We start from the raw sequence: 53,600 nt of genomic DNA, 5'->3' as shown, positions 1-53,600 counted from the left end.
ACGCTCTATCCCGAGATGTTTCCTGGCGCGCTCGGCCTGTCGCTGGCGGGCCGCGCGCTCGAGGCCGGGACCTGGTCGCTGGAGGCGATCCAGATCCGCGATTTCGCCACCGACAAGCACCGCACCGTCGACGACACGCCGGCCGGCGGCGGTGCTGGCATGGTGATGCGCGCCGATGTCCTGGCCAAAGCCATCGACCATGCCTCACCGCCGGGCGATGCGCGTCCGCGCCTTCTGATGAGCCCGCGCGGTAAACCGCTGACCCAGGAACGAGTACGCGAGCTTGCCGCCGGGCCGGGCGCCGTCATCCTGTGCGGCCGCTTCGAGGGCGTCGACCAGCGGCTGATCGAGGCTCGGGGATTGGAGGAAGTTTCGATCGGCGATTTCATCCTCTCCGGCGGCGAGCCGGCGGCGCTCGTGCTGCTCGACGCGGTGGTGCGGCTGCTACCCGGCGTGATGGGCAATGCGGTGTCGGGCGAGGAGGAAAGTTTCGAGAATGGCTTGCTCGAACATCCGCACTACACGCGGCCGCAGGAATTCGAGGGGCGGGAGATTCCGCAAGTGCTGATCTCCGGCAATCACAAGAAGATCGCCGTCTGGCGGCGGGCGGAGTCGGAGAAGCTGACGAGGGAGCGGCGGCCGGACCTTTTAGATAAGCCTGAGATCACAAGTGATTGAAGAAGAGTGCGTGCCTCGGTAGCAGCGCCTGTAAATATTATTTCTCCCCATTGCCTGCCTCGACTCTAGAAAGAATTCGGCGCTACTGTTCCCCTCTGGGGAGGGGAATGTATGCGCAAAAACATCGTTTACTTGGCCATGTCTGTACTGGTTGGCTGTGCTTCGGCAAGCACTGTTCAGACGTCTCGTGATACGGCTATCGTTCAATCGAGTGCCGCACCAGCTTGTGGCGGTATAGGTGCAGCTAAGGTGGCTGAAAAGGAAGCTGCAATAGCTACCCTCAAGGCCGGCTTCGACAGCTATGTGATTCTCAATGGGGCATCCGAGAGCAATATTGCCGTCCTGCAGGGACCCGGTACTTACAATACGACGGCAGTTGTAAATGGACCGGTGGTAAATGCTACAACCACCTATCAGCCCGGCATGCCCATGGTTATCGGACATCACGGACAGTCGTTCGCGATTAAGATGTTCCACCAAGGAGACCCCGGATCAGAGAACGCGCTTTCCGCGAAAGCTGCTCTAGGCCCCGATTGGCAAAAGCAGATGAACAATCCGGTCCTCACCTGCGTTGGCTAGGCAACCGTCGGCTAGTTGGTCAATCGGCGGGAAGGACTACGGCTGTTCTTCAAGTCCAAAATCAGACGATTTTGCTTGGTCGATGTCGCCGGTACGACATATTCCGGGGTGTCGGGTCATTGGCTAAATCGGACTGATCCGGTTCAGCCCTTGCCGAAATAGTAAAACGCCAAAAACAGGCCGACGGCGACGACGAAGCCGCGCACCACGTTTTGCGGCACGCGCTTGGCGATCCAGACGCCGGCATAGCCGCCGAGCGCACCGCCTGGAATCATGACGATCGCCTGCGGCCAGGCGACGACACCGCCCGAGACGAAGACGATGATCGCCACCGCGGCGACGACCACGGCCAGCATGTTCTTCAGCGCGTTCAGCCGGTGGTAGTCGCCGGCCTGCGTCAGGCCAAGCGTCGCCAGCATCATCACGCCCATGCCGGCGCCGAAGAAGCCGCCATAGATGGCGGTGACGAACTGTGCCAGCAGACCGGCGAGCGAGCCGACCGCCGCCTCATGACCGGGCTTTGGCGCCGGCTTCAGCCACGGCCCGGCGGCAAACAGGGCGGTCGCGCCCAAAAGCAGCCACGGCACCAGGGCGCGGAAGGACGGGTTGGACAGTGCCAGAAGGATGAAGGCGCCGGCCAGCGCACCCGCCGCCGAGATCAGGCACAGCAGCAGGGCACCGTGCCAGAAGTGGCGGATATCGGTCCAGTAGGCGAGCGTCGATGTGATATAGCCCGGGAATTGCGTGACCGAGGACGTGGCGTTGGCGACGATCGGCGGCACGCCGACCAGTGTCATGGCGCCGAAGGTGACGAAGGTGCCGCCGCCGGCAACCGCATTGGCGGCGCCGGACAGGAAGCCCGCCAGGAACAGCAGGACGGCGTCGAAGACAGACATGGAATGCCACCGCGGAAAACTCAGTTATGTCAGGCTTAGAAAGGCCCGAGGGCCGGCGCAACCCGGCACGAAGCGATTACGATGGTGCCATGCCGGCAAAAAAGACTCGTGCGCGGGCGTGACAAAGCGCTGAAATAGCTGTATGTGCGCGCCGAACCGGAAGAAAAATCTGCCGGACCCGTCAACAATGACGGTGTAGTCGCCCCTGTCCGATGTCTTACAGACGAATGTCTCGGAGGCAAAGGACATAGCCGAGCGGTCAATGGAACTGCAAGGCGAGTGTCGGACGCTCTGACTGTCGGAAGAACAAGAAGTGGATTATTGAGATGGATCTCATCCGTCAGCTCGAGGCCGAGCAGGCCGCCAAGATCGAAGCCAAGCGCAAGCTCCCCGAATTCCAGCCCGGCGACACCGTGCGCGTCCAGGTCCGCGTGACCGAAGGCACCCGCACCCGCGTCCAGGCCTATGAGGGCGTCGTCATCGCCCGCGCCGGTTCCGGCTTCCAGGAAAATTTCACCGTCCGCAAGATCTCCTATGGTGAAGGCGTCGAGCGCGTGTTCCCGGTCTTCTCGCCGATGGTCGAGGGCGTCGAGATCGTGCGCCGCGGCAAGGTGCGCCGCGCCAAGCTCTATTACCTGCGCGACCGTCGCGGCAAGTCGGCCCGTATTTCGGAAAACACCGGCGTGCGCGCCCGCAAGCTCAACGATGAGGAGCGCGACGCGCTGAACGCCGAGAAGGCCCGCATCGAGGCCGAGAAGGTCGCCGCCGCCCAGGCGCTGGCCGCCGAGACAGCCGCCAAGGAAGCCGCCGAGAAGAAGGCCGCCGCCGAGGCTGAGGCAGCCAAGGCCGCCGAGGCGACCCCGGCCGAATAAGGCTTTCGGAAATCCCATTCAAAAAGGCGGCTTCGGCCGCCTTTTTCGTTTGGCGAACAGCCAGGGCAGTCGACCACGGTTCTCCATGTTTGCGGACACCTTGGCGATTGGCCGGGAGAGAGGCTTGACTGCCAATTACATTGTGCACTAAATAATCGTGCACAGAATAATTGGAGATTTGCAATGGCACTTTACACCACACAGGCTCACGTCACCGGCGGCCGCGCCGGCCATGGCGAGACCACCGACGGCCTGCTCAAGGTCGATCTGGCGATGGCCAAGGAACTCGGCGGGCCAGGTGGCGCCACCAATCCCGAGCAGCTTTTCGCCGTCGGCTACGCCGCCTGCTTCGAAAGCGCCATCCGCTTCGTCGCGCGCAAACAGAAGCTGCCGCTCACCGATGCCGGGGTTACCTCCACCGTCAGCCTGCTTCCCAATGGCGAGGGCTTCAAGCTCGGCGTCGCGCTCGCGGCCCAGACGAAAGGCCTTGATCAGGCGGCCGCGGAAGCGCTTGTATCGGAAGCACACAAGATCTGCCCCTATTCCAACGCCATCCGGGGCAATGTCGAGGTGGCGCTTTCGGTAAAGGCGGCATGACGGGAAAGACCACAAAGAACACCAGCGACGTCCCGGCGGAGACCGCCGGGACGGTCAAGGCGCCTCGACTCGATCAACAGCTCTGCTTCGCGCTCTATTCGGCGAGCGGGCTGATGACGAAGCTCTATCGACCGTTGCTCGATCCGCTCGGCCTGACCTATCCGCAATATCTGGTCATGCTGGCGCTATGGGAGCACGCACCGAGCACCGTGGGCGCGCTTGGCGAGGCGCTGGGCCTCGATTCCGCGACGCTGACACCGCTGCTCAAGCGGATGGAGGCGGGCGGGCTCGTCACCCGCCGTCGCGATGCCGCCGATGAGCGCCGCGTGCTGGTCGAGCCGACGGCCAGGGGCCAGGCGTTGCGAGCGCACGCGAAGGATGTGTCCCTGGCGCTCGCTTGCAGCGTGCCGCTGGAGCCTGGCGAGGCGAGAGCGCTGCACGCAACGCTCACTCATCTTGTCGCCGGCTTGCGCAACGCCACCGCCGATGACCGGTCGGCGGATGCGGAGGCGCTGGTTCCCGGCTTGGGGTAGTCCACGCCGTGCTGGGTACGGATTATCCCTGAATTCCGAGGTTGAAGGCATCGCAATCCACTTTCGCGTGAGCTTGAGCAGCGGACCGTCTTGCATGGCGCTTGCGGAAAGCTAAAGTCGGCGCCGTCTTTCCTTCGAGCCCGGCGCATGTCCGGGCGCCTTGAATTTTCCGGGAGTGTGTCATGACCAAGTCGAAACTGCTGCTGGCCGGCCTGCTGGCCCTCGTGCTGGCGCCCGTTGCCGCCTTCGCGCAGGCGCTGCCCGATCTCGGCGGCAGACAAGTGGTGGTGGTGACTGAAAACGCCTATCCGCCGCTGCAGTTCATCGATCCCAAGACGGGCAAGCAGATCGGCTGGGAATATGAAGCGATGAACGAAATCGCCAAGCGGCTCAATTTCAAGGTCGACTACCGGAACACCTCCTGGGACGCGATGATCCAGGCGGTTTCCGACAACCAGTACAACATCGGCATGACCGGCATCACCATCAAGGACGACCGCAAGGAGAAGGTCGATTTCTCCGACCCCTATATGCGCTCGGAGCAGTTCATGCTGGTGCGCGGCGACGAAAGCCGCTTCACCGACGCCAAGACCTTCGGCGCCTTCAAGGACGGGTTGATCGGTGCGCAGCCCGGCACCACGCCCTTCTACACCGCCGTCTACAGCGTGCTCGACGGCAATGAGCAGAACCCGCGCATCAAACTGTTCGAGACTTTTGGCGCCACGGTGCAGGCCCTGAAGTCGGGCGACGTCGATGTCGTGCTGACCGACGGCACCGCCGGCAAGGGCTATGTCGATGCTTCCGAGGGCAAGCTGAAGCTGATCGGCGGCCCGCTCGGCACCGAGGACTTCGGCTTCATCTTCCCGAAGGGATCGGACCTGGTGAAGCCGGTCAACGCCGCGATCGCCGCGCTCAAGGCGGATGGCACGTTCGATGCGCTGAACAAGAAGTGGTTTCTTGACTACAAGATGGGGCAGTGAGCCTCCTTGCGACGTGCATTTCATGATGGTCATGCGCGGCAATTCGCGCTGAGTTTGCGCTTGAACGCCCCCCTCTGCCCTGCCGGGTATCTCTCCCTCAAGGGGGGAGATTGGCTGTTCGGCCAACGGCGCCCTCCAGTCGACGTCGATGGTTGGGGAAAGCCGATCAAATATCCGATCTCCCCCCTTGAGGGGGAGATGGCTGGCAAGCCAGAGGGGGGTGCCTTGGCGCCACCCTTTCGGGACTTCCATCGCGGCGACAGCGCCTGATGGCACCGCCTTCGTCATCCTCCACCAAAGCCGAATTCCCCTGGTGGCTTGCCGCTGCTGCCGTGCTTGCACTGGCGGCGGCCCTTTTCATCGCGGCCAGCGATCTCTATGCCCAGGTCTTCGCCACGGTCGCCAAGGGCATCGGCATCACCGTCTTCGTCACCGTCGTCGCCTTCGCCATGGCGTCGATCATCGGTCTCGGCGTTGCGCTGATGGGCTTGTCGGATTCGCCCTGGCTTCGCCAGATCGCGCGCTTCTATGTCGAGATCATCCGCGGCGTGCCGATCCTGGTGCTGTTGTTCTGGATCGCCTTTGCCGGCGCGCCGGCCTTCGTCGCGGCCTGGAACGCGCTGACCGCGCCGCTGCAAAGCGCGGGCTATCTGGGTGAGCTCCTGGTGCGCGACGTGTCGCTGTTGTGGCGGGCCATCATGGCGCTGACCATCGGCTACTCCGCCTTCATCTCGGAGGTCTTCCGCGCCGGCATCCAGGCGGTCGAGAAGGGCCAGATCGAGGCGGCCAAGGCGCTTGGGCTGAGCCGTGCGCAACGCTTCCGGCTGATCGTCTTTCCGCAGGCGATCCGCACCATATTGCCGCCGCTCGGCAATGATTTCGTCGCTTTGGTCAAGGATTCCTCGCTGGTCTCGGTGCTCGGCGTCGCCGACATCACCCAGATGGGCAAGATCTATGCCGCCGGCTCGTTCCGCTTCTTCGAGACCTATTCGATCGTTGCCTATATCTATCTCATCCTGACCGTCGGCCTGTCGCTGGCGCTCAGGGCGCTGGAGCGGCGCCTGCGCCGCCAGCACGAGGAATAGTTTTTGGGTGAGGACAGGGTTACGATCCTGTCGACATCGAGGGAGGTCTCATGATCGTCGACAAGGCCAATGCGGCGCTGGATTCCGTCTATGGCGCCGACACGCCGGAAACACTGGCGCAGGCCTATGCCGCCTGGGCCGCGACCTATGACAGCGAGACCGCCTCGCTCGGCTATCTCCTGCCGTTCCTGATCACCGCCTGGGTGGCGCGCCATGTTCCGGCTGGCGAAGGGCCGCTGCTCGATGCCGGCTGCGGCACCGGCCTGTCGGGTCCGTCGCTGAAGGCGCTGGGCTATGGCGACATTGCCGGGCTGGATCTCTCGGACGACATGCTGAAGATCGCCGGCAGCCGCAACGCCTATGGCGAGCTGAAACAGGCGATGCTGGGCGGGAAGCTACCCTGGCCGGATGGTCATTTCCGCGCCTTCTTTTCCACCGGCGTGTTCACCATCAGCCACGCGCCGGCGGCGGGCCTGCACGAACTGGTGCGCATCACCAAAAAGCGCGGCCACGCCATCTTCACCGTGCGCGACCAGGTGTTCGAGAGCGGCGGGTTTCAGGCCGTGTTCGACGAATTGGAGCAGGCGAGAAAATGGCGGCCGGTCGAGCAAAGTCCGTGGTTTCGCTGCTACGCGATCGCCGAGCCGGATGCGCTGGTGAAGACTTTTGTGTTCGAGGTGATGTGAGCTGCGAGTTCCCCGATCTTGGCTCCCTTCCTCTCCCCCGGTCGACGGGGGGAGGAAAGGCGCGAGTTCGTCGAGCTTGGTGCCCTTCCTGCCCCTGAAGATGTGTAAGTGAGGGCGGGGAGCCCGCCAGGCCACGCCGCAATTGCCGAAAAGCCAAAACATTGGTATGAGCCACGCCATGGAAGAGCTTTTTGGCGATCCGGCCTACAAGGGGTTCGTGCTGCAGGACAGAAAACGCCTGCCGTCGCGCTTCTCCGCGCGCGTCTGCGGCGCTTTGACCAGCCGACTTAGCTAGACCGCTTTCGCCGGGCCAAGGGCTTGCGGCGTTACACGCTTCCCATTCTCATATCGACGGATTTACGCACATGAGCGCACCGCGCACCCTCTACGACAAGATTTTCGACGACCACGTCGTCGACCGCCAGGACGACGGCACCTGCCTGCTCTATATCGACCGCCACCTCGTCCATGAAGTGACCAGCCCGCAGGCCTTCGAAGGCCTGCGCCTGAGCGGCCGCAAGGTCCGCCATCCGGAAAAGACGCTGGCAGTCGTCGATCACAATGTCTCAACCTCGCCCGAGCGCAAGTTCGGCATCAAGAACGAGGAAAGCCGCATCCAGGTCGAGGCGCTGGCCAAGAACGCCAAGGACTTCGGCGTCGAATATTATTCCGAGAACGATATCCGCCAGGGCATCGTCCACATCATCGGTCCCGAGCAGGGCTTTACGCTGCCCGGCATGACGATCGTGTGCGGCGACAGCCACACTTCGACGCATGGCGCGTTCGGCGCGCTGGCGCACGGCATCGGCACGTCGGAAGTCGAGCATGTGCTGGCGACGCAGACGCTGATCCAGCGCAAGGCCAAGAACATGCTGGTGCGCGTCGACGGCCAGCTGCCGGAAGGCGTCACCGCCAAGGACATCATCCTCGCCATCATCGGCGAGATCGGCACCGCTGGCGGCACCGGCTATGTCATCGAATATGCCGGCGAGGCGATCCGCTCGCTGTCGATGGAAGGCCGCATGACGATCTGCAACATGTCGATCGAGGGCGGCGCGCGCGCCGGCCTGATCGCCGCCGACGAGACCACCTTCGCCTATGTCAAGGACAAGCCGCGCGCGCCGAAGGGCGCGGCCTGGGACGCCGCGCTCGCCTATTGGAAGACGCTGCAGTCGGACGAAGGCGCGCATTTCGACAAGGTGATCGTGCTCGACGCGGCCAAGCTGCCGCCGATCGTTTCCTGGGGCTCGTCGCCCGAGGATGTCGTCTCCGTGCAAGGCATCGTGCCGAACCCGGACGATATCGCCGACGAGAACAAGCGCACCTCCAAGCAGCGGGCGCTGGACTATATGGGCCTGACGCCGGGCACCAAGATCACCGACATCGCGCTCGACCGTGTCTTCATCGGTTCCTGCACCAATGGCCGCATCGAGGATCTTCGCGCCGCCGCCAAGGTAATCGAGGGCAAGACCGTCAATCCGCGCGTCAACGCCATGATCGTGCCGGGCTCCGGCCTGGTCAAGGAACAGGCGGAAGCCGAGGGTCTCGACAAGATCTTCCTCGCCGCCGGCTTCGACTGGCGCGAACCGGGTTGCTCGATGTGCCTTGCCATGAACGACGACCGGCTGAAGCCGCATGAACGCTGCGCCTCGACCTCGAACCGCAATTTCGAGGGAAGGCAAGGCTTCAAGGGCCGCACCCATCTGGTGTCGCCGGCCATGGCGGCGGCGGCGGCGATCGCCGGCCACTTCGTCGACATCCGCGACTGGAAATAACCTCCGGTCCACACGTTCCGATGATTGCCGGACCCCGGACCGCATTGCGGTTCCGGGGTCTTTTTCATTCGCGCGGTCCGCATATGCGTTCGGGCTTAACCGCTTGTTTGGGCTTGCGCGCTAAGGTCTTCCCTGACGTAAAGCGAGGGGAAGTCACCGTCCTTTGGACACCGGCCTGTTCATAGCGCTGCTCAATCCGACGATCGCGCTGGCCCTCGGCGCGGCCTTCTTCGTGCTATGGGCCTATCAGCGTCACCGGCCCTATCTGGCCGTGCTGGCGCTCAGCTATTGTGTTTCGGCGCCCGGCTTTCTGTTCCAGTATTTCACCTTGCCCATCGGCATGGTGCTGACCAAGCTGGTGTCCAACATCTGCTTCGCCATCGCCGGCTGCTGCCTGTCGGGCGCAATCGTCGCCCGTTATGGCCGCAAGGTGCCCTATGTGGCGATCGGCGTGCTGACCGGTGGCGGTCTGGCCTCGTTCTGCTGGTTCCTCTTTGTCGCGCCGGATCTCACTTGGCGTATCCTGGCGATGAATTTCGCCTTCGGCGGTCTCAGCCTTCTGGTGGCCGCCGAATTGCGCCCGGTGCGCAACAATGGCCCGACCGAGAAGATCCTGTTCGTGCTGTCGCTGCTGTCGGGCCTCAACTTCTTCGTGCGAACCCTCGTCGTCGTCATCGCGCACGGGCCGTTCACCAGCTATGATGGATTCTACAGCTCGTCCTACTGGACGACGGCGCTGCTGTCGCATGCGCTGCTGTCGCTGCTGATCGCGCTCTGCCTGTTCACCGCCGCGGCGCTCGACGTCATGAAGGCCCTGAAGGCCGAGACGCACACCGATCCGCTTTCGGGCCTGCTCAACCGGCGCGGCTTCGAGGAGCGCGCGGCCCAGCTCCTGCGACACTGCGCGATGGCCAGGTTCCCGGTGGCGCTGGTGCTGGCCGACCTCGATCATTTCAAGGCGCTCAACGATGTGCACGGGCATGCCGCCGGCGACCGGGTGATCGCTGATTTCGCCGCCAAGCTCCGGTCGGCCACCGGCGCGCGCGGCGCTGCCGGACGCATCGGCGGCGAGGAGTTCGCTGTGCTCCTGCCGCTCAGCGATCTCGCCGCCGCGCGCCTGTTCGCCGAGGCTGTGCGCACGCTCTACTCGGCAGGCGGCGTCGACGGGCTTCCCGCCGGCACCAAGGTCACCGCCAGTTTCGGCGTGGCGGCCCGCAGCGGCGAGGAAGCGCTGGAGCCGTTGATGCGGCGTGCCGACGAGGCGCTTTACAAGGCCAAGAAAAATGGCCGCGACAGCGTGCGCCTGTCGTACGAACGGCCCGAAACGTTGTTCGTGCCGGAGCCGTCCAAGGCCGGCTGAAGCCGTGTATCCCGCCTCACGTTAACGTCTTTTTCGCCCGTAGGTGTTTAGGTGAGACACGGGGTGCGAAAGAGATGAGCGGCGCGAACTTCATCTTGTTGATCAATCTGTCGGTTGCCGGCCTGCTGGCGGCATCCTTCATGGCGGTGGCGTTTCATGATGTCGGCCGCGCCCCGGCGCGCTGGTTTGCTTCTGGCTATGTCCTGGGCATGGTCTATTCGGCGATCGAATTCAGCATTCCCGCCTTCACCGATGCCCGGCTGCCGGTGGTCACCGCCTTCGCGGTTTTCCTGGGCGCAACAATAGCCTTCAACGTCGGACTGGCCCGCAAATACGGCGTCGCGCCGCCATGGTCGCCGATGCTGTTCTTCCTGGTCGCCGCCACCATCGTCGTCTATTTCGTGCAAGACCTGCCGCGCCAGTCGCTGGTGCGCATGATGGCCTACCAGCTCCCCTATGCCGTCATGCAATTCGTCGGATTGGCCATCGTCTGGTCGTCCAGGCAAAGGCGTGGCCGGCTCGATCGTATCCTGATGGCGGTGCTCGCAGCCAGCGGCGTGCAGTTCGCCTCAAAGCCGTTCATCGCGCATGCGCTCGGCGGCTGGGGCGCCAATCCGCAGGCCTATCTGCAAAGCAGCTACGCGCTGGTGTCGCAATCGCTCGGCACCGTCTTTGCCCTGGCCATGGCGCTGCTGACGCTGGCCATCCTTGTCCGCGATGTGTTGGCCGAAGTGACGTCGAGATCGGAGACAGATACGCTGTCCAGACTGCTCAATCGCGGTGCCTTCACGCGCCAGGCCGAGCAGGCCGTGCTTGGCGCCATGCGGCAAGGCGTGCCGGTCGCGCTGGTCATCGCCGATCTCGATCATTTCAAGAGCATCAACGACAATTTCGGCCATGCCTCCGGCGACCGGGTGATCGAGACCTTTGCCGGTTTCCTGCGCGAAGCCGCCGCCGGGCACCATGTCGCGGGCCGCATCGGCGGCGAGGAATTCGCCATCATGCTGCCCGGAACCAATCTGGCCGCCGCCCGGCTGTTCGCCGAGGGCACGCGCAGCGCATTCGGCGCGCTGCCCATCGACGGGCTGCCGGCGAACAATCGCTGCACGGCGAGTTTCGGGGTTGCCGAACTTCATCCCGGTGAAACCACCGCCGATCTCATGCGGCGCGCCGACGAGGCGCTCTACCTGGCAAAGAATGCCGGGCGTGACTGCGTCCGTGTCTCGGCCGGGCCGGGAGGCGAGTGGTCGTCCAGCGCAATCGTCATCAATTCCAGATCAGCATGACTTTGGTCGAAACGTCATCCTGATCCATCTCTTCGCCGTTTCCGTGAAACGGCGAATTGTACTAGCGGCAGGGGCTGAGTTCCGGCATCTCGCCGTCGGAAAGCCCGTACATATAGCTGCGGCCTTTGACGAAGACCGGCGGCCGGTAGCAATCGCCATAGCCTGAAATCTCGTCGGATTCGTTCTGGTAGATCACCTTCGGCTGGCCGGCGCTGGTGTAGTCGGCCAGCTTCTTGGCCAGCTTGCCTTGGCCGACGATGATGCGCTTGTAGCCGGCCGCGCTGTCGATGACGAGATTGCCGAAGGAATCGGCGTAGACGCGATCCTGGTGGCGTCCATTGGCCAGCGTGGGCGTCGCCAGGCCGGCGAGCGAGACGGCCACGATAAGCGCCGAGAGGCGTGATCTGCTTGAGTTCGAACGCATGGTCTTCCCGATGGTTAGAGGCCAAAGCGCGTCGAGACGCGCTTTTTGGTTACTTGTCTGGATGCATGTCGTTGCCCCAAAACCGCTGACGCACTTTTGGGCGACATGCATGGCTCCTCGAATCAGAAATTAACCTTTTCTTAACCTTTGTTAAGAGGCCGGCGCGTTGCGCGGCGATGTCTCGTCAAACATGGTTAATTCCCGACTGGAGTGAAAACCCGATAGCCATCATTCGGCCATGCTTGGCGGCACCATCGCGGCCGGCATCGAATGGACTTAAAGGCAGCCTCGGGGCAACCTTGATCTGGGCGCAACATCGTGGCTAGTCTGCCGCGCGGGAGGACAGCATATGGGATTACGCCGGACGGTTCGGGTGTCCGTTTTCCCGTTGCTTGCCGTCGTTGCGGCCTGTGTGCCGCAGGATGGCGCGCCGAAGGCGGCCAATGTCGTCCCGCCTGCGCCGGCTCGGCAGTCCATCGCAGCCGCGACGCCCCCGGCATCGGCGCCTCCTGCACCGGCAACCAAGATCACCACCGACCTCACCGCGCCGCGATCCACAGTGGGTACGGCAACCTATGGATGCGGCAATGGCAGCGCGATCACCATCCAAAACCTCGGCTCGTCGTTGCGTGTGATCGAGCCGAATGGCGCGACCGAAGAGTTTGCGGCGTCGCCCGCCAACCAGTCCAGCCGCTACCAGGAAGCCGCCACGCATAACGCAATCGTGATCGACGGGCGTGAGGCGCTGGTGATGAAGAGGGGCTCGACACCGCAGACCTGCAAGCGCTAGGCCGCACGGCCAAGAAGTCGCTTATGCTGCACTGCAGCGATATCGAGCCGGCCTTGGGTCCTCCACCCCTAATCGATTGAAGCCCGAGCCTGCCTTTTTGTCAGACTAAATGACTTTTCCAAAACGATTTTCTGGCTTTGACGCGGTGCAAAAAGAGCATTAGAAACCGCCTGTCCGAAGTCGCAACCGGAAGCGGCAATGCCGCATTTCCATCTGAGGCTAAGCGCGTCGCGCCGAAACGGATTCATGCGACGCGCTTTGGATTGTTGTTCTGTGCATGCCGTCCTCGCAAAACCGAGGTCACTTTTGGGCGACATGCATGAAGACGCCGAACCTGGGGGAGCCATGAGCAAATCACCAGCCACCCGCGAATTCGCCAGACGTGAACGGCCGCTTTCGCCGCACCTGACGATCTACCGGCCGCCGGTCACCATGACGATGTCGATCATCCATCGCATCACCGGCGGGGCGCTTTATTTCGGCACGCTGCTGGTCTCGGTCTGGCTGATGGCGGCGGCGAGCTCTCAAGGCGTCTTCGACTGGGTCAACTGGGCCTTCGGCACCTGGCTCGGCCGGCTCATCCTGTTCGGCTACACCTGGGCGCTGATGCATCACATGCTGGGCGGCGTGCGCCACCTGGTCTGGGATACGGGCGCCGGGCTGGAAAAGCATACGGCCTCGAAGATCGCCTGGGCGACACTTGTCGGCTCGGTCCTGCTCACCCTGCTGATCTGGATCGCCGGCTACATGGCGCGAGGAGCCTGATCATGAGCGGCAAGAGCAATACCGACATGCGCACGCCGCTGGCGAAAGTCCGCGGCCTCGGCTCCGCCCGCGAAGGCACCGGCCATTTCTGGCGCCAGCGGCTGACGGCCATCGCCAACATCCCGCTGATGCTGTTCTTCGTCGGGTTCCTGATCGCGCTCAACGGCGCCGGCTATGCGGAAGTGCGCGCGGCGCTCGCCAATCCGTTCGTGGCGCTGGTACTGGCCCTGGTGCTCATTTCCGGGCTCATCCATATGCGCCTCGGCATGCAGGTGATCATCGAGGACTACATCACCAGCGAAGGCCTGAAGCTGGCGACGATCGCGCTCAACACATTTTTCACCGTAGCGGTCGGCGTCGCCTCGATCTTCGCCCTGCTCAAGCTGGCATTCGGAGGCTGAGTTGGCCAAGGACGCGAAATCAGCCAAAATGGCAGGCTATAATTTTGTCGACCACAAATTCGACGTGGTGGTGGTCGGCGCCGGGGGGGCGGGCCTGCGCGCCACGCTCGGCATGGCCGAACAGGGCCTGCGCACCGCCTGCATCACCAAGGTGTTCCCGACGCGCTCGCACACGGTGGCCGCGCAAGGCGGCATTGCCGCTTCGCTGTCCAATATGGGCCCCGACAATTGGCAATGGCATCTCTTCGACACCGTCAAGGGTTCGGATTGGCTGGGCGACATCGACGCGCAGGAGTACATGGTCCAGCAGGCGCCTGCCGCCGTCTACGAACTCGAACATTACGGCGTGCCGTTCTCGCGCACCGAAGAAGGCAAGATCTATCAGCGGCCGTTCGGTGGCATGATGATGAATTTCGGCGAAGGCCCGCCGGTGCAGCGCACCTGCGCCGCCGCCGACCGCACCGGCCACGCCATGCTGCACACGCTCTACGGCCAGTCGCTGAAGAACAACGCGCAGTTCTTCATCGAGTATTTCGCGCTCGACCTGATCATGGAGCCGGACGGCACCTGCACCGGTGTCGTCGCCTGGAACCTCGACGACGGCACCATCCACCGCTTCTCGGCCAAGATGGTGGTGCTGGCCACCGGCGGTTACGGCCGGGCCTATTTCTCCGCCACCTCGGCGCACACCTGCACCGGTGACGGCGGCGGCATGGCGGCTCGCGCCGGCTTTCCGCTGCAGGACATGGAGTTCGTGCAGTTCCACCCAACCGGCATCTATGGCGCCGGCTGCCTGATCACCGAAGGCGCGCGCGGCGAGGGCGGCTATCTCGTCAATTCCGAAGGCGAGCGCTTCATGGAGCGCTACGCGCCGTCGGCAAAGGACCTTGCCTCGCGCGACGTCGTCTCGCGCTGCATGACGCTGGAGATCCGCGAAGGCCGCGGCGTCGGCCCGAAGAAGGACCACATCTTCCTGCATCTCGACCATCTCGACCCAGCCGTGCTGCATGAGCGGCTGCCCGGCATTTCGGAATCGGCAAAAATCTTTGCCGGCGTCGACCTGACCAAGGAGCCGATCCCGGTGCTGCCGACGGTGCACTACAATATGGGCGGCGTGCCGACCAATTACTGGGGCGAGGTGCTCAACCCGACGGCGAGGAGCCCGGACAAAGTGTCGCCGGGCCTGATGGCGGTCGGCGAGGCCGGCTGTGCCTCTGTCCACGGCGCCAACCGGCTGGGCTCGAACTCGCTGATCGACCTGGTGGTGTTCGGCCGCGCGGCGGCGATCCGGGCCGGCCAGGTCATCGACCGCAAGTCGGCGATCCCCGCCCCCAACGAGGCCTCGGTCGAAAAGATCATGGATCGCTTCGACCGGCTGCGCCACGCCAATGGCTCGACGCCGACGGCAAGCTTGCGTGAAAAGATGCAGAAGGCGATGCAGGAAGACGCCGCCGTGTTCCGCACGCAGGAATCGCTCGAAAACGGCTGCAAGCGCATTTCGCAAATCTGGGGCGAGCTCAAGGACATCAAAGTGTTCGACCGCTCGATGATCTGGAATTCGGATCTGGTCGAGACGCTGGAACTGGAAAACCTGATGGCCAACGCCATCACCACCGTCTACGGTGCCGAGGCGCGCAAGGAGAGCCGCGGCGCGCATGCGCGTGAGGACTTTTCCGCGCGCGACGATGCCGCCTGGCGCAAGCACACGCTGGCCAGGGTGAGCGAAGACGGCAAGGTGACGCTCAGCTACCGGCCGGTGCACACCGAGCCGCTGCTGGCCGAAAAGGACGGCGGCATCAGCCTCGCCAAGATCGCGCCCAAGGCCAGGGTGTACTGACAATGGCGCTGGCGGCCACGGGATATTCCGGCAAGCCCCTTCCGGCCAAGCTCGGCCTGAAGGACGGTATGACCGCCGCCTTCATCGCGCTGCCGCCGGAGCTCGACGAACTGGCCGGCGCCGTCGATTTCGCAGAGGTCGATCGGCTGGCCGAATGGTCCGACATTTCGGGTAGCCATCAAAGATACGATGCCGTCCACGCCTTCACCAAACAACGCGCCGAGATCGAGGATCGCCTTGGCGACGTCGAGGCGGCGATCAAGCGTGACGGCATGGTCTGGGTGTCGTGGCCGAAGAAGGCATCGAAAGTGCCGACCGACGTCACCGAGGGTATCGTGCGCACTGAAGCGCTGAAGCGCGACCTTGTCGACGTCAAGGTCGCTGCCGTGAATGAAATCTGGTCCGGGCTGAAGCTCGTCATCCGAAAGGACCTGAGGTAATGGTCGAACTGACGCTCCCCAAGAATTCGAAGATCCAGCAGGGCAAGACCTGGCCGAAGCCGGAAGGCGCCACCAATCTGCGGGAATACCGCATCTACCGCTGGTCGCCGGACGATGACGAGAACCCGCGCATCGACACCTATTTTGTCGACATGGACGATTGCGGACCGATGGTGCTCGACGCGCTGCTGTGGATCAAGAACAAGATCGACCCGACGCTGACCTTGCGCCGCTCCTGCCGCGAAGGCATTTGCGGCTCCTGCGCCATGAACATCGACGGCTCCAACACACTGGCCTGCACCAAGGGCTGCGACGACATTTCCGGTGCGGTAAAGGTCTATCCGCTGCCACACATGCAGGTGGTGAAGGACCTGGTGCCCGACCTCACCAATTTCTACGCCCAGCACGCCTCGATCGAGCCGTGGCTGAAGACGGTGTCGCCGCAGCCGGCCAAGGAATGGCTGCAGAGCCATGAGGACCGCGAGAAGCTCGACGGGCTCTACGAGTGCATATTGTGCGCCTGCTGCTCGACCTCGTGCCCGAGCTACTGGTGGAACGGCGACCGCTATCTCGGCCCGGCAACCCTCTTGCAGGCCTATCGCTGGCTGATCGACAGCCGCGACGAAGCCAAGGGCGAGCGGCTCGACAATCTCGAGGACCCGTTCCGGCTTTATCGCTGCCACACCATCATGAACTGCGCGCAGACCTGCCCCAAGGGTCTCAACCCGGCCAAGGCGATCGCGGAGATCAAGAAGATGATGGTGGAGCGGCGGGTTTAGCTGCCGGATGCGGTCGATGGCTATCGCACCGGAAGCCGTCGAGGCGGCCGGGAACCGCACCCTCTATTTTTGGCAGTCACCTATTTACTGGAATGCGACTGTTAGACACGCAGAGAGTGGGCGGGGCTCGAACCCGCGTCCTCTCGCTTAGCAGGCGAGCGCTCTATCCAACTGAGGCTACCACTGCGTAACCCTTGCGGGTTGATCGTGTTCGCACGACCGGCGGGAATATGGGATAGCCGCCGTGCGGTTTCAAGTCACTTGCTCCGAAGCAATGAATACCTTTGGATACAGGTAACGAAATCTGCGGTCACGCATCAATCGACTCGCCTTCCCCCAAGAATCAGGCAAGCTACATCCTAGTTCAGCCAATTGAGTCGATGAAACTCTGACAATTGGAGAGATCAATGGTGCGCAGGGTTCGAGCAGGCAACGTAAAAACCGCTTTGTATAAAATTACGAAGGAACTAGTGGCAAAAGGCACATACTCTACTCCAAATGCTGTCAGGGAATTGAGGTCTAAACACGGAAAGGCAGTCGACGCCGATCTCCAAGACGTCTTGGATATGGGCCTAAAAGTTATTGCTGGCATTGTTCGTTCCAGGCCCAATGGGAGTGCCGACCAAGGTGATCTCACGCGGGAACTGGGTATCCGAGAATTTGAGACGTTCTTCTTTAACGGCCCAGACGGAAAATCCGAGAGTAAGGTCGTGAATGTTTTGGATTCGACCCTTGAGGTCTATGACTCTCGCGTGGTTCCAGTGAAAAAATCGCGCGCTGCGCTGAATGTAAAAGAGGGTTCAGCCAAATATTTCGAAGAGATGCGAGAGCAGGGACTGGTGGGTGTGACGCTTCGTAGATACCTCGCTGATCGGAGGTAGAACCTGCGGTGCGGCAGATGTTTGGCTCGCGCGTCGAGCGCAATGAGCTTCAGCTCGCAGTTCTCGCTCACTGCGCCGCTACCATGTGTCCGACGCCAGCGCCTTGATGCGGGAAAAGGACTGAAAAGTGTGACGCTTCGTAGCGCATCTGTCGGTCGAAAATGGACGACGTTTCGCGAACGGTCGTGGTATCGGAAGCTTTGGGTATAGAAATCCATGAGCGAAGACCTTCCCATCCTCTCCCCCATCGAAGCGCGCGTGCTCGGCTGCCTGATCGAGAAGAAGGAGCTGACGCCTGATGTCTATCCGCTGACGCTCAACGCGGCCCTTGCCGCCGCCAACCAGAAGACGGCGCGCGACCCGGTCATGGCGCTGGAACAGACGGAGGTGCACCGGGCGCTGAAGCTGCTCGAGCAGAAGGGGCTGGTGCGACAGATGTTCGGCTCGCGCGTCGAGCGCTACGAGCATCAGATGGCGCAACGCTTCTCGCTGACCACGCCGCAGACCGCCTTGATCGGCCTGCTCCTGCTGCGCGGGGCGCAGACGGCGCATGAACTGTTGGCTCGAGCCGAGCGCATGGCGCGGTTTTCATCCATCGAAGATCTGCGCGGTGAACTCGACATGCTGATCGGCCGCCGGCCGCCGCTGGTGCAGGAAATCCCGCGCGGGCCAGGCCAGCGCGAGGACCGCTACGTGCATCTTCTCGCCGGCCCGGTGGACGTTGCGGCTTTATCGGCGCAACGCAGTGCGCCGGCCATGCCTCACTCCGACCTGGAAGCGAGGCTGGAAGCACTGGAACAGGAAGTCGCCGCATTGCGCGCCCGGCTTGACGCGCTGGGCGCTTAGGCAACTGGCAATCATTATGGATGTTGGCGGAACAGCGCCCCCCTCTGTCCTGCCGCACATCTCCCCTCAAGGGGGGAGATTGGCAGCTCCGACCTCGGCGCTTGTCCGTTTTCTCAGCCAAGCCTGGCGTCGAGCGAGACCTTGATCGCGCCAAGCGCCTTGGAGACCGGGCATTCGGCCTTGGCCTTCTCGGCCAATTCCTTGAATTTCGCCGCATCGATGCCGGGCACCTTGCCGACCAGCGTGATCGCGCTGCCGGTGATGCCGGTGCCTGGAACCAGCGTCACCACCGCCTTGGCGTCGAGTTCGGCGGCGGGCGTGCCGTTCTCGGCCAGGAAGTGCGAAAGCTGCATGGCGTAGCAGCCAGCATGCGCGGCCGCGATCAGCTCTTCCGGGTTGGTGCCGGATTTGCCGCTTTCATCCTCGAAGCGCGCCTTGAACGAATAGGGTGTGCCCTTGAGCGTCCCGCTCTGGCTGTCGAGCGTGCCCTTGCCTTCTTTCAGATTGCCTTTCCAGACGGCGGTTGCGGTGCGGTCCATGAAGTCCTCCTTGGTTGTCGTGAACTCGGGGGTTGTCGTGAACTTGGCCCGGGTGAGCCCCCGCGTCCGCTCAACTATAGCGCGGGTGGGCGCGAACACCACCGCGCTGTTTGGACCACGCACGATGACGGCGCATTTGCATTCGGAAAAAATATTGGGGCAGCCTGGAAAAAATATCCGCGCAAAAATGTCGACTTCCATACGACCCGGCCGTCCTGTGGGCGGCCATGGGATTTGTGGCCTGATGGAGGTTCACATGGACAATCTGTTTTTCGCACTGTGGAAGAGCCCGGGCCACGCGCCTGAGCGACAGGAAGACTTCTGGCTGGATCCGCCGGCGCCCGGCTTCGGCCGGCTGCTGGCGGCGGTCGCCATCATCGGAGTCGGGGTGTGCTTTCTCGATCATGCGGCGGCCAAAGGCCCGGCTGACAGCCTGATCGCCTCATCCTATGATTCGTCGCGATAAGGGAGATGGACATGCAATATGTTTGCCTGGTTTACGGTGAGGAAAAGGATCTCCACGCCATGACGACAGAGCGGTTGGCCAAGCTCGACGCCGATTCGCTGGCCCATGACCGGTCATTGGACCAACGCGGGATGCTGATCATCGCGCAAGCGCTGCAACCGGTGAAAACCTCGAAAACCGTTCGCAGGCGCCAGGGCAAGCGGCTGGTCACCGACGGCCCGTTCGCCGAGACCAAGGAGCAGTTGCTCGGTTTCGTCATGATCGAGGCGAAGGATCTCGACGAGGCGCTGGAAATCGCCGGCGAGATCCCGCTGGCCGAGATCGGCACCATCGAGGTGCGCGCGATCTACAACGTGCCGGGGTCATAGCTGGCGTCCGGCTTCGACGGCAAGGCCCGTGGGCCAGGCTTGTTATTCGCCTAAGCTTCACCAGCCGCAAATTGAATTTTCTTCGCCGCAAGCAACCCGCGCGTGTTGAAGCAGCGCGTCAGTTCTCCTATCGTCCCTCGGATTTCCGGGGGATTTCGACATGCCTTTCCTGATTGCTGTCCTTGGCGTGCTGGGTGCGGCTGCGTTCTGGTGGTACCGGATGAAGGCCATGAACGATGCCGCGCGCGAGGTCGCCGATGTCGTCGGGCGCGTGCAAGGCAATATCAGGCGCAAGAAGCTGCGCAAGCAGGCGGCCCTGTCGCCGCTGACGGCGATCGACGATCCGGTGGTGGCCGCAGCGACGCTGATTGCATCGATCGTCTCCGAGAATGGGCCCATCCTGCCGCAGCGCGAGGCCGTCATCCGGGCGGTGATCTCCGAGATCGCCGACAAGAAGAAGACCGACGAGGCGGTGATCTACGCCAAATGGGCGGCCTCACAGATCGACGACACCACCGTCGTCATCGACAAGCTGGCGCCGTTCCTGCGCGAGCGTCTCGACGTCGCCGAGCGCAACGATCTGCTGCAGATGGTCAACCGCGCCGCCCAGGGCGGCGAGAAGCGCCTCGAGATCGCCGACCAGCGCATGCTGCGGCTGCGGCAGAAGCTGGGTTTTGAAGTGAACTAGGCTGTGCAGCCAGGGCGTAGTGAATGCAGCCTGGGGGCAACGCCTCGCGCACGCGAACACAATCGCTTGCTTCGAATTTCGGAATTGGGTTCCCGCTCTGCGCATTTCATGGCGGCCCCCTCGCTACGACCGGCATAATTTATCGGTCCGTCGATTGGCTCAAGGAGAATTCGTATGCGTGGTCATTGTTTATGTGGCGCCATTGCTTTCGAGGTCGATGGTCCGGCACAAGCATGCGTGAGCTGTCATTGTGAAAGTTGTCGGCGGCAATGTTCTGCGCCGATGACCACCTATATTGGCGTCTTGGACGACCAATGGCGATGGCTGGGCAAGCCACCGAAGGTATTCAATTCTTCTCCCGGTGTGGAAAGAACATTTTGCGATCACTGTGGCTCGCCACTGTCTTTCCGCTCAAAGAACATGTCCGGCGTCATGCATTTCTTTGCCGCGGCGATGGAGGAGCCGGAAAAATTTGCACCAACGCTGCATGTCGCTTTTGAGGAGAAGCTCCCCTGGTTGAAACTCGCCGACGGCCTGCCCACGCGTTTTGGGCCTGACTATAGGAAAGGCTAGATCGCCTCGCCTTTCAGCAGCCGCGGCGTGTCCGCGGATAATCCCGACGCCTGCCGGATGAAAAACTCCTTCAGGCGCGGCATGCGCTCGACGAGGCCGAGGCCGATGTCGCGGACGGTGCGCAGCGGGGTGATGTCGTTGGAAAACAGCCGGTTCAGCACATCCGTCGTGACGCCCATCTGCACCGTGTCGAAACGGCGCCATTGCTGGTAGCGTTCGAGCACGTCGAGCGCGCCGATGTCCTGGCCGAGCCGGTCGGCCTCGACGATTACCTCGGCAAGCGCTGCCACATCCTTGAAGCCGAGATTGAGGCCCTGGCCGGCGATCGGATGGATACCGTGGGCGGCGTCGCCGGCAAGGGCCACGCGCGGAGCGACGAAGGCGCGCGCGATGGTGAGGCCGAGCGGCCAGGCGCGCGGCTTGTCGGCGACGCGGATCTCGCCGAGCTTCAGGCCGAAACGCTGTTCGAGCTCATGCTCGAAGACGAGATCGTCGCCTTCCACCAGCGCTTTGGCATCTTGCGCGCGTTCGACCCAGACGATCGACGAGCGGTTGGTGCCGTCTTCGTCGGGTTTCAGCGGCAGCGTGGCGAAGGGGCCGGCCGGCAAGAAGTGCTCTTCGGCACGGCCATTGTGCGGGCGTTCATGCGCCACGGTGCAGACGATGCCGGACTGGCCATAGTCCCACTTCACCGTCTTGATGCCGGCCATGTCGCGCAGCTTCGAATTGACGCCGTCGGCGGCGACCAGCAACCGTGCGGTCAGCGCGGCGCCGTCGGCCAGATGCACGGTGATGCCGGCGCCATTGGTCTCGAAACCCTGCACGGCGACACCTTCGATGATGTCGATGCCGAGCGTTTCGGCCCTGGCGCGCAAGGCGCCGTTCAGCGACTTGTTGGCGACCATATGCGCGAAGGGCTCGCCCGGCGCCACTTCGCCGCCAAAGGTCAGGAACACCGGGCGCACCGGATCGGCGCTGCGCGAATCGGTGATGATCATCTCGGTGATCGCCTGCGCCTGCGGCGCGATCTCGGCCCAGACGCCGAGCTGGTCGAGCATGCGGCAGGCGGCAGCGGCAATGGCCGAGGCGCGGCCGTCCCTTTGCCAGGCGCCGGCGGGCGCGGCATCGACCAGCGCCACGGCCAGATGCGGTCGCGCCTGCTTCAGCGAGACGGCGGTGGCCAGGCCGACATAGCCCGCGCCGGCGACGAGAACATCGAGCCCGGATCTGGTCTTGGCGTCCGCCTTGCGTTCCATTGCCTTGGCTCCTTGCGCGCCGGCCCTGGCCCGCGCCCTTGACGGCTCGTTCTTCCTGTCGGAAACCGCCATAGCAATTTTGCGGCGAGGTCACAAAACATGACGGCGGCGATCGACGAGCTTCTGAGCATTCTCGACCTCGAGAGGCTGGAACACAATCTGTATCGTGGTCGCAGCCCCCAGGTGGAGTGGCAGCGCGTGTTCGGCGGCCAGACCATCGCCCAGGCGCTGGTTGCGGCGCAGCGGACGGTGGAACCGGACCGCTTCGTGCATTCGCTGCACGGCTATTTCATGCGGCCGGGCGACATCAGGGTGCCGATCGTCTACGAGGTCGACCGCATCCGCGACGGCGGCTCCTTCACCACCCGACGCGTGCTGGCGATCCAGCACGGACAGGCGATCTTTTCGCTGGAAGCCTCGTTCCAGGTCGACGAGAAGGGGCTGGAGCACCAGTTCGCGCTGCCCGACGACGTGCCGCCGCCGGAAGGGCTGCTGACGCAGCGCCAGCTGCTCGAAAGAGCCGAACGCGTGCCGGAGGCGGTGCGCCGCTTCTGGGCGCGCGAGCGGCCGCTGGAGCTCAGGCCGGTCAATCTCCAGCACTATGAAAGCCGCGACAAGCTGCCGCCCCGGCAGAATGTCTGGATCCGCCTTGCCGGCCCGGTTCCCGACGACCGCGCGCTGCAATCGGTGCTGCTGGCCTATCTCTCCGACATGACGCTGCTGGACACCTCGACCTTCGCGCATGGGCGCGGCCTGTTCGATCCCGACATCCAGGCGGCGAGTCTCGACCATTCGATGTGGTTCCACCGGCCGCATCCGCTCGACGGCTGGCTGCTCTATGCCCAGGACAGCCCGTCGAGTTCGGGATCGCGCGGCTTCAGCCGCGGCACGCTCTATGCGCGCGACGGCACGCTGATCGCCTCGATGGCCCAGGAAGGGTTGATCCGGCTCAAGCGTTGAGCATTGCGAGTCTTGTTTGAGCAGGATCACCGGACAAACGAAAACCGTTTGTCCGAGAAAACCCGGCTCGGCTTTTCGGGATCATGCTCAAAGCCGGCAAATTAGGCAATTTCCAAAAATTGCATATTTTTTGAGCATGTGATGTGCCGCGGGCATTGGCACCTGCTGCCTCCAATCACCTCATTCCCTTTGTTTACAACAGGTTAACACCCTGCTTCGGCACTTGGCACGGAGCTTGAATCCTTGTGGGCACTCTCCGGCTCTTTGGGATCGGTGAAGTCGTGCAAACGCGGGGGACCGCAACAGCAAAGGGTGAAACCTTATGAAAATCGTGATGGCAATCATCAAGCCGTTCAAGCTGGACGAGGTACGCGAAGCGCTTACCGCCGTCGGCATCCAGGGCCTGACCGTCACCGAAGTCAAAGGCTACGGGCGTCAGAAGGGACATACGGAAATCTATCGCGGAGCGGAATACGCGGTCAGTTTCCTGCCGAAGATCAAGATCGAGGTCGCTGTCAGTGCGGACATGGTCGACAAGGCCGTCGAAGCCATCACTGCCGCGGCCAAGACCGGCCAGATCGGCGACGGCAAGATTTTCGTTTTCGGCATCGATCAGGCGGTGCGCATCCGCACCGGCGAAACAGACACCGACGCGCTCTGAGCGGCGAACACGTATTCCAATGGAGAGTTCAATGAATATTTCTTCCACCTTGAAGACGACGGGACGGGCGGCCCTTCTGGGCTCGCTTGCCCTGGCAGCATTGGGCAGCGTCGCCGCCTTTGCGCAGGAAGCCGCTCCGGCCGCTGCCGCCGCCGCGCCTGCTGCCGCGCCCACCCCGGTGCTCGACACCGGCAACACCGCCTGGATGCTGACCTCGACGGCCCTGGTGCTGATGATGACCATTCCGGGCCTGGCGCTGTTCTACGGCGGCATGGTGCGCAAGAAGAACGTGCTCGCCACCATCATGCAGAGCTTCGCCATCACCTGCCTGGTCACGGTGCTGTGGTTCATGTTCGGCTATTCGCTGGCCTTCACCACCAATGAATCCGCCAGCATGAACAGCTACATCGGCGGCTTCTCGCGATTCTTCCATCACGGCATCACCGTCTCGACGCTGTGGCTGCCGGGGGTCGCGAACATTCCTGAATTCGTCTTCTCGATGTTCCAGATGACCTTTGCCATCATCACGCCTGCCCTCATCGCCGGTGCCTTCGCCGAGCGCATGAAGTTCTCGGCGCTGCTGATCTTCATGGCGCTGTGGCTGCTGGTCGTCTATGCGCCGATCGCGCATTGGGTCTGGGGCGGCGGCTTCCTTGGCGCGGCCGGCGTGCTCGACTTCGCCGGCGGCACGGTCGTCCACATCAACGCCGGTGTCGCGGGCCTGGTCTGCGCGCTGGTCCTGGGTAAGCGCGAAGGCTACGGCACCACCAACATGGCGCCGCACAACCTGGTCTACTCGGTGATCGGCGCCTCGCTGCTGTGGGTCGGCTGGTTCGGCTTCAACGCCGGTTCGGAACTGGCGGCCGACGGCCTTGCCGGTGCCGCCATGCTCAACACCCAGGTCGCCACCGCCGCGGCGGCTCTCGCCTGGATGTTCGCCGAATGGATCGTCGCCAAGAAGCCCTCGGTGCTCGGCATCATCTCGGGTGCCGTCGCCGGTCTCGTCGCGGTGACGCCGGCTTCCGGCTTCGTCAACCCGACCGGCGCCTTCATCGTCGGCATCGTCGCCGGCGTGATCTGCTACATCTCGGCGGTCAAGGTGAAGCACATGTTCGGCTATGACGACTCGCTCGATGCCTTCGGCGTCCATGGCGTCGGCGGCGTGGTCGGTGCGTTGCTGACCGGCGTGCTCGCCGATCCGGCGATCAATGCGCTCGGCAAAGACGCTTCCATCGGCAAGCAGCTCTACGGCATCGTCTTCACCATCCTGTGGACGGCGATCGCCACCTTCGTGATCCTCTACATCGTCAAGGCGCTGGTCGGCCTGCGTCCGACGACCCAGGAAGAGGTCGAAGGCCTCGACATCTCCCAGCATGGCGAAGTGGTGCCGTAAGGCCAGCCTCGCCAATGGGGCCGGCGGATCCTCCTCCCGCCGGCCCCGTTGTCCCTCACGCAATTCCAGGGAAAACCGCAATCCGGCTTTCCCGGAGCTGCTCCAGAGATCCCGTCGTGACGCTCCCGCAAGGAGCTCACGCCTTGAGGCCCGGATTGTTTCCGGGCCTCTTTTTTTTGGTAAAATGTTCTAGCTATACCCCGGTTCGCGCAATCACGTTCGCGTGATGGACCTTTGGGAAGAAACATCGACCGCATTGGTTCCGAACTGTGGGGGCGATCGTCGTTCTGACGCTCGTGCAAAAAACAGGGAGGAACTTTCTCATGAACCTCAAGAATATCTGCCTTGGAGCGCTCGCTCTTTCCATGGTCGGTGGCATGGCATTTGCCGGTGCTCTGGATGAACCGGACAACATGGCACCGTTCTTCACCGATTCCAGCATGAAGACCATGAAGCCCGAGGCGGATTTCAAAGCAGCCTGGGCCTCGACGGCCAAGGACAAGCAGGACCAGATGATGAAGGAGTGCCAGGACGCAGCGATGAGCAAGCCTCACGCCGAATTCTGTGCCAACCTGATGATGTATGCCGGTCACAAGTGATCGCGCGGGATCGGGCAGAGGCCGATCTTTTTGTTGCCGAGCGAAACGATGGCGGGTCTACGTGCCCGCCATCGCTTCGTTTGCAAGTGCACTTTGGCGGAGACCGCAGGCGTTCCCGATGCCTTCCGGTGACGGCGTCTATCCGCCGATCCCATCGTCCATCATGGTGTTTGTCAGCGCCTCATAGGCGCTGCTGCAGGCCTGGGAATGGGGGCAATTGCGGACAATCAACGTCGGCGCCACCGTCAGCATGGCCGCCATCAGAATTTGCAGGCCGAGACCCAGCAGCCCAAATCCCTTGCCGAACAGGCCCCTGCACAGAAAATACAGGCCCTGTATCAGGCAGGCGGAGGCGAGCACGTGCAGGAGTGGGCCCGTCGTTCTGGCAAAGGGCGTCACGTGACCATCCGGGAAGCCCACCATCCCGAGCTCGACAAACCAGAGCACAGCAAGCAGGAGACTAAGCCCTGCCCAGGCCAGAGCTGCCACGCGCAGGACGATGGATTGCATGCCTCTATCCATTTTGGTGGTCGCACGGCAACGTTGCACGCTCCGTCCGCTACCGCTTCAACCTGAAGTGACGGGGTTTGATGATCTCAACTTCTTATAGTTAATGCGCCCTTAACCTTCCCACCGATAGTCTGGCATCCGAATCTGCCGGAGTGCGTCATGCGCTCTGGCCAGGCAATCACTGACGGGGAAGAGCATGCGTTCAGGGGCTTCAGCACCGCTCGCGATGACCGATACGGGGCACGGCATCCAGGCTTTCGCGCGGCGCCAGGTCGGCCGGCTGGTCGGCGCCGGCATGTTTGCGGCTGTAGCCTTCGGGGTTGCCAGCCTCGCCACCTGGAACGTTGCCGATCCAAGCTTCTCGCACGCCACCAACAACACCGTCACCAACGCCATGGGCTATGCCGGTGCGGTTTTCTCCGATCTCGCCATGCAGTTCTTCGGCCTTGCCGCGGTTGCCGCGCTGGTTCCGGCTGTCATCTGGGGGTATCTGCTGTTTTCGGCGCGCGGCGTCGACAGACTGCCCAAGCGCGGTTTGTTCTGGTTCGGCTTCGCGCTGCTTGCCGCCGCGATCGCCGGCTGCATCGTTCCGCCCAAGACCTGGCCGCTGCCCACCGGCCTCGGCGGCGTGTTCGGCGACATGGTGCTCAAGATTCCCGGCATGCTGATCGGCGGCTACCCGACCGGGCTGATCGCCAGCGTGCTCGCCGTGCTGCTGGCCGGGCCGGCGCTCTGGCTGTTCGCCTATGGCTCGGCGCTGATCGGGCGCAAGAACGGCTTCGCCGTGATGGAAGAGCCGGCGACCGCGGACGCGCGCGAGGACGATCTTCTGTTCGACAATGAAGAGGATGAGGGCGACGAGGGCATATTGGCGCTCGGCGCCATCACCCATTGGTGGCTGTCGCTGCGCGCGTGGATGCATCGCCGCGCGGTGCGCCGCAGGCAGGAACGCGACGAATACGAGCCGGAGATGGAGCCGCGCCCCAGCGCCTGGCGGCGCGCCGCCGAGCGTGTCGAATCGGCCGAATTCGCCGAGCAACGGATGAGCCCGGACGGCCGCGCCCGCGTCGAGCCGGAATTCTTCGCCGCCATGGTCAATGACCGCAGCGTATCCGTCGATCCGGACGATGACGACATCTTCGACCGCGACGACATGGATTTCGACGAGGAGCCCGTCACCCAGCGCCGGGCGGCGCCAACGGCCAAGGTGCAGCAGTTCCGTTCGGATGCCGCCACCCGCGTCGAGGCGCCGGCGCCGCGCCCGGCGCCGGGCGCGCGCGTCCAGCGCGAGGCGCAGACCTCACTGATCGGCTCGGACAGGTTCGAAATGCCGTCGCTGCATTTCCTGTCCGAACCGAAGAACGTCGCGCGAGACCCAAGTCTCTCCAAGGACGCGCTGGAACAGAATGCGCGGCTGCTTGAAGGCGTGCTGGAGGATTTCGGCGTCAAGGGCGAGATCATCGCCGTGCGCCCGGGTCCCGTCGTCACCCTCTATGAGCTGGAACCGGCGCCCGGCATCAAGTCGTCGCGGGTCATCGGCCTTTCCGACGACATCGCCCGCTCGATGAGCGCGATCGCCTGCCGCGTCGCCGTGGTGCCCGGCCGCAACGCCATCGGCATCGAACTGCCGAACGCCAAACGCGAGACGGTGTATCTGCGCGAGATCATGGCCAGCCGCGATTTCGAGACGACCAAGGCAAAGCTGGCGCTGGCGCTGGGCAAGACCATCAACGGCGAAGCCGTCATCGTCGACATCGCCAAGATGCCGCACGTGCTGGTCGCCGGCACCACCGGCTCGGGCAAGTCGGTGGCCATCAACACCATGATCCTGTCGCTGCTCTACCGGCTGACGCCGCAGGAATGCCGGCTGATCATGATCGATCCGAAGATGCTGGAACTCTCCGTCTATGACGGCATCCCGCATCTGCTCACGCCGGTCGTCACCGATCCGAAGAAGGCGGTGGTGGCGCTGAAATGGACCGTGCGCGAGATGGAGGACCGCTACCGCAAGATGTCCAAGGTCGGCGTGCGCAACATCGACGGTTTCAACGCACGCGTCCAGCTGGCGGAGAAAAAGGGCGAAAAAATCTCGCGCACCGTGCAGACCGGCTTCGACCGCCAGACCGGCGAGGCGATCTACGAGACCGAGGACCTCGATCTTGAGCCGATGCCCTATATCGTCGTCATCATCGACGAAATGGCCGACCTGATGATGGTCGCCGGCAAGGACATCGAGGGCGCGGTGCAGCGCCTGGCGCAGATGGCGCGTGCCGCCGGCATCCATGTCATCATGGCGACGCAGCGTCCGTCGGTCGACGTCATCACCGGCACCATCAAGGCCAACTTCCCGACCCGCATCTCCTTCCAGGTGACGTCGAAGATCGACAGCCGCACCATTCTAGGCGAGCAGGGCGCCGAGCAGCTGCTCGGCATGGGCGACATGCTCTACATGGCCGGCGGCGGCCGCATCCAGCGCGTGCATGGTCCCTTCGTCTCCGACGACGAAGTCGAGAAGATCGTCGGGCACCTGAAGCTACAGGGTGTGCCCGAATATCTCGACGCCATCACCGAGGATGACGACGAGGATGACGACGAACCATCCGGCAAAGGCGGCGGCTCCGGCGGCGGTAGCGGCGGCAATTTCGAGGATTCCGACGATCCCTACGACCAGGCGGTGGCCGTGGTGCTGCGCGACGGCAAGGCGTCGACCAGCTACATCCAGCGCCGGCTCGGCATCGGCTACAACCGCGCCGCCTCGATCATCGAGAAGATGGAGAAGGAAGGCATTGTCGGCCCGGCAAACCACGCGGGAAAACGCGAAATCCTGGTGCCGACCGAGGACGACAAGTTCTGATGGCGGGGAGGTCACGGCAACTTTGAACCCTCTGGCGCGTTCAGCAACTAAGCAGCGTTCGGCCCGCCAAACTTCAGCCCAACTGGGGGTTCAGGACAGCGACAGATAGAGGAATCACCACGAGAGTGACCGACATGAAAAACGATCTTTCCAAGCTCAGCGATTTTGCCCCGACTCGCCGCCAGCTCCTCGGCCTCGGCCTTGTCGCTGCCGGTGCAGCCGCCTTCAACGTGGTGCCCGGGTTCGAGCTTCTGGCCTCGGCGCAGGCGGCCGTGCCAGCCGCCGCGCAGAAGATCGCCGACCATTTCTCCTCGGTCAAATCGATGAGCGGCGAATTCGTGCAGTTCGGCCCCAAGGGCGAGCAGACCGGCGGCAAATTCTTCCTCGAGCGGCCGGGCAAAATCCGCTTCAACTATGACGGGGCGTCGAATTTCAAGGTGATTTCCGACGGCAAGTCGGTGGTCATCCTCAACAAGAAGATGAACACATCGGACCTTTATCCGTTGTCGAAGACGCCGCTGAAGCTGCTGCTCGATGACCGGATCGACCTCTCCGGCGACCGCGTCAAAAGCGTCAAGGAAGAAGACGACCTCACCACCATCCAGCTTTCCGACAAGTCGGTGTTCGGCAATGCGCGCATCACCATGATGTTCGATCCGAAAACCTATGATCTGCGCCAGTGGACGATCACCGACGCGCAAGGCAAGGACACGACGGTGATGATCTTCAACACCAAGGAAGGCGTCAGCTTCGCGCCCGACACCTTTGCCATCGACTATACGGCGAACCGCGAGCTGAATACGAAGACGCGCTGATCGCTGACTTGTTAGCCTCCTTGCTTCGCCATCCTAGGGCGGAGCAAGGAGCGAAGCGACGCGGCGCAGACCCCTGGAGCTGTGCTCCGCAGCCCAAGGGATACATGCCGTTACGCAAGAGCGTCGAGGCGGTGCCAGGCGGGGTGGGAACGGTCGCTACAGCGTTCATTCTGCCCCGTCGTCTTGTTCGACAGACCTCACGGAATGGATCCCAGGGTCTCCGCGACGGCGCTGCGCGCCTGCTTCGGCCAGGGATGACGAAGTTCGGGGGCTTTGACCGACCCCGAAGGGTTCGCAGCAAGCCCGGCTTGTGTTTGCGGCGCCCGGCTGGCAGTTTCCGGACCGACTCCCTCAAAAGGCGTCTTCCCTGTCAGGGCCGATCGATCCTGGCTGGCTGCACGCTGTCCGGATTGCCAAATGCCTTTTTCCATCGCCACCTGGAACATCAACTCCGTGCGCCTGCGCATGCCGATCGTCGAGCGCCTGCTCGATGAATACGCGCCCGATGTGCTGTGTCTGCAGGAGACCAAGGTTCCGGACGAGCTGTTCCCGGAAAAGGCATTCCGCAGGCTCGGCTACCAGCACATCGCCTTTCATGGCCAGAAGGGCTATCACGGCGTCGCCACGGTGGCGCGGCGGCCGATCGCGGTGGTCGAAAAGCGCCGCTTCTGCGAGATCGAGGACAGCCGGCATCTGTCGGTGTCGGTGCGCGCCGGCGGCAAGACGATCCTGCTGCACAATTTCTACGTTCCGGCGGGCGGCGACGAGCCCGATCCCGAAATCAACAGGAAATTCAAGCACAAGCTCGACTTTGTCGCCGAGATGAACGCCATTCGCGCCGAGCATACAGAGGTGTCCGCCTCGGTGCTGGTCGGCGACCTCAACATCGCGCCACTCGAGCACGACGTTTGGTCGCACAAGCAATTGCTCAATGTGGTCAGCCATACGCCGGTCGAGACCGAAAACTTCGAGGCGATGCGGCTCGCCGGCAATTGGGTCGACCTGATGCGGCACAACGTGCCATTCGACCAGAAGCTCTACACTTGGTGGAGCTATCGCGCGCAGGACTGGGAAGCATCGAACCGGGGCCGGCGGCTCGACCATGTCTGGTCGTCGCCCAATCTGGTGCCTGATTTCGCCGGCTACGAAATCCTGCGGGCGGCGCGCGGCTGGGAGCGGCCGTCGGACCATGTGCCGGTTATCGCGCGGTTCAACCTGGATTAGGTGTGCCGAAGCTCCCGCCTAATGTAGTTCCTGGCTGCAACCGACGATCGCTCTCACCTCCCCGAAAACCGTGGCGCCAGTTCCTCGATGCGGCGGATCATGTCCTGGAATTCCTCGGAGATGCGCTGGTGCAGCTTCACCGCCACTTCCGGATATTCCTCCAGGATGCGGCGGAACATCTTGCGGCTGAGCCGGATCACTTCCGAGTCGATTTCGGCCGACGCGCTGGTCAGCCGGTTGGTGTCGGCGATCAACGCCAGTTCGCTGAGCATGGTGCCGGGGCCGGCGGTGCCGATCGGGATGCGTTCGCCACTCTGCTCGCGATAGAGCACGATGCGTCCGCTGACCACGACATAGGCCGTATCGGCCTCGTCGTCCTCGCGGTAGAGCTTGTGGTTGGCCTGCAGCAGGGTGGTCTCGGCGCCGAAGGCGAGCAGGCGCAGCTGTTCCTGCGTGAAACCCTGGAAGAGCCTCACGGCGGACAGAATGCGGATGTCGTCATCCAACGCCATCTCTAGCTGCGTCCCCGAACGGTCAGTCCAATCCCTCCTTCACGAGTCGATCCTTAATCCCCTCCAACAGGATCGCACCCGAAAGCGGTCCCGCCCAGACCGCCTATTGGATAATGAAATGTTTAAGGAACCAGCTTGTAGCCACCGCTTTCTGTCACAAGAATTTCCGCATTGGAAGGATCGCGCTCGATCTTCTGGCGCAGCCGGTAGACATGGGTTTCCAGCGTGTGCGTGGTGACGCCGGAATTGTAGCCCCAGACTTCCTCCAGCAGCACGTCGCGCGTCACCACCTTTTGGTCGGCGCGGTAGAGATATTTGATGATCGAGGCTTCCTTCTCCGTCAGCCGCACCTTGCCGCCACGCGGGTCGATGAGCAGCTTCTGGCTGGGTTTGAAAGTGTAGGGGCCGACCGAGAAGGTCGCGTCCTCGCTCTGCTCGTGCTGGCGCAGCTGGGCACGGATGCGCGCCAGCAGCACCGCGAAGCGGAACGGCTTCGTCACATAGTCGTTGGCGCCGGCCTCGAGACCCAGAATCGTGTCCGAATCGGTGTCGTGGCCGGTCAGCATGATGATGGGCGCCTTGTAGCCGCCCTTGCGCAGGATTTTGACGGCCTCGCGGCCGTCCATGTCGGGCAGGCCGACATCCATGATGAGCAAGTCGATGAGGCCGCCGCGTGCCGCCGTGACGCCTTTTGCCGCAGTCGCTTCCTGCAACACGTCGAATTCCTCGTAGAGGGCGAGTTGCTCGACCAGTGTGCCGCGCAGGTCGTCGTCGTCGTCGACGATTAGGATGGTGCGTGAAGTCATGGATCAATCCGTTGTTTTGAAAATGAAATTCAGTTGACCGCTGCGTATTTATGCGGAAGCTGGCCGACACAATAGCCGATCACAGTGATTTGTTCCGTGGCACGATCATACAAGAAAAAACGCGATCGCAATGCAGCCGGCGCAATTTTGCCGAAACGGCTGCGTGTGCTGACCGTGCGGGCAAGGCCCGGCCACCCCAGCCAGGGCCTGCTGCAGGTCGGGAAAACAGTGTTTGCCTGCGCGCTGGGGCGTGGCGGCATCTCGGCCGACAAGCGCGAGGGCGATGGCGCCACGCCGCTCGGCTCGATGCGGATCCTGTCGGGTTATTTCCGGGGAGATGAGTTTGCCGGTGGCCGCCGGACGCGGCTGGCGATGACGCCGATCGGGCCCGATCTCGGCTGGTGCGAGGTATCAGACGACCGCAACTACAACAGGCCGGTCAAGATCCCCTATGGCGCCAGCCACGAGCGCATGCGGCGCGACGACCGGCTCTACGACGCCTGCCTGGTGCTCGACTGGAACATCGCGCCGCGCCGCCGCGGGCGCGGCAGCGCCATCTTCTTTCACCTGGCGCGGCCAGATTTCACGCCGACGCAAGGTTGCGTGGCGGTGACCGCGCGCACGATGGCCCGGCTGCTGCCGCTGCTGTCGGATAGGACGATGGTGAGGGTGGTGCGGTAGGGAATGGGCAGTAGGCAGTAGGCAGTAGGCATCTCTTTCTACGCCTATTCCCTGCCGCCTACTGCCCAACCCCTTTCTATCGCTTCTGCCAACCCGTGCCCAGCAGTCCGATTTCGCGAAGCTCACGGTCCATCGCCCTGGCAATGTCGCGGCGTTCGCCGCCGATATCGCGCAGTTCACGGTCGGAGAGGTCGTCGACCGATTCCAAGGGAAGCCTGGCGGCGACGTTGGCCTGGCGCAGCCAGTCGAACGTGGCGCGCAGCCACTGCGTGAGAGATGATTTCTGGGTGGTGTGGGACTTCAGAGCGATGTCGGTCATGGCTTTATCCGGTTTCTCCGGATATCAAATCCGGTTTGAAGGTATCTCGATGTCGAGATCATGCCGGATTGAAAAACAAACGGGAAACGAGTAGTTCTTTTCAGATTATCAAGTTTTATTTGGAGATCAGATGTCTCGCCTCCTGCCCGGAACGCGCGCGCTGAGGACCTTCGAGGCGGCGGCGCGTCACCTCAATTTCACCCGCGCCGCCGACGAGCTTGGGCTGACGCCGGCCGCGGTCAGCCACCAGGTCAAGGAAATCGAGGATCAACTCGACCTGGTGCTGTTCACGCGCACCAGCCGCACCATGCGGCTGACGGAAGCGGGAAACGTGCTTCACGAAGCATCGATCGATGCGCTCGACCTGCTCAACCGGGCGGTGTCGCGCGCCCGCAAGATGACGCGCGGCACGTCGCTCTTGAAAGTGACGCTCGACGCCCAATTCGCGACGAAATGGCTGATGCGGCGCATCGACGATTTCCGCCGCCAGCGGCCAGGCATCGAGTTGCGTTTCGACATCTCCTACGATGTCAGGGACTTCGAGCGCGACGACGTCGATATCGGCATCCGGTTCGGCACCGGCAGATATGCCGGGCTTTGCGCGCACCGGCTGTTCGACAACATCATCATCCCGGTGTGCAGCCCGGCGCTGCTGGCTTCCGGGCCGCCGCTCAACGAACCGCGCGATCTCTTCCAGCACACGCTCGCGCATATCGATTGGTCGCGGCAAGGTGTCACCTGGCCGAACTGGAGCATGTGGATGCAGGCGGCCGGCGTCGACGATTTCGACGACAGCCGCACCCTCGTCTTCGGCTCCTCGACCGATGCCACGCAGGCGGCCCTCGACGGCAATGCCGTGGCGCTGGCCGACTTCGCCATGGTCGCCAACGACCTGTCGCAAGGGCGTCTCGTGCGCCCCTTCGAGCTCGGCATCAAGGTCGCGCCGGACTTCGCCTATTTCCTGGTTTATCCGGAAGCCGTGAAGGACGACGCCCGCATCGCGGCGTTTCGTGAGTGGCTGCTGGAGGAAGCGGCAAAGACGCACGGCACGGAGAAGGTGTAGGCCGCTGCCGGGCCTGTCCTTCGGTCACGACCGGGCGCTATGGCCGAAGATCATGCGCGTGTACTTCTTCCAGTTCCATTTCACGCTTTTGTAAAGACGCGGGTATCTTTTCGCCGAAATGGACGTCTGAAACGCCCCGTTTTCGCTGCCCTGTTCGACAATGGGCCGTTCGAACCAAAGCATTTCAACCCCGAGCCTCTCGTCCATCTGCTCAATCTGGTGATCGATCGCCGTCGATATCTTGTTTTGCGCGATCCAGGCGCAACGGGCCTCGGCAACCGGGCGGGTAATAAGGTAGGAATCGGTGCATCTGGCATGCAGTGCCGGATAAAGCTTCTGGCCCTTCCGCAATTTCCAGCCCGGCGTGTAGTAGTTGCTGCCATTGCCGAGATAGATGACGGCCTTGCGGCTGGGGCTGCCGAGTTCGGAAAGCCCCTGCCGGAACTTGGCGACGAAGTCGCGGGCGAGGAAGACGTCGTCCTCGAACACGAGGCAATAGGGAAGGTCGGTCTCGAGGAAGTCGCGCCAGATGCCGACATGCTTCAGCGCCAGCGAGACGGTCGCCGGATGGGTAAGGGCTGGCGCGACCAGCTCGTTTCGGATTTCCGGCGTGATGTCTGCCTGGTCCCAGTCCGTGTAAAAATAGACCGGCACGCCGCGCCGCTCGAATTCGCGGACAATGTGCCGGCGCCGGTCGTCATAGCCCTGCTTGACGTGGCAGATCCGGCTGAACACCTGGTCGCGTGGAAAGCCGGACTCGTCCGCCATCGTCAGCGCGCCGCCTTAGCTTGCCGCGGCGCCGAACCAGCCGATCACCGCGCCGACGATCAACAGGACGCCCAGCCAGTGACCACCGTCGATGAGGGTCAGGTCCCAGCCGAAATTTTCGTAGCGATGGTTGACCGACAGCGTCGTGGCGATGAACCCCAGCCAAAGCACGAAGCCGAAGACAAGTCCGGCGAGCAATGTCGGTTCACCGCCCGTCATCGCGGCGACGATCAGGGCCATGATGTAGGCCATGACCAGTTCGGCGACGAAGCTGATGACGAAAGGCAGGGGCGATTTCTTCATCGTCGCCGGATCGAGCTTGGCGGCCTTCAGCCACGGCTTGCTCAACGCCATGTACCAGGCGGCGCCGAACAGCCAGGCCAAGACGGCGGCGGCAATGACCGCCAGCCAGTTCACTGCTGAAAAATCCATGAGCTTCCCCCTCCAGATGCAGGCCATGCGACATGCATGCATTCTGTATCAGGCGCTTCGGCGATGGCGTCAAGCAAAGCGCCAGACGGTGGTGCGCTTGACCAGGGAATCCTCCAGCGCCCGCGTGACCTCCACCTCATAGACCGCAAGCGGCTCCAGCCCCGATTTCGGCAGATACGACCGGCCGGGATCGCCGACGAAGATCTCGGCTCCGCGCGCCTTGAGTGTCGCGAACCACGGCATCAGGCGGTCGGCGAAGGATTTGTCGTAGAAAACGTCGCCGGCCAGCACCACGTCCCAGCCCGCGTCGGTGCCGATGCAATCCGTGCCGAGGTAGCCGATCCCGACGCCATTGGCCTCGCTGTTGAGGCGGATCGCCGTGGCGCAGAACGGGTCGATGTCGGCTGCGATAACTGCGGCAGCGTCCGCCTTGGCGGCGGCGATGGCGACAAGGCCGGAGCCTGAGGCGAAGTCGAGCACGCGCTTGCCTCGCACCGTGTCGGGATTGTCCAGGACATAGCGGGCAAGGCCCTGTCCGCCGGCCCAGGCAAAGGCCCAGAAGGGCGGCGGCAGGCCGATCTCGACCAGTTCGTCCTCGGTGCGCTGCCACAGATCGTGCGCTTCATCGGCGAGACGCAGCAGAATCTCGGGCACATGCGGCGGCGCCATCAGCGCCGTGTTGTCGAGGATAAATTGCTTCGCGCCGTGCGGGGTGAGCGCCGTCACGGAGCGGGCGTCAGGCCGCCCATGCGGCAGACTTCCTTCCATTCGGCCGGGGTCACCGGCTGCACGGAAAGCCGGCCGAGCCGCACCAGCGCCATTTCGGCGAGCTTCGGATTGGCTTTCACCTGTTCTAGCGTCGGCGGCGTCGGCACATCGCGAACCGCGCGGATGTCCACGCATTCCCAGCGCGGATCATCCGAAGTGGTGTCGGGGTGGGCCAGCGCGCAGACTTCGGCGATGCCGACGATGTTGAGCCCCTCATTGGAATGGTAGAAGAAGCCGAGATCGCCGATCTGCATGGCCTTCATGTTGTTGCGGGCGGCGTAGTTGCGCACGCCGTCCCATTGCGTGCCGGCCTTGCCCTTGGCCTTCAACGCCTCGAAGGAGAAGACCGAGGGTTCGGATTTGAACAGCCAGTAGTTCATGTTTCTCCTCCGTGCGATCGAGGTGCAGGCAACCGGAATTAACTAGCCGCCGGCTTGTTGAACGTCCAGTTCCACTGGCGAATTTCGACGCTTTCGAACAGGCCCGCCTTGGCATAGGGGTCGGCGGCCGACAAGGCCTGCGCCGCGGCCAGATCCGGCGCCTCGACGACCACGAGACTGCCATTGGGCTTGCCGTCGGCATCGAGGAACGGACCGGCGAAGGCCAGTCTCTTGTCCGCATTCAGCCCTTCGAGAAAAGCGACATGCTCGGGCCGCGTGTCGAGGCGCACCTGCAGGCTCGCGGGCTTGTCCTTGCAAATCAAAGCGAACAGCATGGTCTTTCTCCTGGGTTCTTCTGGATCAGAGTCGTGGGGATCAATCGTTGGTTTCGGTCTTCAGCGGCCGGGTCATCAGGGCCGTCACCGCCTGGCCGATGGTGATGGTGCCGTCCAGTATGGCCGCCACGGCGGTTATGATCGGCGCGTCGATGCCGCGCTCGGTGGCGATGCGGGCGGCGATCGCCGCCGTCGGCACGCCCTCGGCCAGCGCCAGTCCGGCAAGCGCCTTGCCTTGCCCGAGCGCCAGCCCGTAGGCGAAGTTGCGCGATTGCGCCGACGAGCAGGTCAGCAGCAGGTCGCCAAGGCCGGAAAGCCCCATTAAGGTCTCGGGCCTGGCGCCGAAGGCGGCACCGATGCGGCGCAGTTCGACGAAGCCGCGCGTCACCATGGCCGCCTGGGCGCTGGCGCCAAGCCCGGCGCCGGTGATGGCGCCCGCGGCGATGGCAAAGACATTCTTCAAGGCGCCGCCGATCTCGACGCCGATCAGGTCGTCGCTCGAATAGCAGCGCAGGTTTTCGGCGGAAAAGCGGGCGGCAAGGTCAGCCGCCAGCGCCTCGTCGCGGGCGGCGACCACGACCGCTGTCGGCAGGCCGCGGGCGACATCGGTGGCGAAGCTCGGGCCCGACAGCGCGGCGACCGGATTTCGCGGCAGGATTTCGTCGACAATTGCCGACAGCAAGGCGCCGGTGTCGCGCTCGATGCCCTTGGCGCAGAGCACAAGCGGGATGCCGCCCGGCATATGGTCCTTCGCGGCCGCCAGCGTCGCCCGCAGCGATTGCGCCGGCGTTACCGCCAGCACGCAATGGGCCCCCGAGAGCGCCGCCGCAATGTCTGTTGTCGCCTCGATGCCGGGCGCAATGGCGATGCCGGGCAGATAGCGTGGATTCTGGCCTTGGCCGATCGCGGCCACGGTTTGCGGATCGCGCGCGAACAGCCGCACCTTATGGCCGGCGCGCAGCATGGCCAGCGCCAGCGCCGTGCCCCAGGCGCCGCCGCCCAGCACGGCGACCCGCCAGCCGCCTTTATCGGGATTGCCGACGTCTTGGCCGCTCACCGTTTCACCCGTCATGCCTTGGCTCCGCGCCGGCCGGAACCGACCATCGGCGCCGAGATGCTGTCCAGCGGCCAGCGCGAGCGCGGCACGAAATCGAAGCCGTTCTCCTGCGCCATGCCTTCGCGCAGCCGTTCGATGCCGGCCCAGGCGATCATCGCGGCATTGTCGGTGCACAGTTTCAGCGGCGGCGCGACGAAGGTGAACCCGGCCTCGGCGCACAGCCGTTCCAGCGTTGCCTTGATGGTGCGGTTGGCGGCGACGCCGCCGGCAACCACCAGCGCCGGGTTTTTCGTGCCGGGAAATGTCTGGCCGAATCGCGCCAGCGCGCGCGAAACGCGGTCAGCCAGCGCATCGGCGACCGCCGCCTGGAACGAGGCGCAGATGTCGGCGACGTCCTGGTCGCTCAGCGGCTCGATCGCGGTCGCCGCCTGGCGCACAGCGGTCTTCAGGCCGGAGAAGGAGAAGTCGGGCTGCGCCGAACCCTTCATCGGACGGGGGAAGGCAAAGCGCGAGGCGTCACCCGATAGAGCCGCCGTCTCGACATTCGGTCCGCCGGGATAGGGCAGGCCGAGCATCTTGGCGGTCTTGTCGAAGGCTTCGCCGAGCGCGTCGTCGATGGTGGTGGCCCAGCGCTGATAGTCGCCGACGCCGCGCACCGCCAGGATTTGCGTGTGGCCGCCGGAGACCAGCAGCAGCAGATAGGGGAATTCGAGCCCGTCTGTCAGCCGCGCCGTCAAGGCGTGGCCTTCGAGGTGGTTGACGGCGATCAGCGGCTTGCCGGCAGCGGCGGCTATCGCCTTGGCCGTCATCAGCCCGACGATCAGGCCGCCGACCAGGCCGGGGCCGGCGGTGGCGGCGATGGCATCGATATCGGCTAGGGTCGTGCCCGAATCGGCCAGCGCGGCCTCGACGATGCCGTCCAGCGCCTCGACATGGGCGCGGGCGGCGATCTCGGGTACGACACCGCCGAAGGCGGCATGCTCCTCGATCTGGGATAGCACGATGTTGGACAGGATTTTCGGCGCGGCATCGCCCTCCAGCGCCACGACGCTGGCGGCGGTCTCGTCGCAACTCGTCTCAATGCCCAGAACGCGGATCAATTCGTCGCTATCCCAAGAGATTGTGCAGCCAGGCTTTCCCCTTTAGGGAGAATGCCGGAAACGCAAAGCCAGCCGGGGGGTTATCACGGACCGCGCGCCATGCAAACAATCTTGAAAATCGGAACACGCGGCAGCCCGCTGGCGCTGGCCCAGGCGCATGAAACACAGGCGCGGCTGATGGCCGCGCATGGCCTGCCGGCGGAAGCCTTCGAGGTCGTCATCATCTCGACCAGCGGCGACCGCATCCAGGACCGGCCGCTGTCGGAAGCCGGCGGCAAGGGCCTGTTCACCAAGGAAATCGAGGAGGCGCTGCTCGCCGGTGCGATCGACATCGCCGTGCATTCGTCGAAAGACATGCCGACACGATTGCCGGACGGTCTGGAGCTCAGCGCATTCCTGCCGCGTGAGGACGCGCGCGACGCCTTTGTCGGTAGGGCGGTAAAGACCATCGCCGAGCTGCCGCGCGGCGCCAAGGTCGGCTCGTCGTCGCTCAGGCGGCAGGCGCTGATCCGCCGCATGCGGCCGGATCTCGAGGTGGTGATGTTCCGCGGCAATGTGCAGACGCGACTGCGCAAGCTCGACGAAGGGATCGCCGCCGGCACCATCCTCGCCTATGCCGGGCTGAAGCGGCTGGGCCTGGAGCATGTCGCCACCGACTTGATGCCGCTCGACATTTTTCCGCCCGCACCCGGCCAGGGCGCGATCGGCATCGAGGCGCGCATCGGCGATCGCGCCGTCGAAGAAATGCTGGTCGCCATCCATGATGTGCCGACCGGGCAGGCTCTGGCTTGCGAACGCGCCTTCCTGGCGGCGCTCGACGGCTCCTGCCGCACGCCGATCGCCGGCCATGCGACGATCGAGGCCGGAAATCTTTCCTTCGCCGGCCTGATCATTTCACCCGACGGCACGCAGTCGCATGTGGTCGAATTGCAGGGACCGGCGCAGGATGCCGCTCGCATCGGCGATGAGGCCGCGCGGACGGTGCGGGCCAGGGCCGGCGAAAAGTTCTTCGACGGCTGGCTCTGAAGATGCTTCGCGTCCTGGTGACCAGACCGGAACCGGGCGCATCGCGCACGGCGCGGCGGCTTCAGGACACGGGATTCCAGCCGGTCGTTCTGCCGCTGACCGAAACAGTGGCTTTGCCTGTCGATGCGGGGCTCGTCACCGGCGATGCCGTCGCGGTTGCCGTTACCAGCGCCAATGCCGTGCGCCATGCCCCGAACGAGGTCATCGCGGCGCTTGCCGCCCTGCCTTGCCATGCCGTCGGCGCCAGGACCGCCGAAGCGGCGCGCAAGATGGGGTTTTCTTCCATCATTGAAGGCTCAGGCGATGCCGAGGCGCTGGCCAACGCAATGGCGGCGGCTTTTCCCGGCAAGACAGTCACCTATCTCTGCGGACGCGTGCGGTTTCCCGTGTTTGAACAACGGCTGGAGGCGGCTGGAGTCCGGCTCCGCGCCGTGGAGACGTATGACACGCTCCCGGTGCCGTATTCCGACGAGACCATCCTTGCGCTGCTGTCGGGCCAGCCGGTCGATGCGGTGCTGCTCTATTCGGCCAAGTCGGCCGCCGCAATGCAGGCCTTGACCAAGCGGCCGGCTCTGCAAGAGGCCTTTCAAAAAACGCGGTTTATCGCGCTCTCCGCACGCATCGCCGACGCTTTCGACGATGGCGCCGGCAAAGCGATCCGCGTTGCCGCACAGCCCGATGAGGAGGCGCTGCTGGCGCTTTTGCGGGTGCTGCCCTGAGCCGCGTCATCACACCGCCCCTTTTCACCGCTTGGTGATGTGCTAGACCCTTTCTGAACCATCACGCGCCGGCAGGCGCTGAGACGAAGCGAATTTTGCGGAGCCCAGGCATGGTCAAGACGCCGAAGATGCGACACTCGAAAAGCCGCCGCGAGCCGGTGACCATCGATCTCGAGCCCGGTGCCGTTTCCCGCATCGTCGAGGAGGGTGCCGCCAAGGCAGCGGCCGAGACAGACGAGGCGAAGGCTGAAGAAGCCGCCAATGCCTCGCAGCCGGAGGCTCCCGAAGAGCCGGTGCATGCCGACCAGACCGATCTCGAACCCTGGGAGCATGCCGACGGCGTGGGGCAGGCCGGAACCGAGCCGACCGCGGAGGCCAAGGCTGTTGAGCCGGAGATGCCCTATCCCGGTTCGGATGCGCCAGCCGACCGCACTGCCGCCTCCGACTACAATTTCGAGGATGCGTCGGCGAAGCGCACCGACGACGGCAAGGCAAAAACCCAGACGCGGGACGAAAAGATGGCGCCGGCCGCGGCAAAGCGTGGCGGCCTGAACGGCATCGCTGCCGGCATTATCGGTGGCGTCGTCGCGCTCGCCGGCGCCGGCGGCTTGCAATTTGCCGGCCTGCTTGGCGCGCCGGGTTCCGGCGCCGGCGTCTCGCTCGACGGCGTCAATGGCGAGATCGCTTCGCTGAAAACCGAGATTGCCGGGTTGAAGGACGGCGGCGGCAACAACGATGCAGCGGCCAAGGTGGTCGGACTTTCCTCGGGACTGGAGCAGGTAAAAGCCGATGTCGCGGCGCTGAAATCGGCGGTCGAACAAGGCGGCGCGGGCGACAATGCCGGGCTTGCAGCCCTTGGCGACAAGGTCAAGCAGATCGAAACCGCGGTCGCCGCCCTCGGCAAGGCCGGCAGCGCGGAGCCGGTCGATCTCGGCCCGCTCAACGAAAAACTCGCCGGTCTCGACGCGCTGGTGAAATCGACAGGCGAAGCGGCGAAGGCCCAGGACAGCCGGCTCGCCGCGCTGGAACAGTCGGTGTCGCAGCTTTCCGGCAAGGTCGAGGCGGCGGCAGGACAGCCGAAGATCGCGCTCGCCATTGCCGCGTCGGCCTTGAAGTCGGCGCTCGAACGCGGTGCGCCGTTCTCGGCTGAACTCGATACGCTCGCGGCGATTTCGCCCAACGCGCCTGAGCTCGCGACCTTGCGGCCCTATGCCGAAAAAGGCGTGCCCACCCGCACCGAGATCGCCGCGCAGATGGATGCCGCCGCCAATGCCATGGTCGCCGCCGCTACGCCGGTCGACCAGAATGCCGGCTTCCTGCAGAACCTGATGGCGAGCGCCGAATCGCTGGTCAAGGTGCGGCCGATCGGCGCCGTCGAGGGTCCCGGCGCGCCGGAAACCGTGGCGCGCATGGAAGTCGCCGTCACGCAGGGCGACTATGCCAAGGCGCTCGGCGAGTACAATTCGCTGCCTGAGGCCGTGAAGGCCGCCGGCGCCGACTTTGCCGGCAAACTGAAGGCGCGCATCGAGGTCGAAACCCAGGTCGACGCGCTGATCTCCGGCGCGATGAAGGCATGAGGGCAAAACGATGATCCGCCTGCTCGCCTTCCTCATCGTCGTCTTCGCGCTCGGGCTCGGCTTTGCCTGGCTGGCCGACCGGCCGGGCGACATGGTCGTCACCTTCAACGGCTATCAGTACCAGGTCAGCCTGATGGTGGCGGCGGTGGCCATCGTCGCCGTGGTCGCCGCCGTGATGATCCTGTGGTGGCTGGTCAGGTCGCTGTGGAACAGCCCCTATACCATCTCGCGCTATTTCCGCGTGCGCCGCCGCGACCGCGGTTATCAGGCGCTGTCGACCGGCATGATCGCGGCCGGCGCCGGCGACGGCGCGCTGGCCCGCAAGAAGACCAAGGAAGCGGCCAAGCTGATCCGTTCCGATCAGGAACCGCTGATCCATCTGCTCGAGGCGCAGGCCTCGCTGCTCGAAGGCGACCATGAAGGGGCGCGCCAGAAGTTCGAAAGCATGCTCGACGATCCCGAAATGCGGCTGCTCGGCCTGCGCGGGCTTTATCTCGAAGCCGAACGGCTGGGTGACCGCAATGCCGCCCGCCACTATGCCGGCCGCGCTGCCGCCGTTGCGCCGCAGCTGGCCTGGGCGGCCGAATCGACACTGGAGGAATTGACCGCGCGCGGCGATTGGGACGGCGCCTTGAAACTGGTCGACGCGCAGAAGGCGACGCGGCAGATCGAGCGCGACGCCGCCAACCGCCGTCGCGCCGTGCTGTTGACCGCCAAGGCGCAGTCGCTTGCGGACAGCGATCCCAATGCGGCAAGAAGCGCGGCGCTAGAGGCCAACAAGCTGCAGCCGGATTTCGCCCCTGCCGCGGTTGCCGCCGCCGCAGCGCTGTTCAGGCAGAACGATGTGCGCAAGGGTTCGAAAATCCTGGAGACCGCCTGGAGGGCCGAGCCGCATCCCGAGATTGCCGAGCTCTACACCCATGCCAGGCCGGGTGACGCCGTGCTCGACCGTCTCAACCGGGCGAAGAAGCTGCAGGAGATGAAGAAGAACCACGCCGAATCGTCGATGACCGTGGCGCGTGCCGCGCTCGACGCACAGGATTTCGCCACCGCTCGCAGCGAGGCCGAGGCGGCGATCCGGATGGACCGCCGCGAAGGCGCCTATCTGCTGCTGGCCGACATCGAGGAGGCCGAGACGGGCGACCAGGGCAAGGTGCGGCAGCTGCTCTCCAAGGCGGTACGAGCGCCACGCGATCCGGCCTGGGTCGCTGATGGCGTCGTTTCGGAACGCTGGGTGCCGGTATCGCCAGTTACCGGACGGCTCGACGCCTTCGAGTGGCGCGCGCCGATGGAGCGGCTTGGCCAGTTGATCGACGGCCGCGACGATGCGCCTGAGGCCACCGTGCCGGTGATCGAGGCGCTGGCGAAGCCGGCCAGTGAAAAGCCGGTCGAAGCGATCGAGCCTGCCACGGCGGGCAGCGAGACAACGGGCAAGGGAACCGATAGAAGCGAAGACCAGGTCACGCCGGTCACGGCGGCTGCGTTCGCGGCGGTGCCGGCCGATGCCGAGGCCGTCGAGCCGGCTGAAGAATTGGCGCGGCTGCCGGATGATCCGGGCGTCGATCCGGACGAGGAAGCGGAAAAATCGCCGCGCCGCTTCCGGCTGTTTTGATCTTGGCCTTCGGGTGATTGACTTGGCCCTTGGGCCGTTTGGGAATGGATTGATGTTCGAACGCGTTCTATCGTTTCTCAGGGATTTGCCGGCCGGCGCCGGGGCGCATACCAGCACGGACGATCCGCGCGTCGCCGCCTCGGCGCTGCTCTACCATGTGATGAATGCCGACGGCGTGCGCCAGGATGTCGAATGGGAGCGGTTCAAGGCCGTGCTCTCCGAGAGCTACTCGATCAGCGGCGCCGAACTCGAAGCGCTCGCCGCTGCCGGCGAGCGGGCCGACAATGAGGCGATCGACCTCTATGCCTTCACCAGCGTGCTCAAGCGCCATCTCGACGCGGACGGGCGCAAGGCCTTCATCGGCCTGATGTGGGAGATCGTCTATGCCGATGGCGAGTTGCACGAACTCGAGGACAATACGGTGTGGCGCGTCGCCGAACTGATTGGCGTCGAACGCCACGACCGGGTCGAGGCGCGCCGCAAGGCGGCGGCGCAGGCGCCGGGCGCGCGCGGAATTTCGAGCGACGAATAGACGGGAACTCGCCTGACGATGCCGCGTGCAACGAGCTCGAAGCCAAAAATCCTGATCCTGCTGCACCAGGAGAATTCGAGCCCCGGACGCGTCGGCCATATGCTCATCGAAGAGGGTTTCGAGCTCGATATCCGTCGGCCGCCGCTCGGCGACGCCTTGCCGGAGACGCTGGACGGCCATGCCGGCACGGTGGTGTTCGGCGGACCGATGAGCGCCAATGACGAGGATGAGTTCGTTCGCCGCGAGACCAACTGGCTGGAAATCCCGCTCAGGGAAAACCGGCCGTGCCTCGGCATCTGCCTTGGTGCGCAGATGCTGGTCAACCATCTCGGCGGCAAGGTCGAGGGCCACGGCGAAGGGCTGGTCGAGATCGGCTGGTATCCGATCAAGGCGACCGAGGCCGGCAGGAACCTCATGCACTGGCCGGAAATGGTCTACCAGTTCCACCGCGAGGGCTTTTCCCTGCCCAGCGACGCAACGCTGCTGGCGACGGCCGAGACCTACCCCAACCAGGCGTTTCGCTATGGCGACAATGCCTGGGGCATCCAGTTCCACGGCGAACTGACCCGGGTGATGATGCAGCGCTGGGTGGTGCGCGGCGCGCATCGCTTCGAATTGCCGGGCGCGCAGCCCGGCCGCGATCACCTCGGCGGCCGGCTGATCTGGGACATGCATCTGAAGCGCTGGCTGGACGAATTCCTGCGCATGGTGTTCGGCAGGCCGGCGGTGCGATAGCTCCGTCCGTTTCGCAATTCCGGGCGGACTGTTATTCTAGGGTTCGAGCACCGGCCGCATGAAGCTGCGCTCATAGCTCAAAATGCTGCGATTGCGTTTTTCCGCTTCAAACACATCCTGGCATTCCGGGTCGGCCGCCATCCGCATGCGATAGTCCTCGTAGTCGGCAAGGCTCGGAAAGCTGAACATGGCATAGGCGATATTGTTGGCTCCTTCGCTCGGGAGGAAATAGCCATGATGGTTTCCGCCGAGGCGATTGACCAGACCGATCCAGCGGCGGCCATATTCTTCAAACTCGGCAAGCTTGTAAGGGTCGATGACATATTTCAGGTAGCACGTGATCATGGGATTTCCTGTGACAGGGTGAGGTATCTTGCCGGCCATCGGCGAGCGTCAGTTGCGCCCGTCGAGGTGGCGAACCTTGCGCAATTGCGGGAACAGATACGCCCACAGGCCGGCGACCGCGATGGCGCCGACGCCGCCGATCACCACCGCAGGGACGGTGCCGATCAGCGCCGCCATGGTGCCGGCACGGAATTCGCCGACCTCGTTGGAGGCGCCGACGAAGACCTGGTTGACGGCGTTGACGCGGCCGCGCACCTCGTCCGGCGTCCACAGCTGGATCAGCGTCTCCCTGATATAGACGCTGAACATGTCGGTGGCGCCGAGGAGGGCCAATGCGACGATCGACAGCCAGGTGAGGGTGGACAGTCCAAACAGCACGGTGGAGGCGCCGAATGCCGCGACGAAGCCGAGCATGATCACACCGGCATGGTTGCGGATCGGGTGTCCGGCGAGCCACACCGCCACGCAGATGGCGCCGATGCCCGGGGCCGAACGCAGCAGCCCGAGGCCCCACGGGCCGAGCTGCAGGATGTCGCGCGCATAGACCGGCAGCAATGCCGAGGCGCCGGAGAGAAGCACGGCGAACAGGTCGAGCGAGATGGCGCCAAGCACGATCTTCTCGCTCCAGATGTAGCGGAAGCCGGCAAACAGCGTCGCCATGGAGGGCTTGTCGGTGGCGGTCCGCTGGGCGGGCCTGGGAATGGTGAAAATCAAAAGGGCGGCAGCCAGCATCAGGATGGCGGCGCTGGCGTATGCGACCTCCGGAGAAACGCCGTAGAGCAGGCCGCCGGCAACCGGTCCAACGATGGTCGCCGTCTGCCAGGCGGACGAGTTCCAGGCAATCGCGTTGCCGAAATCCTCCGGCGGCACCAGATTGGCGAACAGCGAGGACGAGGCCGGGCCGTAAAAGGCCCGTGCCGTGCCGAACATCGCGAGCACGGCGAAGATCGGCAGCGGGCTGGCGAGACCGCGCAGCGTCAGGACCAGCAGAATGAGGGCGCATATGCCCTCGATCACCGTCGACAGCGCCATGATCAGCCGGCGTCCGAAGCGGTCGGCGACGACGCCGGTGACCAGCACCAGAAGCAGGGACGGCAGGAACTGGACGATGCCGACAATGCCGAGGTCGAAAGGATCGCGGGTCAAATCATAGACCTGCCAGCCGACGGCGACGGAGACGATCATGGTCGCGAAAGTGGTGAGGAAGCGCGCCGTCCAGTAGCTGAGGAAGGCTTTGTGCCGGAAGGCAGCGTAACGCTGCTCAGGTGAAGTCTGCAGGGATGTCATGAATATAAGGGCCCCGTTGCGATGGCATTGGAGCGACGTCCAATTGGACGCACAAAGTATGCTCCAACACTGTTTGGTTTCGCATCGTGCTTTCCGAAAATCGGAGTGGATTTTCGGGCCGATGCGATTGCCGGCGGGGCACTTCCCGGATGGGCGCTGGTCCGACCAATGGAACGTCTAGCAAAGTTCGATGCGCGATGTGTGCGAAAATCAGCACTGGATCAAGGGATTTTCAGCCCGTTGCGTCCATCGCACAAGGACGTTACTGCCGAAGTGCCGCCGAAATGGCGTCGAGCCCGCCTCGCAACTCGACCTCCGTCGGCCAGCCGAAGCCGACGCGGAAGAAGCGCTTTTCCATTTCGAACCAGTGGCCAGGCCCGACATAGGTGCCATGGTTTTCCAGCAGGTTCACATAGAACCGGTCGAGATCGAAGCCGGGTTCGACATTGAGGCGCGGGAAGCCGACGACACCGCCTTCGGGCCGCACCCAGTCGACCAGCGGCTCGCGGTCGATCCAGGCCTGGACGATGTCTCGACGCTTCGCCATTTCGGGCAGCAGCACTCCCAGGAAGGCGTCCCGGCGTTCGAGCATGCCGCGCGCAATGCCTTCGTCGATGACGCTGCCGCAGATGCCGATCTGTTCCTTGGCGGCAAGGAACGTCTCCTGTAGCGCTGGATCCCTGGTGATCAGCCAGCCGATGCGGATGCCTGGAATGCCGAAGGCCTTCGACAGCGACGCGACGCTGATTGCCTTCGGGCTCAGCGAGGCTGCCGACGGCAGGCGCCAGCCATAGGAAAGATCGCGATAGGTCTCGTCGACCAGCAAATGGCAGTTGCGGCTTTCCGCGAGGGCTACCAGCGCGTCGAGATCGGCCCGGCCCATCATCGTGCCGGTCGGGTTGTGCGGGCAGGTAACGCTGATCAGCCTGGTGTTCGGCCGCATCGCCGCCTTGATGGCCTCGACGTCGATGGCAAAGCCGTTCTCGAAGGCCAGATCGACAAAGCTGATGGCGCAGCCGATCGCGCGTGGGGTTTCGATGTTGGTGGCGTAGTTGGGCCGGATGACGACCAGATGGTCGTTCGCCGACAGCAGCGACGTCGAAATGATGAACAGCGCGCCGGCGGCACCGGCGGTGACCAGCACATCGCCAGGCGAGATGCCGGCATCCTGCGCCGCGATCAGCGCACGCAAGTCCTTGTCGCCGCGATGCTCGCCATAGAACAGCGTGAGGTCCGGCAAGGACAGGCCAATGTCGGAAAGCTTCTGGTCGGCGATCGAACTTTCGGAAAGATTGTAGCGGATGCGGTCGTAGCCGTACTCCTCCGGCGCCTCTTTCTCGATCACCATCCTGGTGTAGTTCATGGCTTTCCCCACATGGCCTTTGTCTGGTCTATCCAAGCCACAAAAGCAGGAAGCCTGCCAAGGCGGTTTCGCCGGCAGGCTTCTGTTCCAGTCGTCCTAAATATTGGCTCAGGCCTGAATGCTCAGGCCGAAACCTTCGCCCTGCGGCCCTTGGCCTTGACAGGCGCCACCTCGACCTTGCGGCCGAGTCCGATGGACTTCGCCAGTTGCGAGCGCGAGGCCGCATAGTTGGGAGCAACCATCGGATAGTCCGAGGGCAGGCCCCATTTGGCGCGGTAGGCGTCCGGCGTCAGGCCAAAATGCACGCCGAGATGGCGCTTCAGCGATTTGAACTTCTTGCCGTCTTCGAGGCAGATGATGAAATCCGGCGTCACCGACTTCTTCGGGTTGACCGCGGGAACCAGGGGAGCCGCCACCGGCACCGCCGGCTTGCTAAGCCCGCCGATCGAGGTGGCGACGCTGGCGATGAGGTCGGCCAGGCCGGAGGCGGGCAGGCGGTTCTTCTCAACGTAGGCGGATACGATGTGGGCGGTCAGCTCGAGAAGGTCGATGCGAGCGTCGTTGCTATCGTCGGTCAATGTTTCCTCCGTCTATGGTGCACGGCCTCGAAAATGGGGATCGTTTTCGAAAGGACGAGGCACAAATCAAAAAATGCTGAAGGGTCTTCAAGCGTATCCAGTGGAGCGCGCGGGTTAGTGCGCGAAATTCCTAGTCGGCAAATCTGCGCAACGCAATGATTAAGCGCGGCGTCACACGTTATTTTGAACAACTATACTAAACAGTAATAATATCAGACAATCAGCGCCTTGTCTCGCCACAGACGAAATCCGCCTTCGAAGGCGCGTGTGTTGTCACCGCGCCTGGCCTCGGCCGGTAACTCGTCGAGCTTATCGACATTGCCGCCGCCAATGATGACATAATCTGGCTGCAGGGCGGCGCGCAGACGGGTGACGACGTCGAAGACGTATTTGCGCCACTTCTTCTTGCCGTACTTTTCCAGGCCGCGCTCGCCGACATAGTCCTCGAAACTTCGGCCTTTCCTGTAGGGAAGATGGGCGAGCTCCATCGGCTGGCCGACATTGTCGAAGACCATCGCCGCACCGAGGCCGGTTCCCAGCCCGAGGAACAGCATGCGCCCGCCTTCATAGCTGCCGATAGCCTGCATCAACGCATCGTTGACCACCTTGACCGGCTTGCCGAACTGCGCGTCGAAATCGAAGCCGGCCCAACCCTTGCCGAGATTCTTGGGATCGAGCACCGGCTTGTTGTGACGCACCGGGCCGGGATAGCCCATCGAGATGACGTCGTAGGACAGGCCCTCGGCGAGCTTCTTCACCTTGTCGATCATCTGCTGCGGCGTCAGGTCCGGGCCGGAATCGTCCCGGCGCTCGGCGCCGCCGGCGCTGGTCAGGATCTTGACGTGCGAGCCGCCAATGTCGATCGAAAGCACGATCTGCCCGGCGTCCGATGCCGTCTGCTTCACCGCCTTGGCCATCGTCTCTCCTCCGCTCATGCCACCGGGTCGATCCAGCCGTTGGGAGGCCCGAAGCCGGCCATGGCGTCGGCCGGCCCCCATGTCTTCGGCTCATAGAGATGCGGCGGCGTGGTGTCGCCGAGCACCGGCCCGACAATGCGCCAGGCAAGCTCGGCCGCGTCCTGGCGGGTGAAGAGCTGGCCATTGCCGTTCATGGCGTCGCCGATCAGGCGCTCGTAAGGCGGCATGTCGGCCTTGCTGTCGTCGAGCGCCGTGAGTTCCACCTGTTCGCCGACCATGTCGTCGCCGGGTGCCTTGCGCTGCGCGCCGATGGCGATCACCACTTGCGGGTCGATGCGGAAACGCACGTAGTTCTGGTCGGCGGGCTTGATCGGGTCGAAGACGTCGAGCGGAGGGCGCTTCAGCCGCACCACCACTTCCGTGACATGCACGGGCATGTTCTTGCCGGCGCGGATGAAGAAAGGCACATCCTGCCAGCGCCAGGTGTCGACGAAGAAGCGCACCGCCGCGAAGGTCTCGACCGGCGAATTCGGCTTCACGCCGGGCTCGGCGAGATAGCCGGTGAACTGGCCGCGCACGACATCGTCTTTTGTCAGTGTCCGTATCGCCCTGAGAACCTGCACCTTCTCGTCGATCAGGTCGTCGGCCGAGCGGCCGACCGGCGGCTCCATGGCCAGCAGCAAGAGGATGTTGAGCAGATGGTTCTCGATGACATCCCTGATGCAGCCGACATCGTCATAGAAGCGGCCGCGGCCCTCGACGCCGAAATCCTCGGCCATGGTGATCTGCACGCTCTCGACGAAATTGCGGTTCCAGATCGGCTCGAGAAAGGAATTGGCGAAGCGGAAATAAAGCAGGTTCTGGATCGCTTCCTTGCCGAGATAGTGGTCGATGCGGAAGATCGACTGCTCGTCGAACACCAGATGCAGCACGCGGTTCAGCCAGCGCGCCGACTGCAGATCATGGCCGAACGGCTTTTCCACCATCAGCCGCGCGCCACGCGCGGTGCCCGACTGCTCCAATCCTTGCACGACAGTCTCGAACATGGTCGGCGGCACCGCCATGTAGTGCAGCGGCCGCTGGGCGGTGCCAAGCGCGGTCTTCAGCTTCTCGAAGGTGGCCGGATCGCGGTAGTCGCCGCTGACATAGCGCAGCAGCGAGGCGAATTTGGCGAACACCTTCTCGTCGATCTTGCCGATGGCGTTGACGATGCCGTCGCGGGCGCGGGCCTGCAACTGCTTGATGTCCCAGGCGTCGAAGGCGACGCCGATCACCGGTTCGGTGAGCGTGCCCTTGGCGACCATCTGGTAAAGGGCCGGAAATATCTTCTTGTGGGCGAGGTCGCCGGTGGCGCCGAAGAGCACCAGCGTGTCGGACCGTTCCTGGCTCATACGTGCGTCTCCCCAGGCCGCGTCACTTGCCGGCCTTCGGCTTTTCGACATGGCCGCCGAAGGCATAGCGCATGGCGGACAACAGCTTGTCGGCGAATTCGGATTCGCCTTGCGAGGAGAAGCGGTCGAACAGCGCCGAGGACAGCACCGGCGCCGGCACGCCGGTGTCGATCGCGGCCTTCAGCGTCCAGCGTCCTTCGCCCGAATCCGAAACCCGGCCGCCGAACTGCGCCAGGCCCGGGTCGCCCTTCAGCGCGCCGGCGGTGAGATCGAGCAGCCAGGAGCCGATGACGCTGCCATGCCGCCAGACCTCGGCCACCTGCGGAAGATCGATGTCGAACTGGTAGTATTGCGGGTTTTCCAGCGGGCTGGTCTCGGCGTCGGCCGTGCGTTGCCGCTTGCCGGCATTGGCCGACTTCAGGATGTTCATGCCTTCGGCATAGGCGGCCATGACGCCATACTCGATGCCGTTGTGCACCATCTTGACGAAGTGGCCGGCACCGCTCGGCCCGCAATGCAGGTAGCCGAAGGGTGCGGTGCCGGCGGCCTTGTCGGGGGCCGGCGCGTTGGCATCGGCGCCGGGCGCCAGCGTGGCGAAGATCGAATCGAGGTGCTGCACCGCAACGTCGGGACCGCCGATCATCAGGCAGTAGCCGCGCTCGAGGCCCCAGACACCGCCGCTGGTGCCGACATCGACAAGATGGATGCCCTTGGTGGCCAGTTTCGCCGCCTGGTCGACGGCGTCGTGATAGTAGGAATTGCCGCCGTCGATGACGATGTCGCCGGGCTCCATCAGGACCGAGACCTGATCGATGATTTTGCCGGTGATCGCCGCCGGCAGCATCAGCCAGACACAGCGCGGCTTGGCGAGCTTGCCGACGAATTCCGTCAGGGATGCCGTGCCCAGCGCACCGTCGCTCACCAGGGCCGCGACGCTTACCGGGTTGATGTCGTAGACGACGCATTCATGGCCATCGCGCATCAGGCGCCGCACCATGTTGGCGCCCATCCGGCCCAGTCCCATCATTCCGATCTGCATGGTTTCGTCCTGTTTCCTAGAGATTTTCTGGGTTTGTCGAGGAAGGATCTTAGCCGCTATCCCGCTCGCCTGATGTGACGGAGAAGTCGACATTCTCCCAATCGCCGGTTCCGGGCCAGAAAAAAGTGAAGATCAGCGTGCTTCCGCCGCGGAGGCTGGCGGTGGGAAGATCGGCAAGATGGATGCCGAAGGCATTTTCCGCCGTCTGGCTGTCATGGGCGGTTGCCCAATTGTCGCTGCTCCAGTGTACCGTGGCCGTGGCCAGCAATTCGATGCGCAGCGTCTTGCCCTCGGGCAGCGTGCGGATCTTGTTGTTGAAGCGCCAGGTCCTGAACGGCGATGTGGTCTTGCCCTGGATGTAGCGCTTTACGCCTTGCGGCGGCATGTCGAAGACAACGCCGTCGCGCAGCGAGCGCAGCAGCTTGATATGCTCGGAATGCGCCCAGACCAGCGGCATGGCGCTGCCCGAGGGGCGGCCGTGCAGCAGTTCGCGCTCGGGCAGGTCGGCGCTGTCCCAGACCTGCTCCGGCAACAGGCCGCCGGGCTCGGCCGAACCTTCCAATGCCGCCAGAAGATTGGCTGCCTTGTCCTTGCGCCCCGCCGCCAGTTCATAATGGGCGCGTTCGCCGGCCAGAAGCGGCCATGGCCGGCCCTGGCCGGTGCCGTCGAAAGGGGCGCCGTCCTGGTGTTCGCCATAGCCGTCGCCATTGTAGCGATACCAGAGCGGGCCTTGCGGCAGCGCGCAGCGTAACTGCGCGTCGATGACCTTGACCGTATCGACGATGCGCGGGTCATCAGCCGACCTCAGGCCGAAGCGCACCAGCGCCAGCGCGTCCGGGCTGACGATTTCCTGCGCCGGGCG

The 53,600-nt window shown here is 63.9% G+C and carries 61 protein-coding genes and 1 tRNA gene (2 of these 62 only partly in view); 38 read left to right on the top strand and 24 right to left on the bottom strand.

Features of this window, described 5'->3' with window-relative positions:
- Positions 1–678, top strand: the 3' portion of a protein-coding gene (trmD, locus tag CK227_RS25775) for a tRNA (guanosine(37)-N1)-methyltransferase TrmD (RefSeq protein WP_095774790.1). The gene continues 24 nt to the left of window position 1, outside the view; only the last 678 of its 702 coding nucleotides appear in the window; the start codon falls outside the window, past its left edge; the stop codon is at positions 676–678.
- Positions 679–789: 111 nt separating this feature from the next.
- Entirely contained in the window at positions 790–1,257 is a 468-nt protein-coding gene (locus CK227_RS25770; RefSeq protein ID WP_095774789.1) for a hypothetical protein, read from the top strand.
- 143 nt (positions 1,258–1,400) lie between these two features.
- Here the strand turns inward: CK227_RS25770 and CK227_RS25765 are convergent, their stop codons facing one another.
- Positions 1,401–2,153 (bottom strand): sulfite exporter TauE/SafE family protein, encoded by a 753-nt coding sequence (locus tag CK227_RS25765; protein ID WP_095774788.1) that lies wholly within the window; start codon positions 2,151–2,153, stop codon positions 1,401–1,403.
- Between the two features lie 326 nt (positions 2,154–2,479).
- Here CK227_RS25765 and rplS point away from each other — a divergent pair, with 326 nt between their 5' ends.
- From rplS to CK227_RS25705, 9 genes are all read left to right on the top strand, one after another.
- Complete coding sequence (rplS, locus tag CK227_RS25755; RefSeq protein WP_019862024.1) at positions 2,480–3,025, top strand: 50S ribosomal protein L19; 546 nt, start codon at positions 2,480–2,482, stop codon at positions 3,023–3,025.
- Positions 3,026–3,208: 183 nt separating this feature from the next.
- Complete coding sequence (locus CK227_RS25750) at positions 3,209–3,622, top strand: organic hydroperoxide resistance protein (RefSeq protein WP_095774786.1); 414 nt, start codon at positions 3,209–3,211, stop codon at positions 3,620–3,622.
- Positions 3,619–4,155: a MarR family transcriptional regulator gene (locus CK227_RS25745; protein WP_095774785.1), complete on the top strand. Its 537-nt coding sequence runs from the start codon at positions 3,619–3,621 to the stop codon at positions 4,153–4,155. The genes CK227_RS25750 and CK227_RS25745 overlap by 4 nt, the downstream gene beginning before the upstream one ends.
- A 182-nt stretch (positions 4,156–4,337) precedes the next feature.
- On the top strand, positions 4,338–5,135 hold the full coding sequence (locus CK227_RS25740) for a transporter substrate-binding domain-containing protein (protein WP_095774784.1): 798 nt from the start codon (positions 4,338–4,340) through the stop codon (positions 5,133–5,135).
- A gap of 269 nt (positions 5,136–5,404) precedes the next feature.
- The gene (locus CK227_RS25730; RefSeq protein WP_095774783.1) at positions 5,405–6,220 is read left to right on the top strand and encodes an amino acid ABC transporter permease; all 816 of its coding nucleotides are present in this window, start codon (positions 5,405–5,407) and stop codon (positions 6,218–6,220) included.
- Between the two features lie 50 nt (positions 6,221–6,270).
- The gene (locus CK227_RS25725) at positions 6,271–6,906 is read left to right on the top strand and encodes a class I SAM-dependent methyltransferase (protein ID WP_095774782.1); all 636 of its coding nucleotides are present in this window, start codon (positions 6,271–6,273) and stop codon (positions 6,904–6,906) included.
- A 365-nt stretch (positions 6,907–7,271) separates the two neighbouring features.
- Positions 7,272–8,681, top strand: a complete 1,410-nt coding sequence (leuC, locus tag CK227_RS25715; protein WP_095774781.1) for a 3-isopropylmalate dehydratase large subunit — start codon at positions 7,272–7,274, stop codon at positions 8,679–8,681.
- A 163-nt stretch (positions 8,682–8,844) separates the two neighbouring features.
- Entirely contained in the window at positions 8,845–10,041 is a 1,197-nt protein-coding gene (locus CK227_RS25710; protein ID WP_095774780.1) for a GGDEF domain-containing protein, read from the top strand.
- A 74-nt stretch (positions 10,042–10,115) separates the two neighbouring features.
- Complete coding sequence (locus CK227_RS25705) at positions 10,116–11,327, top strand: GGDEF domain-containing protein (RefSeq protein WP_095774779.1); 1,212 nt, start codon at positions 10,116–10,118, stop codon at positions 11,325–11,327.
- A gap of 61 nt (positions 11,328–11,388) precedes the next feature.
- Here the strand turns inward: CK227_RS25705 and CK227_RS25700 are convergent, their stop codons facing one another.
- Positions 11,389–11,751, bottom strand: coding sequence for a hypothetical protein (locus CK227_RS25700; protein WP_095774778.1), 363 nt, complete (start codon positions 11,749–11,751; stop codon positions 11,389–11,391).
- Positions 11,752–12,100: 349 nt separating this feature from the next.
- Between CK227_RS25700 and CK227_RS25695 the strand changes: the two genes are divergently transcribed.
- The 6 genes from CK227_RS25695 (at position 12,101) to CK227_RS25670 (ending at position 16,763) form a co-directional block, all read left to right on the top strand.
- Positions 12,101–12,541: a hypothetical protein gene (locus CK227_RS25695; protein ID WP_095774777.1), complete on the top strand. Its 441-nt coding sequence runs from the start codon at positions 12,101–12,103 to the stop codon at positions 12,539–12,541.
- A gap of 345 nt (positions 12,542–12,886) precedes the next feature.
- The gene (gene sdhC / locus CK227_RS25690) at positions 12,887–13,306 is read left to right on the top strand and encodes a succinate dehydrogenase, cytochrome b556 subunit (protein ID WP_095774776.1); all 420 of its coding nucleotides are present in this window, start codon (positions 12,887–12,889) and stop codon (positions 13,304–13,306) included.
- Between the two features lie 2 nt (positions 13,307–13,308).
- Positions 13,309–13,707 carry a succinate dehydrogenase, hydrophobic membrane anchor protein gene (gene sdhD, locus CK227_RS25685; RefSeq protein WP_095774775.1) on the top strand — a complete coding sequence of 133 codons (399 nt, stop codon included), beginning with the start codon at positions 13,309–13,311 and terminating at the stop codon, positions 13,705–13,707.
- A gap of 1 nt (position 13,708) precedes the next feature.
- A complete protein-coding gene (gene sdhA, locus CK227_RS25680) occupies positions 13,709–15,544 on the top strand; it encodes a succinate dehydrogenase flavoprotein subunit (protein WP_095774774.1) in 1,836 nt (611 codons plus the stop codon).
- Between the two features lie 2 nt (positions 15,545–15,546).
- Positions 15,547–15,984 (top strand): DUF3052 family protein, encoded by a 438-nt coding sequence (locus tag CK227_RS25675; protein WP_095774773.1) that lies wholly within the window; start codon positions 15,547–15,549, stop codon positions 15,982–15,984.
- Entirely contained in the window at positions 15,984–16,763 is a 780-nt protein-coding gene (locus CK227_RS25670; protein ID WP_010912301.1) for a succinate dehydrogenase iron-sulfur subunit, read from the top strand. The genes CK227_RS25675 and CK227_RS25670 overlap by 1 nt, the downstream gene beginning before the upstream one ends.
- 112 nt (positions 16,764–16,875) lie before the next feature.
- Here the strand turns inward: CK227_RS25670 and CK227_RS25665 are convergent.
- Positions 16,876–16,951 (bottom strand) — tRNA-Ser (locus CK227_RS25665).
- A gap of 219 nt (positions 16,952–17,170) precedes the next feature.
- Between CK227_RS25665 and CK227_RS25660 the strand changes: the two genes are divergently transcribed.
- Together CK227_RS25660 and CK227_RS25655 are read left to right on the top strand one after the other, a co-directional pair.
- Positions 17,171–17,644, top strand: coding sequence for a hypothetical protein (locus CK227_RS25660; RefSeq protein ID WP_095774772.1), 474 nt, complete (start codon positions 17,171–17,173; stop codon positions 17,642–17,644).
- 216 nt (positions 17,645–17,860) lie between these two features.
- On the top strand, positions 17,861–18,490 hold the full coding sequence (locus CK227_RS25655) for a YceH family protein (RefSeq protein ID WP_095774771.1): 630 nt from the start codon (positions 17,861–17,863) through the stop codon (positions 18,488–18,490).
- Between the two features lie 113 nt (positions 18,491–18,603).
- On the opposite strand, the gene CK227_RS25650 is transcribed toward CK227_RS25655, so the two are convergent.
- Positions 18,604–19,029, bottom strand: a complete 426-nt coding sequence (locus CK227_RS25650; protein ID WP_010912297.1) for an OsmC family protein — start codon at positions 19,027–19,029, stop codon at positions 18,604–18,606.
- A 124-nt stretch (positions 19,030–19,153) separates the two neighbouring features.
- Between CK227_RS25650 and CK227_RS37445 the strand changes: the two genes are divergently transcribed.
- The 4 genes from CK227_RS37445 to CK227_RS25630 all read left to right on the top strand — a co-directional run bounded on the left by CK227_RS37445 (position 19,154) and on the right by CK227_RS25630 (position 21,124).
- Complete coding sequence (locus CK227_RS37445; RefSeq protein ID WP_245318254.1) at positions 19,154–19,495, top strand: hypothetical protein; 342 nt, start codon at positions 19,154–19,156, stop codon at positions 19,493–19,495.
- A gap of 11 nt (positions 19,496–19,506) precedes the next feature.
- Positions 19,507–19,863 carry a YciI family protein gene (locus CK227_RS25640; protein WP_095774876.1) on the top strand — a complete coding sequence of 119 codons (357 nt, stop codon included), beginning with the start codon at positions 19,507–19,509 and terminating at the stop codon, positions 19,861–19,863.
- Positions 19,864–20,023: 160 nt separating this feature from the next.
- The gene (locus tag CK227_RS25635) at positions 20,024–20,551 is read left to right on the top strand and encodes a hypothetical protein (protein ID WP_095774769.1); all 528 of its coding nucleotides are present in this window, start codon (positions 20,024–20,026) and stop codon (positions 20,549–20,551) included.
- Positions 20,552–20,725: 174 nt separating this feature from the next.
- Entirely contained in the window at positions 20,726–21,124 is a 399-nt protein-coding gene (locus CK227_RS25630) for a GFA family protein (protein ID WP_095774768.1), read from the top strand.
- On the opposite strand, the gene CK227_RS25625 is transcribed toward CK227_RS25630, so the two are convergent.
- Entirely contained in the window at positions 21,121–22,380 is a 1,260-nt protein-coding gene (locus tag CK227_RS25625; protein WP_095774875.1) for a ubiquinone biosynthesis hydroxylase, read from the bottom strand. The two genes, CK227_RS25630 and CK227_RS25625, sit on opposite strands and share 4 nt — an antisense overlap.
- 99 nt (positions 22,381–22,479) lie before the next feature.
- Here CK227_RS25625 and tesB point away from each other — a divergent pair, with 99 nt between their 5' ends.
- From tesB to CK227_RS25605, 4 genes are all read left to right on the top strand, one after another.
- On the top strand, positions 22,480–23,340 hold the full coding sequence (tesB, locus tag CK227_RS25620) for an acyl-CoA thioesterase II (RefSeq protein ID WP_095774767.1): 861 nt from the start codon (positions 22,480–22,482) through the stop codon (positions 23,338–23,340).
- Positions 23,341–23,662: 322 nt separating this feature from the next.
- On the top strand, positions 23,663–24,001 hold the full coding sequence (locus CK227_RS25615; protein ID WP_013528889.1) for a P-II family nitrogen regulator: 339 nt from the start codon (positions 23,663–23,665) through the stop codon (positions 23,999–24,001).
- 31 nt (positions 24,002–24,032) lie between these two features.
- A complete protein-coding gene (locus tag CK227_RS25610) occupies positions 24,033–25,394 on the top strand; it encodes an ammonium transporter (protein ID WP_095774766.1) in 1,362 nt (453 codons plus the stop codon).
- 323 nt (positions 25,395–25,717) lie between these two features.
- Positions 25,718–25,993 carry a hypothetical protein gene (locus CK227_RS25605; protein ID WP_095774765.1) on the top strand — a complete coding sequence of 92 codons (276 nt, stop codon included), beginning with the start codon at positions 25,718–25,720 and terminating at the stop codon, positions 25,991–25,993.
- Between the two features lie 138 nt (positions 25,994–26,131).
- Here the strand turns inward: CK227_RS25605 and CK227_RS25600 are convergent, their stop codons facing one another.
- Positions 26,132–26,503: a hypothetical protein gene (locus CK227_RS25600; RefSeq protein WP_095774764.1), complete on the bottom strand. Its 372-nt coding sequence runs from the start codon at positions 26,501–26,503 to the stop codon at positions 26,132–26,134.
- Between the two features lie 196 nt (positions 26,504–26,699).
- On the opposite strand from CK227_RS25600, the gene CK227_RS25595 reads away from it, so the two are divergent.
- The 3 genes from CK227_RS25595 (at position 26,700) to CK227_RS25585 (ending at position 31,396) form a co-directional block, all read left to right on the top strand.
- On the top strand, positions 26,700–29,357 hold the full coding sequence (locus CK227_RS25595) for a DNA translocase FtsK (protein WP_095774763.1): 2,658 nt from the start codon (positions 26,700–26,702) through the stop codon (positions 29,355–29,357).
- A 134-nt stretch (positions 29,358–29,491) separates the two neighbouring features.
- Positions 29,492–30,172 (top strand): outer membrane lipoprotein carrier protein LolA, encoded by a 681-nt coding sequence (locus CK227_RS25590; RefSeq protein ID WP_095774762.1) that lies wholly within the window; start codon positions 29,492–29,494, stop codon positions 30,170–30,172.
- Between the two features lie 417 nt (positions 30,173–30,589).
- Positions 30,590–31,396, top strand: coding sequence for an exodeoxyribonuclease III (locus CK227_RS25585; RefSeq protein ID WP_095774761.1), 807 nt, complete (start codon positions 30,590–30,592; stop codon positions 31,394–31,396).
- A gap of 53 nt (positions 31,397–31,449) precedes the next feature.
- Here the strand turns inward: CK227_RS25585 and CK227_RS25580 are convergent, their stop codons facing one another.
- Together CK227_RS25580 and CK227_RS25575 are read right to left on the bottom strand one after the other, a co-directional pair.
- The gene (locus tag CK227_RS25580; protein ID WP_095774760.1) at positions 31,450–31,908 is read right to left on the bottom strand and encodes a cyclic nucleotide-binding domain-containing protein; all 459 of its coding nucleotides are present in this window, start codon (positions 31,906–31,908) and stop codon (positions 31,450–31,452) included.
- Between the two features lie 122 nt (positions 31,909–32,030).
- Positions 32,031–32,714, bottom strand: a complete 684-nt coding sequence (locus CK227_RS25575; RefSeq protein ID WP_010912284.1) for a response regulator transcription factor — start codon at positions 32,712–32,714, stop codon at positions 32,031–32,033.
- A gap of 144 nt (positions 32,715–32,858) precedes the next feature.
- On the opposite strand from CK227_RS25575, the gene CK227_RS25570 reads away from it, so the two are divergent.
- Complete coding sequence (locus CK227_RS25570; RefSeq protein ID WP_179295986.1) at positions 32,859–33,395, top strand: L,D-transpeptidase; 537 nt, start codon at positions 32,859–32,861, stop codon at positions 33,393–33,395.
- 76 nt (positions 33,396–33,471) lie between these two features.
- Here CK227_RS25570 and CK227_RS25565 read toward each other — a convergent pair whose 3' ends face one another.
- Positions 33,472–33,714 carry a hypothetical protein gene (locus CK227_RS25565; RefSeq protein ID WP_095774758.1) on the bottom strand — a complete coding sequence of 81 codons (243 nt, stop codon included), beginning with the start codon at positions 33,712–33,714 and terminating at the stop codon, positions 33,472–33,474.
- Positions 33,715–33,844: 130 nt separating this feature from the next.
- On the opposite strand from CK227_RS25565, the gene gcvA reads away from it, so the two are divergent.
- Positions 33,845–34,777 carry a transcriptional regulator GcvA gene (gene gcvA / locus CK227_RS25560; RefSeq protein WP_095774757.1) on the top strand — a complete coding sequence of 311 codons (933 nt, stop codon included), beginning with the start codon at positions 33,845–33,847 and terminating at the stop codon, positions 34,775–34,777.
- Between the two features lie 24 nt (positions 34,778–34,801).
- On the opposite strand, the gene CK227_RS25555 is transcribed toward gcvA, so the two are convergent.
- The 7 genes from CK227_RS25555 to tsaD all read right to left on the bottom strand — a co-directional run bounded on the left by CK227_RS25555 (position 34,802) and on the right by tsaD (position 39,614).
- The gene (locus tag CK227_RS25555; RefSeq protein ID WP_095774756.1) at positions 34,802–35,545 is read right to left on the bottom strand and encodes a glycosyltransferase family 25 protein; all 744 of its coding nucleotides are present in this window, start codon (positions 35,543–35,545) and stop codon (positions 34,802–34,804) included.
- Positions 35,546–35,560: 15 nt separating this feature from the next.
- The gene (locus tag CK227_RS25550; protein ID WP_095774755.1) at positions 35,561–35,977 is read right to left on the bottom strand and encodes a DUF1761 domain-containing protein; all 417 of its coding nucleotides are present in this window, start codon (positions 35,975–35,977) and stop codon (positions 35,561–35,563) included.
- A gap of 69 nt (positions 35,978–36,046) precedes the next feature.
- Positions 36,047–36,703: a methyltransferase gene (locus tag CK227_RS25545; RefSeq protein WP_095774754.1), complete on the bottom strand. Its 657-nt coding sequence runs from the start codon at positions 36,701–36,703 to the stop codon at positions 36,047–36,049.
- Positions 36,700–37,125 carry an EVE domain-containing protein gene (locus CK227_RS25540; protein WP_095774753.1) on the bottom strand — a complete coding sequence of 142 codons (426 nt, stop codon included), beginning with the start codon at positions 37,123–37,125 and terminating at the stop codon, positions 36,700–36,702. The genes CK227_RS25545 and CK227_RS25540 overlap by 4 nt, the downstream gene beginning before the upstream one ends.
- Positions 37,126–37,163: 38 nt before the next feature.
- Positions 37,164–37,460, bottom strand: coding sequence for a YciI-like protein (locus CK227_RS25535; RefSeq protein WP_095774752.1), 297 nt, complete (start codon positions 37,458–37,460; stop codon positions 37,164–37,166).
- Positions 37,461–37,500: 40 nt separating this feature from the next.
- Entirely contained in the window at positions 37,501–38,532 is a 1,032-nt protein-coding gene (locus CK227_RS25530; RefSeq protein ID WP_095774751.1) for an NAD(P)H-dependent glycerol-3-phosphate dehydrogenase, read from the bottom strand.
- Positions 38,529–39,614 carry a tRNA (adenosine(37)-N6)-threonylcarbamoyltransferase complex transferase subunit TsaD gene (gene tsaD, locus CK227_RS25525; RefSeq protein ID WP_179296525.1) on the bottom strand — a complete coding sequence of 362 codons (1,086 nt, stop codon included), beginning with the start codon at positions 39,612–39,614 and terminating at the stop codon, positions 38,529–38,531. The genes CK227_RS25530 and tsaD overlap by 4 nt, the downstream gene beginning before the upstream one ends.
- A 102-nt stretch (positions 39,615–39,716) precedes the next feature.
- On the opposite strand from tsaD, the gene hemC reads away from it, so the two are divergent.
- The 6 genes from hemC (at position 39,717) to CK227_RS25495 (ending at position 45,818) form a co-directional block, all read left to right on the top strand.
- On the top strand, positions 39,717–40,643 hold the full coding sequence (hemC, locus tag CK227_RS25520) for a hydroxymethylbilane synthase (RefSeq protein ID WP_095774874.1): 927 nt from the start codon (positions 39,717–39,719) through the stop codon (positions 40,641–40,643).
- Between the two features lie 2 nt (positions 40,644–40,645).
- Positions 40,646–41,362 carry a uroporphyrinogen-III synthase gene (locus CK227_RS25515; protein ID WP_095774749.1) on the top strand — a complete coding sequence of 239 codons (717 nt, stop codon included), beginning with the start codon at positions 40,646–40,648 and terminating at the stop codon, positions 41,360–41,362.
- Positions 41,363–41,472: 110 nt separating this feature from the next.
- On the top strand, positions 41,473–42,939 hold the full coding sequence (locus CK227_RS25510) for a COG4223 family protein (protein ID WP_095774748.1): 1,467 nt from the start codon (positions 41,473–41,475) through the stop codon (positions 42,937–42,939).
- A 10-nt stretch (positions 42,940–42,949) separates the two neighbouring features.
- Complete coding sequence (locus CK227_RS25505; RefSeq protein ID WP_095774747.1) at positions 42,950–44,551, top strand: heme biosynthesis protein HemY; 1,602 nt, start codon at positions 42,950–42,952, stop codon at positions 44,549–44,551.
- 52 nt (positions 44,552–44,603) lie between these two features.
- The gene (locus tag CK227_RS25500) at positions 44,604–45,083 is read left to right on the top strand and encodes a TerB family tellurite resistance protein (protein ID WP_095774746.1); all 480 of its coding nucleotides are present in this window, start codon (positions 44,604–44,606) and stop codon (positions 45,081–45,083) included.
- An 18-nt stretch (positions 45,084–45,101) separates the two neighbouring features.
- Positions 45,102–45,818 (top strand): glutamine amidotransferase, encoded by a 717-nt coding sequence (locus CK227_RS25495; RefSeq protein ID WP_095774745.1) that lies wholly within the window; start codon positions 45,102–45,104, stop codon positions 45,816–45,818.
- Positions 45,819–45,854: 36 nt separating this feature from the next.
- On the opposite strand, the gene CK227_RS25490 is transcribed toward CK227_RS25495, so the two are convergent.
- From CK227_RS25490 to CK227_RS25455, 8 genes are all read right to left on the bottom strand, one after another.
- Positions 45,855–46,163, bottom strand: coding sequence for an NIPSNAP family protein (locus CK227_RS25490; protein ID WP_095774744.1), 309 nt, complete (start codon positions 46,161–46,163; stop codon positions 45,855–45,857).
- Between the two features lie 48 nt (positions 46,164–46,211).
- Entirely contained in the window at positions 46,212–47,450 is a 1,239-nt protein-coding gene (locus CK227_RS25485) for an MFS transporter (RefSeq protein WP_095774743.1), read from the bottom strand.
- Between the two features lie 262 nt (positions 47,451–47,712).
- Positions 47,713–48,813 carry an aminotransferase class I/II-fold pyridoxal phosphate-dependent enzyme gene (locus CK227_RS25480; protein WP_095774742.1) on the bottom strand — a complete coding sequence of 367 codons (1,101 nt, stop codon included), beginning with the start codon at positions 48,811–48,813 and terminating at the stop codon, positions 47,713–47,715.
- A 122-nt stretch (positions 48,814–48,935) separates the two neighbouring features.
- Positions 48,936–49,391: a MucR family transcriptional regulator gene (locus CK227_RS25475; RefSeq protein WP_095774741.1), complete on the bottom strand. Its 456-nt coding sequence runs from the start codon at positions 49,389–49,391 to the stop codon at positions 48,936–48,938.
- 212 nt (positions 49,392–49,603) lie between these two features.
- Positions 49,604–50,308, bottom strand: coding sequence for an ROK family protein (locus tag CK227_RS25470; RefSeq protein ID WP_095774740.1), 705 nt, complete (start codon positions 50,306–50,308; stop codon positions 49,604–49,606).
- 14 nt (positions 50,309–50,322) lie between these two features.
- Entirely contained in the window at positions 50,323–51,699 is a 1,377-nt protein-coding gene (gene zwf / locus CK227_RS25465; protein WP_095774739.1) for a glucose-6-phosphate dehydrogenase, read from the bottom strand.
- 22 nt (positions 51,700–51,721) lie between these two features.
- Positions 51,722–52,738, bottom strand: a complete 1,017-nt coding sequence (gene gnd, locus CK227_RS25460) for a phosphogluconate dehydrogenase (NAD(+)-dependent, decarboxylating) (protein WP_095774738.1) — start codon at positions 52,736–52,738, stop codon at positions 51,722–51,724.
- 49 nt (positions 52,739–52,787) lie between these two features.
- A protein-coding gene (locus CK227_RS25455) for a glucan 1,4-alpha-glucosidase (protein WP_095774737.1) crosses the window boundary here: on the bottom strand, positions 52,788–53,600 show its 3' portion. It continues 1,605 nt past the right edge of the window; only the last 813 of its 2,418 coding nucleotides appear in the window; its start codon lies off the right edge, out of view — the gene reads right to left on this strand; the stop codon is at positions 52,788–52,790.

Source organism: Mesorhizobium sp. WSM4308 (assembly GCF_002294905.1).
In the GTDB taxonomy this organism is placed as follows: Bacteria; Pseudomonadota; Alphaproteobacteria; order Rhizobiales; family Rhizobiaceae; genus Mesorhizobium.
The sequence above is the reverse complement of the archived record's forward strand: the minus strand, read 5'-3'. Positions and strand labels throughout refer to the sequence as shown.

What these genes read in the sequence shown, in the direction of transcription:
- CK227_RS25770 (WP_095774789.1), top strand. Translation starts at nt 790, where the DNA reads ATGCGCAAAAACATCGTTTACTTGGCCATGTCTGTACTGGTTGGCTGT.
- CK227_RS25765 (WP_095774788.1), bottom strand. Translation starts at nt 2,153, where the DNA reads ATGTCTGTCTTCGACGCCGTCCTGCTGTTCCTGGCGGGCTTCCTGTCC.
- rplS (WP_019862024.1), top strand. Translation starts at nt 2,480, where the DNA reads ATGGATCTCATCCGTCAGCTCGAGGCCGAGCAGGCCGCCAAGATCGAA.
- CK227_RS25750 (WP_095774786.1), top strand. Translation starts at nt 3,209, where the DNA reads ATGGCACTTTACACCACACAGGCTCACGTCACCGGCGGCCGCGCCGGC.
- CK227_RS25745 (WP_095774785.1), top strand. Translation starts at nt 3,619, where the DNA reads ATGACGGGAAAGACCACAAAGAACACCAGCGACGTCCCGGCGGAGACC.
- CK227_RS25740 (WP_095774784.1), top strand. Translation starts at nt 4,338, where the DNA reads ATGACCAAGTCGAAACTGCTGCTGGCCGGCCTGCTGGCCCTCGTGCTG.
- CK227_RS25730 (WP_095774783.1), top strand. Translation starts at nt 5,405, where the DNA reads ATGGCACCGCCTTCGTCATCCTCCACCAAAGCCGAATTCCCCTGGTGG.
- CK227_RS25725 (WP_095774782.1), top strand. Translation starts at nt 6,271, where the DNA reads ATGATCGTCGACAAGGCCAATGCGGCGCTGGATTCCGTCTATGGCGCC.
- leuC (WP_095774781.1), top strand. Translation starts at nt 7,272, where the DNA reads ATGAGCGCACCGCGCACCCTCTACGACAAGATTTTCGACGACCACGTC.
- CK227_RS25705 (WP_095774779.1), top strand. Translation starts at nt 10,116, where the DNA reads ATGAGCGGCGCGAACTTCATCTTGTTGATCAATCTGTCGGTTGCCGGC.
- CK227_RS25700 (WP_095774778.1), bottom strand. Translation starts at nt 11,751, where the DNA reads ATGCGTTCGAACTCAAGCAGATCACGCCTCTCGGCGCTTATCGTGGCC.
- CK227_RS25695 (WP_095774777.1), top strand. Translation starts at nt 12,101, where the DNA reads ATGGGATTACGCCGGACGGTTCGGGTGTCCGTTTTCCCGTTGCTTGCC.
- sdhC (WP_095774776.1), top strand. Translation starts at nt 12,887, where the DNA reads ATGAGCAAATCACCAGCCACCCGCGAATTCGCCAGACGTGAACGGCCG.
- sdhD (WP_095774775.1), top strand. Translation starts at nt 13,309, where the DNA reads ATGAGCGGCAAGAGCAATACCGACATGCGCACGCCGCTGGCGAAAGTC.
- CK227_RS25675 (WP_095774773.1), top strand. Translation starts at nt 15,547, where the DNA reads ATGGCGCTGGCGGCCACGGGATATTCCGGCAAGCCCCTTCCGGCCAAG.
- CK227_RS25670 (WP_010912301.1), top strand. Translation starts at nt 15,984, where the DNA reads ATGGTCGAACTGACGCTCCCCAAGAATTCGAAGATCCAGCAGGGCAAG.
- CK227_RS25660 (WP_095774772.1), top strand. Translation starts at nt 17,171, where the DNA reads ATGGTGCGCAGGGTTCGAGCAGGCAACGTAAAAACCGCTTTGTATAAA.
- CK227_RS25655 (WP_095774771.1), top strand. Translation starts at nt 17,861, where the DNA reads ATGAGCGAAGACCTTCCCATCCTCTCCCCCATCGAAGCGCGCGTGCTC.
- CK227_RS25650 (WP_010912297.1), bottom strand. Translation starts at nt 19,029, where the DNA reads ATGGACCGCACCGCAACCGCCGTCTGGAAAGGCAATCTGAAAGAAGGC.
- CK227_RS37445 (WP_245318254.1), top strand. Translation starts at nt 19,154, where the DNA reads ATGACGGCGCATTTGCATTCGGAAAAAATATTGGGGCAGCCTGGAAAA.
- CK227_RS25640 (WP_095774876.1), top strand. Translation starts at nt 19,507, where the DNA reads ATGCAATATGTTTGCCTGGTTTACGGTGAGGAAAAGGATCTCCACGCC.
- CK227_RS25635 (WP_095774769.1), top strand. Translation starts at nt 20,024, where the DNA reads ATGCCTTTCCTGATTGCTGTCCTTGGCGTGCTGGGTGCGGCTGCGTTC.
- CK227_RS25630 (WP_095774768.1), top strand. Translation starts at nt 20,726, where the DNA reads ATGCGTGGTCATTGTTTATGTGGCGCCATTGCTTTCGAGGTCGATGGT.
- CK227_RS25625 (WP_095774875.1), bottom strand. Translation starts at nt 22,380, where the DNA reads ATGGAACGCAAGGCGGACGCCAAGACCAGATCCGGGCTCGATGTTCTC.
- tesB (WP_095774767.1), top strand. Translation starts at nt 22,480, where the DNA reads ATGACGGCGGCGATCGACGAGCTTCTGAGCATTCTCGACCTCGAGAGG.
- CK227_RS25615 (WP_013528889.1), top strand. Translation starts at nt 23,663, where the DNA reads ATGAAAATCGTGATGGCAATCATCAAGCCGTTCAAGCTGGACGAGGTA.
- CK227_RS25610 (WP_095774766.1), top strand. Translation starts at nt 24,033, where the DNA reads ATGAATATTTCTTCCACCTTGAAGACGACGGGACGGGCGGCCCTTCTG.
- CK227_RS25605 (WP_095774765.1), top strand. Translation starts at nt 25,718, where the DNA reads ATGAACCTCAAGAATATCTGCCTTGGAGCGCTCGCTCTTTCCATGGTC.
- CK227_RS25600 (WP_095774764.1), bottom strand. Translation starts at nt 26,503, where the DNA reads ATGCAATCCATCGTCCTGCGCGTGGCAGCTCTGGCCTGGGCAGGGCTT.
- CK227_RS25595 (WP_095774763.1), top strand. Translation starts at nt 26,700, where the DNA reads ATGCGTTCAGGGGCTTCAGCACCGCTCGCGATGACCGATACGGGGCAC.
- CK227_RS25590 (WP_095774762.1), top strand. Translation starts at nt 29,492, where the DNA reads ATGAAAAACGATCTTTCCAAGCTCAGCGATTTTGCCCCGACTCGCCGC.
- CK227_RS25585 (WP_095774761.1), top strand. Translation starts at nt 30,590, where the DNA reads ATGCCTTTTTCCATCGCCACCTGGAACATCAACTCCGTGCGCCTGCGC.
- CK227_RS25580 (WP_095774760.1), bottom strand. Translation starts at nt 31,908, where the DNA reads ATGGCGTTGGATGACGACATCCGCATTCTGTCCGCCGTGAGGCTCTTC.
- CK227_RS25575 (WP_010912284.1), bottom strand. Translation starts at nt 32,714, where the DNA reads ATGACTTCACGCACCATCCTAATCGTCGACGACGACGACGACCTGCGC.
- CK227_RS25565 (WP_095774758.1), bottom strand. Translation starts at nt 33,714, where the DNA reads ATGACCGACATCGCTCTGAAGTCCCACACCACCCAGAAATCATCTCTC.
- gcvA (WP_095774757.1), top strand. Translation starts at nt 33,845, where the DNA reads ATGTCTCGCCTCCTGCCCGGAACGCGCGCGCTGAGGACCTTCGAGGCG.
- CK227_RS25555 (WP_095774756.1), bottom strand. Translation starts at nt 35,545, where the DNA reads ATGGCGGACGAGTCCGGCTTTCCACGCGACCAGGTGTTCAGCCGGATC.
- CK227_RS25550 (WP_095774755.1), bottom strand. Translation starts at nt 35,977, where the DNA reads ATGGATTTTTCAGCAGTGAACTGGCTGGCGGTCATTGCCGCCGCCGTC.
- CK227_RS25540 (WP_095774753.1), bottom strand. Translation starts at nt 37,125, where the DNA reads ATGAACTACTGGCTGTTCAAATCCGAACCCTCGGTCTTCTCCTTCGAG.
- CK227_RS25535 (WP_095774752.1), bottom strand. Translation starts at nt 37,460, where the DNA reads ATGCTGTTCGCTTTGATTTGCAAGGACAAGCCCGCGAGCCTGCAGGTG.
- CK227_RS25530 (WP_095774751.1), bottom strand. Translation starts at nt 38,532, where the DNA reads ATGACGGGTGAAACGGTGAGCGGCCAAGACGTCGGCAATCCCGATAAA.
- hemC (WP_095774874.1), top strand. Translation starts at nt 39,717, where the DNA reads ATGCAAACAATCTTGAAAATCGGAACACGCGGCAGCCCGCTGGCGCTG.
- CK227_RS25515 (WP_095774749.1), top strand. Translation starts at nt 40,646, where the DNA reads ATGCTTCGCGTCCTGGTGACCAGACCGGAACCGGGCGCATCGCGCACG.
- CK227_RS25510 (WP_095774748.1), top strand. Translation starts at nt 41,473, where the DNA reads ATGGTCAAGACGCCGAAGATGCGACACTCGAAAAGCCGCCGCGAGCCG.
- CK227_RS25505 (WP_095774747.1), top strand. Translation starts at nt 42,950, where the DNA reads ATGATCCGCCTGCTCGCCTTCCTCATCGTCGTCTTCGCGCTCGGGCTC.
- CK227_RS25500 (WP_095774746.1), top strand. Translation starts at nt 44,604, where the DNA reads ATGTTCGAACGCGTTCTATCGTTTCTCAGGGATTTGCCGGCCGGCGCC.
- CK227_RS25495 (WP_095774745.1), top strand. Translation starts at nt 45,102, where the DNA reads ATGCCGCGTGCAACGAGCTCGAAGCCAAAAATCCTGATCCTGCTGCAC.
- CK227_RS25490 (WP_095774744.1), bottom strand. Translation starts at nt 46,163, where the DNA reads ATGATCACGTGCTACCTGAAATATGTCATCGACCCTTACAAGCTTGCC.
- CK227_RS25485 (WP_095774743.1), bottom strand. Translation starts at nt 47,450, where the DNA reads ATGACATCCCTGCAGACTTCACCTGAGCAGCGTTACGCTGCCTTCCGG.
- CK227_RS25480 (WP_095774742.1), bottom strand. Translation starts at nt 48,813, where the DNA reads ATGAACTACACCAGGATGGTGATCGAGAAAGAGGCGCCGGAGGAGTAC.
- CK227_RS25470 (WP_095774740.1), bottom strand. Translation starts at nt 50,308, where the DNA reads ATGGCCAAGGCGGTGAAGCAGACGGCATCGGACGCCGGGCAGATCGTG.
- zwf (WP_095774739.1), bottom strand. Translation starts at nt 51,699, where the DNA reads ATGAGCCAGGAACGGTCCGACACGCTGGTGCTCTTCGGCGCCACCGGC.
- gnd (WP_095774738.1), bottom strand. Translation starts at nt 52,738, where the DNA reads ATGCAGATCGGAATGATGGGACTGGGCCGGATGGGCGCCAACATGGTG.